This window comes from Paraburkholderia phenoliruptrix (assembly GCF_019511605.1).
GTDB classification, from domain to species: Bacteria; Pseudomonadota; Gammaproteobacteria; order Burkholderiales; family Burkholderiaceae; genus Paraburkholderia; species Paraburkholderia phenoliruptrix_A.
The window spans coordinates 281,590-337,135 of sequence record NZ_JAEUAV010000003.1 but is presented as its reverse complement, the minus strand read 5'-3'; the positions used below and the strand labels follow the sequence as shown (position 1 = coordinate 337,135).

General features: G+C 63.5%; 52 protein-coding genes, 4 tRNA genes and 1 riboswitch (2 of these 57 running past the window's edge). Of the genes, 22 read left to right on the top strand and 34 right to left on the bottom strand.

What is annotated here, in order from left to right:
* The 18 genes from JNB89_RS07750 to JNB89_RS07665 form a co-directional block, all read right to left on the bottom strand.
* On the bottom strand, positions 1-308 hold the 5' portion of the coding sequence (locus JNB89_RS07750) for an excinuclease ABC subunit A (RefSeq protein WP_135892847.1). Its footprint begins 136 nt before the window's first position; the window shows 308 of its 444 coding nt (coding positions 1-308); it begins with the start codon at positions 306-308; its stop codon lies beyond the left edge, outside the window.
* A 67-nt stretch (positions 309-375) separates the two neighbouring features.
* Positions 376-810: a YbjQ family protein gene (locus JNB89_RS07745; RefSeq protein ID WP_220361822.1), complete on the bottom strand. Its 435-nt coding sequence runs from the start codon at positions 808-810 to the stop codon at positions 376-378.
* Between the two features lie 34 nt (positions 811-844).
* The gene (locus JNB89_RS07740) at positions 845-2,167 is read right to left on the bottom strand and encodes a beta-ketoacyl synthase N-terminal-like domain-containing protein (protein ID WP_220361821.1); all 1,323 of its coding nucleotides are present in this window, start codon (positions 2,165-2,167) and stop codon (positions 845-847) included.
* Entirely contained in the window at positions 2,164-3,390 is a 1,227-nt protein-coding gene (locus JNB89_RS07735; protein WP_220361820.1) for a beta-ketoacyl-ACP synthase, read from the bottom strand. The genes JNB89_RS07740 and JNB89_RS07735 overlap by 4 nt, the downstream gene beginning before the upstream one ends.
* Complete coding sequence (locus tag JNB89_RS07730; protein ID WP_013340188.1) at positions 3,390-4,115, bottom strand: 3-ketoacyl-ACP reductase FabG2; 726 nt, start codon at positions 4,113-4,115, stop codon at positions 3,390-3,392. The genes JNB89_RS07735 and JNB89_RS07730 overlap by 1 nt, the downstream gene beginning before the upstream one ends.
* Entirely contained in the window at positions 4,112-4,597 is a 486-nt protein-coding gene (locus tag JNB89_RS07725) for a hotdog family protein (protein WP_220361819.1), read from the bottom strand. Before JNB89_RS07725 ends, JNB89_RS07730 begins: the two co-directional genes overlap by 4 nt.
* A gap of 5 nt (positions 4,598-4,602) precedes the next feature.
* Positions 4,603-5,787 carry a beta-ketoacyl-[acyl-carrier-protein] synthase family protein gene (locus JNB89_RS07720; protein WP_220361818.1) on the bottom strand — a complete coding sequence of 395 codons (1,185 nt, stop codon included), beginning with the start codon at positions 5,785-5,787 and terminating at the stop codon, positions 4,603-4,605.
* Positions 5,784-8,282 (bottom strand): MMPL family transporter, encoded by a 2,499-nt coding sequence (locus JNB89_RS07715; RefSeq protein ID WP_220361817.1) that lies wholly within the window; start codon positions 8,280-8,282, stop codon positions 5,784-5,786. Before JNB89_RS07715 ends, JNB89_RS07720 begins: the two co-directional genes overlap by 4 nt.
* A complete protein-coding gene (locus tag JNB89_RS07710; RefSeq protein ID WP_220361816.1) occupies positions 8,282-8,950 on the bottom strand; it encodes a LolA family protein in 669 nt (222 codons plus the stop codon). Before JNB89_RS07710 ends, JNB89_RS07715 begins: the two co-directional genes overlap by 1 nt.
* The gene (locus JNB89_RS07705; RefSeq protein WP_027212379.1) at positions 8,938-9,369 is read right to left on the bottom strand and encodes an acyl-CoA thioesterase; all 432 of its coding nucleotides are present in this window, start codon (positions 9,367-9,369) and stop codon (positions 8,938-8,940) included. Before JNB89_RS07705 ends, JNB89_RS07710 begins: the two co-directional genes overlap by 13 nt.
* A complete protein-coding gene (locus JNB89_RS07700; protein WP_220361815.1) occupies positions 9,366-10,976 on the bottom strand; it encodes an HAL/PAL/TAL family ammonia-lyase in 1,611 nt (536 codons plus the stop codon). Before JNB89_RS07700 ends, JNB89_RS07705 begins: the two co-directional genes overlap by 4 nt.
* The gene (locus JNB89_RS07695; RefSeq protein ID WP_220361814.1) at positions 10,963-12,687 is read right to left on the bottom strand and encodes a glycosyltransferase family 2 protein; all 1,725 of its coding nucleotides are present in this window, start codon (positions 12,685-12,687) and stop codon (positions 10,963-10,965) included. Before JNB89_RS07695 ends, JNB89_RS07700 begins: the two co-directional genes overlap by 14 nt.
* Positions 12,684-14,405, bottom strand: a complete 1,722-nt coding sequence (locus tag JNB89_RS07690; protein ID WP_220361813.1) for an AMP-binding protein — start codon at positions 14,403-14,405, stop codon at positions 12,684-12,686. The genes JNB89_RS07695 and JNB89_RS07690 overlap by 4 nt, the downstream gene beginning before the upstream one ends.
* On the bottom strand, positions 14,402-15,064 hold the full coding sequence (locus tag JNB89_RS07685; RefSeq protein WP_013340197.1) for a membrane protein: 663 nt from the start codon (positions 15,062-15,064) through the stop codon (positions 14,402-14,404). Before JNB89_RS07685 ends, JNB89_RS07690 begins: the two co-directional genes overlap by 4 nt.
* The gene (locus JNB89_RS07680) at positions 15,064-15,321 is read right to left on the bottom strand and encodes an acyl carrier protein (protein ID WP_013340198.1); all 258 of its coding nucleotides are present in this window, start codon (positions 15,319-15,321) and stop codon (positions 15,064-15,066) included. Before JNB89_RS07680 ends, JNB89_RS07685 begins: the two co-directional genes overlap by 1 nt.
* Positions 15,318-15,617: a phosphopantetheine-binding protein gene (locus JNB89_RS07675; protein WP_013340199.1), complete on the bottom strand. Its 300-nt coding sequence runs from the start codon at positions 15,615-15,617 to the stop codon at positions 15,318-15,320. Before JNB89_RS07675 ends, JNB89_RS07680 begins: the two co-directional genes overlap by 4 nt.
* Positions 15,592-16,386, bottom strand: coding sequence for a lysophospholipid acyltransferase family protein (locus tag JNB89_RS07670; RefSeq protein WP_135892858.1), 795 nt, complete (start codon positions 16,384-16,386; stop codon positions 15,592-15,594). Before JNB89_RS07670 ends, JNB89_RS07675 begins: the two co-directional genes overlap by 26 nt.
* Positions 16,370-17,275, bottom strand: a complete 906-nt coding sequence (locus JNB89_RS07665) for a beta-ketoacyl synthase chain length factor (protein ID WP_220361812.1) — start codon at positions 17,273-17,275, stop codon at positions 16,370-16,372. The genes JNB89_RS07670 and JNB89_RS07665 overlap by 17 nt, the downstream gene beginning before the upstream one ends.
* Positions 17,276-17,810: 535 nt before the next feature.
* Positions 17,811-18,031: riboswitch (yybP-ykoY riboswitch) on the top strand.
* Between the two features lie 7 nt (positions 18,032-18,038).
* On the opposite strand from JNB89_RS07665, the gene JNB89_RS07660 reads away from it, so the two are divergent.
* A complete protein-coding gene (locus JNB89_RS07660; RefSeq protein ID WP_135892860.1) occupies positions 18,039-18,611 on the top strand; it encodes a TMEM165/GDT1 family protein in 573 nt (190 codons plus the stop codon).
* 134 nt (positions 18,612-18,745) lie between these two features.
* Here the strand turns inward: JNB89_RS07660 and JNB89_RS07655 are convergent, their stop codons facing one another.
* Positions 18,746-19,465, bottom strand: a complete 720-nt coding sequence (locus JNB89_RS07655) for a DUF4136 domain-containing protein (protein WP_220361811.1) — start codon at positions 19,463-19,465, stop codon at positions 18,746-18,748.
* 251 nt (positions 19,466-19,716) lie between these two features.
* On the opposite strand from JNB89_RS07655, the gene pepN reads away from it, so the two are divergent.
* The 3 genes from pepN to JNB89_RS07640 all read left to right on the top strand — a co-directional run bounded on the left by pepN (position 19,717) and on the right by JNB89_RS07640 (position 23,959).
* Positions 19,717-22,425 carry an aminopeptidase N gene (gene pepN / locus JNB89_RS07650; RefSeq protein ID WP_220361810.1) on the top strand — a complete coding sequence of 903 codons (2,709 nt, stop codon included), beginning with the start codon at positions 19,717-19,719 and terminating at the stop codon, positions 22,423-22,425.
* A gap of 387 nt (positions 22,426-22,812) precedes the next feature.
* Positions 22,813-23,829: a class 1 fructose-bisphosphatase gene (locus JNB89_RS07645; protein ID WP_013340205.1), complete on the top strand. Its 1,017-nt coding sequence runs from the start codon at positions 22,813-22,815 to the stop codon at positions 23,827-23,829.
* A 54-nt stretch (positions 23,830-23,883) separates the two neighbouring features.
* Positions 23,884-23,959 (top strand) — tRNA-Thr (locus JNB89_RS07640).
* Positions 23,960-24,071: 112 nt separating this feature from the next.
* Here the strand turns inward: JNB89_RS07640 and JNB89_RS07635 are convergent.
* Positions 24,072-24,329, bottom strand: a complete 258-nt coding sequence (locus JNB89_RS07635; protein ID WP_013340206.1) for a hypothetical protein — start codon at positions 24,327-24,329, stop codon at positions 24,072-24,074.
* A gap of 646 nt (positions 24,330-24,975) precedes the next feature.
* Between JNB89_RS07635 and JNB89_RS07630 the strand changes: the two genes are divergently transcribed.
* Both JNB89_RS07630 and JNB89_RS07625 read left to right on the top strand, forming a co-directional pair.
* Positions 24,976-25,125, top strand: a complete 150-nt coding sequence (locus JNB89_RS07630) for a hypothetical protein (protein WP_013340207.1) — start codon at positions 24,976-24,978, stop codon at positions 25,123-25,125.
* A gap of 290 nt (positions 25,126-25,415) precedes the next feature.
* Positions 25,416-26,012: a chorismate mutase gene (locus JNB89_RS07625; protein ID WP_013340208.1), complete on the top strand. Its 597-nt coding sequence runs from the start codon at positions 25,416-25,418 to the stop codon at positions 26,010-26,012.
* Positions 26,013-26,176: 164 nt separating this feature from the next.
* On the opposite strand, the gene JNB89_RS07620 is transcribed toward JNB89_RS07625, so the two are convergent.
* The gene (locus tag JNB89_RS07620; protein ID WP_220361809.1) at positions 26,177-27,328 is read right to left on the bottom strand and encodes an exonuclease domain-containing protein; all 1,152 of its coding nucleotides are present in this window, start codon (positions 27,326-27,328) and stop codon (positions 26,177-26,179) included.
* 295 nt (positions 27,329-27,623) lie between these two features.
* Complete coding sequence (locus tag JNB89_RS07615; protein WP_013340210.1) at positions 27,624-27,827, bottom strand: cold-shock protein; 204 nt, start codon at positions 27,825-27,827, stop codon at positions 27,624-27,626.
* 429 nt (positions 27,828-28,256) lie between these two features.
* Between JNB89_RS07615 and JNB89_RS07610 the strand changes: the two genes are divergently transcribed.
* Together JNB89_RS07610 and JNB89_RS07605 are read left to right on the top strand one after the other, a co-directional pair.
* The gene (locus tag JNB89_RS07610; RefSeq protein ID WP_135892865.1) at positions 28,257-28,511 is read left to right on the top strand and encodes a hypothetical protein; all 255 of its coding nucleotides are present in this window, start codon (positions 28,257-28,259) and stop codon (positions 28,509-28,511) included.
* 531 nt (positions 28,512-29,042) lie between these two features.
* Positions 29,043-30,188 (top strand): porin, encoded by a 1,146-nt coding sequence (locus JNB89_RS07605; protein ID WP_013340212.1) that lies wholly within the window; start codon positions 29,043-29,045, stop codon positions 30,186-30,188.
* A 130-nt stretch (positions 30,189-30,318) separates the two neighbouring features.
* Here JNB89_RS07605 and greB read toward each other — a convergent pair whose 3' ends face one another.
* A complete protein-coding gene (greB, locus tag JNB89_RS07600; protein WP_167507848.1) occupies positions 30,319-30,888 on the bottom strand; it encodes a transcription elongation factor GreB in 570 nt (189 codons plus the stop codon).
* Positions 30,889-31,008: 120 nt separating this feature from the next.
* Here greB and JNB89_RS07595 point away from each other — a divergent pair.
* Positions 31,009-31,085: transfer RNA gene (locus JNB89_RS07595), tRNA-Arg, on the top strand.
* 102 nt (positions 31,086-31,187) lie between these two features.
* Positions 31,188-31,264 (top strand) — tRNA-Arg (locus JNB89_RS07590).
* 98 nt (positions 31,265-31,362) lie between these two features.
* On the opposite strand, the gene JNB89_RS07585 is transcribed toward JNB89_RS07590, so the two are convergent.
* The 5 genes from JNB89_RS07585 to JNB89_RS07565 form a co-directional block, all read right to left on the bottom strand.
* Positions 31,363-31,854, bottom strand: coding sequence for a phage protein NinX family protein (locus JNB89_RS07585; RefSeq protein WP_220361808.1), 492 nt, complete (start codon positions 31,852-31,854; stop codon positions 31,363-31,365).
* Between the two features lie 94 nt (positions 31,855-31,948).
* Positions 31,949-34,309, bottom strand: a complete 2,361-nt coding sequence (locus tag JNB89_RS07580) for a RelA/SpoT family protein (protein WP_013340215.1) — start codon at positions 34,307-34,309, stop codon at positions 31,949-31,951.
* A 181-nt stretch (positions 34,310-34,490) separates the two neighbouring features.
* Positions 34,491-34,694: a DNA-directed RNA polymerase subunit omega gene (rpoZ, locus tag JNB89_RS07575; protein ID WP_006025620.1), complete on the bottom strand. Its 204-nt coding sequence runs from the start codon at positions 34,692-34,694 to the stop codon at positions 34,491-34,493.
* A 60-nt stretch (positions 34,695-34,754) separates the two neighbouring features.
* Positions 34,755-35,438: a guanylate kinase gene (gmk, locus tag JNB89_RS07570; RefSeq protein WP_135892869.1), complete on the bottom strand. Its 684-nt coding sequence runs from the start codon at positions 35,436-35,438 to the stop codon at positions 34,755-34,757.
* An 18-nt stretch (positions 35,439-35,456) separates the two neighbouring features.
* Positions 35,457-36,380, bottom strand: coding sequence for a YicC/YloC family endoribonuclease (locus JNB89_RS07565; protein WP_013340217.1), 924 nt, complete (start codon positions 36,378-36,380; stop codon positions 35,457-35,459).
* A 220-nt stretch (positions 36,381-36,600) separates the two neighbouring features.
* Between JNB89_RS07565 and rph the strand changes: the two genes are divergently transcribed.
* From rph to JNB89_RS07545, 4 genes are all read left to right on the top strand, one after another.
* Positions 36,601-37,341, top strand: a complete 741-nt coding sequence (rph, locus tag JNB89_RS07560) for a ribonuclease PH (protein ID WP_220361807.1) — start codon at positions 36,601-36,603, stop codon at positions 37,339-37,341.
* Positions 37,334-37,981, top strand: a complete 648-nt coding sequence (rdgB, locus tag JNB89_RS07555; protein ID WP_135892872.1) for an RdgB/HAM1 family non-canonical purine NTP pyrophosphatase — start codon at positions 37,334-37,336, stop codon at positions 37,979-37,981. The genes rph and rdgB overlap by 8 nt, the downstream gene beginning before the upstream one ends.
* Entirely contained in the window at positions 37,978-39,207 is a 1,230-nt protein-coding gene (hemW, locus tag JNB89_RS07550; protein WP_135892873.1) for a radical SAM family heme chaperone HemW, read from the top strand. Before rdgB ends, hemW begins: the two co-directional genes overlap by 4 nt.
* Positions 39,208-39,262: 55 nt before the next feature.
* Positions 39,263-39,352, top strand: a tRNA-Ser gene (locus JNB89_RS07545).
* Between the two features lie 201 nt (positions 39,353-39,553).
* Here the strand turns inward: JNB89_RS07545 and JNB89_RS07540 are convergent.
* The 5 genes from JNB89_RS07540 to JNB89_RS07520 form a co-directional block, all read right to left on the bottom strand.
* Positions 39,554-40,546, bottom strand: a complete 993-nt coding sequence (locus JNB89_RS07540; protein WP_220361806.1) for a PoNi-like cognate immunity protein — start codon at positions 40,544-40,546, stop codon at positions 39,554-39,556.
* Between the two features lie 9 nt (positions 40,547-40,555).
* Positions 40,556-41,968 carry a hypothetical protein gene (locus tag JNB89_RS07535; protein WP_220361805.1) on the bottom strand — a complete coding sequence of 471 codons (1,413 nt, stop codon included), beginning with the start codon at positions 41,966-41,968 and terminating at the stop codon, positions 40,556-40,558.
* Complete coding sequence (locus JNB89_RS07530) at positions 41,965-44,502, bottom strand: DUF2345 domain-containing protein (RefSeq protein WP_220361804.1); 2,538 nt, start codon at positions 44,500-44,502, stop codon at positions 41,965-41,967. Before JNB89_RS07530 ends, JNB89_RS07535 begins: the two co-directional genes overlap by 4 nt.
* 497 nt (positions 44,503-44,999) lie before the next feature.
* Positions 45,000-45,230 carry a hypothetical protein gene (locus tag JNB89_RS07525; protein WP_013340222.1) on the bottom strand — a complete coding sequence of 77 codons (231 nt, stop codon included), beginning with the start codon at positions 45,228-45,230 and terminating at the stop codon, positions 45,000-45,002.
* A gap of 177 nt (positions 45,231-45,407) precedes the next feature.
* Positions 45,408-46,628 (bottom strand): Bcr/CflA family multidrug efflux MFS transporter, encoded by a 1,221-nt coding sequence (locus JNB89_RS07520; RefSeq protein WP_220361803.1) that lies wholly within the window; start codon positions 46,626-46,628, stop codon positions 45,408-45,410.
* Between the two features lie 252 nt (positions 46,629-46,880).
* Here JNB89_RS07520 and JNB89_RS07515 point away from each other — a divergent pair, with 252 nt between their 5' ends.
* The 8 genes from JNB89_RS07515 to JNB89_RS07480 all read left to right on the top strand — a co-directional run bounded on the left by JNB89_RS07515 (position 46,881) and on the right by JNB89_RS07480 (position 54,488).
* Positions 46,881-47,339, top strand: coding sequence for a hypothetical protein (locus tag JNB89_RS07515; RefSeq protein WP_220361802.1), 459 nt, complete (start codon positions 46,881-46,883; stop codon positions 47,337-47,339).
* 194 nt (positions 47,340-47,533) lie between these two features.
* A complete protein-coding gene (gene hemL, locus JNB89_RS07510) occupies positions 47,534-48,817 on the top strand; it encodes a glutamate-1-semialdehyde 2,1-aminomutase (protein WP_220361801.1) in 1,284 nt (427 codons plus the stop codon).
* A gap of 50 nt (positions 48,818-48,867) precedes the next feature.
* On the top strand, positions 48,868-50,022 hold the full coding sequence (gene ribD, locus JNB89_RS07505) for a bifunctional diaminohydroxyphosphoribosylaminopyrimidine deaminase/5-amino-6-(5-phosphoribosylamino)uracil reductase RibD (protein ID WP_220361800.1): 1,155 nt from the start codon (positions 48,868-48,870) through the stop codon (positions 50,020-50,022).
* A gap of 15 nt (positions 50,023-50,037) precedes the next feature.
* Positions 50,038-50,652, top strand: coding sequence for a riboflavin synthase (locus JNB89_RS07500; RefSeq protein ID WP_220361799.1), 615 nt, complete (start codon positions 50,038-50,040; stop codon positions 50,650-50,652).
* Between the two features lie 228 nt (positions 50,653-50,880).
* Positions 50,881-52,017 carry a bifunctional 3,4-dihydroxy-2-butanone-4-phosphate synthase/GTP cyclohydrolase II gene (gene ribBA / locus JNB89_RS07495; protein ID WP_220361798.1) on the top strand — a complete coding sequence of 379 codons (1,137 nt, stop codon included), beginning with the start codon at positions 50,881-50,883 and terminating at the stop codon, positions 52,015-52,017.
* A gap of 48 nt (positions 52,018-52,065) precedes the next feature.
* Positions 52,066-52,572: a 6,7-dimethyl-8-ribityllumazine synthase gene (gene ribH, locus JNB89_RS07490; RefSeq protein ID WP_220361797.1), complete on the top strand. Its 507-nt coding sequence runs from the start codon at positions 52,066-52,068 to the stop codon at positions 52,570-52,572.
* Positions 52,569-53,003 carry a transcription antitermination factor NusB gene (nusB, locus tag JNB89_RS07485; RefSeq protein ID WP_025601362.1) on the top strand — a complete coding sequence of 145 codons (435 nt, stop codon included), beginning with the start codon at positions 52,569-52,571 and terminating at the stop codon, positions 53,001-53,003. Before ribH ends, nusB begins: the two co-directional genes overlap by 4 nt.
* A gap of 288 nt (positions 53,004-53,291) precedes the next feature.
* Complete coding sequence (locus JNB89_RS07480) at positions 53,292-54,488, top strand: pyridoxal phosphate-dependent aminotransferase (protein ID WP_220361796.1); 1,197 nt, start codon at positions 53,292-53,294, stop codon at positions 54,486-54,488.
* 197 nt (positions 54,489-54,685) lie between these two features.
* On the opposite strand, the gene JNB89_RS07475 is transcribed toward JNB89_RS07480, so the two are convergent.
* On the bottom strand, positions 54,686-55,546 hold the 3' portion of the coding sequence (locus JNB89_RS07475; RefSeq protein ID WP_220361795.1) for a lytic transglycosylase domain-containing protein. Its footprint extends 351 nt past the window's final position; only the last 861 of its 1,212 coding nucleotides appear in the window; the start codon falls outside the window, past its right edge — the gene reads right to left on this strand; the stop codon is at positions 54,686-54,688.

The following is a 55,546-nucleotide window of genomic DNA, read 5'->3' as shown; positions in this document are numbered from 1 at the left end:
CCTTCCTTGCGCGCACGTTCCTGCAACTCGATCACCGCCGACAGGAACACGTGCTGGCAGGCCGCCTCATCGCTCTTGCCGAACGCGTTGGTCTTCTTGTTTGTCGCGAATTCGCCGATGCTCTTCACCACGGCCGGATGACGCTGGCCCGCGAAATACAGCGCGATATCGTCGCTCACCTTGCCCGGCTCGCTGTGCAACGCCTGTTCGATCGGATAGTTGGCCACGGTGTCGCGCGCGAGCGCCGGTGCGGTGCTTAGCATGCTGAACGAAGCGGCGAGTGTAACGAACATCAGATGGCGTTTCATTGATACTCCTTAACGGTTGTTGTTAGTTTTACGATTCCCTATTTACTGCACAGGCATGAGAGCCGGTTCAGTTCGCTTCGAACACCACGAGCTTTCCGCTCACAGCGATGGCCGCCGCGCTCGGGCTCACGCCGCAGGTGAATTCGCGCGACGAGTTGCTCTCGCTGCTGTGAAAACGCGTGCCGATGTCGATGACGGCATTGGCGCCGCGCTCGCGTGCCGCCGCGCGCAGTTTGCCGACCGCTTCGGCGAGCGCTTCGCGGCATGCTTCGTCGGGACCCGCGACCTTGCGGGCAATGCGCACGGAGTACGACACGTTGCCCAGATCCGTCTTCACTGCGGGATGGTTCTGCTCGCCGAAATACACCGGCACGCCGCCGCGCGACTCGCCGCCCGCCGCTGCGAGCGGCAGCGATTTCACCTGCGTCGCGCAACCCGCTAGTGTCGCCGCTGCAATCGTCAATGCACTCAGCATTGCGGCCCGTTTGATGGTCGTTTTCATTGTTCTGCCCTCGTTTTTTTAAATTACGGCCGGTTCAGCCGCCCTGCCATGCTTCGAACATCAGACCTGCACAACTTCCGCCAAAGCCGAACGACAGCGACATGGCCGTCCGGATGCGCGCGTCGCGCGTCTCGCGCACGAGCGGCATGCCATGCGTTTGCGGTTCCGCGGTTTCTATTCTGGTCGTTCCCGCGATGAAGCCGTCGCGCATCATCAGCAACGTGTAGATCGCCTCGTGTGCGCCGCATGCGCCAAGCGGATGCCCCGTCATGCCCTTGGTCGACGAAAACGCCGGCATGCCGCGCTCCGGTTCGCTGCCGAACACCTGCTGCAACGCACGCAGTTCTTCGACATCGCCGAGCGGCGTGGAAGGCGCGTGGGTGTTGATGTAGTCGGGGCGCGTGACGGTTTCGCCCGCTATGTCGTTCGTCGCCTCGTTCGTCGAGCCGTTCGTTGAGCCGCTCAGCGCGCCGCGCGACGTTTGGCTCATCGAGCCGCTCATCGCCCCGCGCATCGCACGCGCGATGCCCGCCGCGCGCGGCGTGACCATGCCGGCGTCGGTGCAATCGCCGAATCCGGTCAACTCCGCATAGATGCGCGCGCCGCGCGCCAATGCGTGGTCCAGCGCTTCGAGAACCAGCACCCCGCCGCCCGACGCGATCACGAAACCGTCGCGCGCGCTGTCGTAAGGACGCGACGCGCGTTGCGGCGTGTCGTTAAAACGCCGCGACAGCGCGCCCATTGCGTCGAACATCAGCGTCATGTTGTCGTGCAGCGACTCGCTGCCGCCCGCCAACACGATTTGCTGGCGGCCGGTCTGGATCAGCTGCATCGCCTGGCCTATCGCGAGCGCCGAGGTCGTGCATGCCGACGACGGCGAATAGCTGACGCCCTCTAGCCCGAACAGCTGGGCGACATTCGCCGAAGCGGTGCTGCTCATCGCGTGCGGCACCGTGTAGGGCGGCACTTTCTCGACGCCGCGCGTGCGCGCAACCGTCATCGCCGCGTCATAGCTCGCCATGCTGCCCACGCCCGAGCCGATCACCGTGCCCGCGAGCGGCGAGCGCAGCATGGCGGCGCCGAGCTGTGCGTCGTCGATGGCTTTTTTCGCGGCATGACAGGCGAAGCGCGCGGTGTCGCCCATGAAGCGCTCGAGCTTGCGCTCGAACGGCGGCTCGTTCGCAAGCGAAGCAACGCCCGCCACCTGCGAGCCGAAACCGCGCTCGCGCCAGGCGTCGATCCGTTCTATACGCGATGTTCCCGCGCGCAATGCGGCGGACACTTCGTCGAGCGTGTTGCCGAGGCACGACACGATGCCCATGCCGGTCACCACCACGCGTTGCAGCTTCACGCTCATTGAACGCGCCTGAAAATGAGCGACGTATTGATGCCGCCGAACGCGAAGTTGTTGCTCATCACGAACTCCGCATCGATCTGCCGTCCCGCGCCGACGATGTAGTCGAGCGGCGCGCAAGCGGGGTCCACGTCGTGCAGATTCAACGTAGGCGCGTACCAGTTGCGCTTCATCATCTCGATGGTCCACCACGCCTCGAGCGCGCCGCACGCGCCGAGCGTATGGCCCACATAGCTCTTGAGCGAACTGATCGGCATGCGCTCGCCGAACGTCTGCGAGGTCGCATGACTTTCGGCAATGTCGCCGCGGTCGGTGGAGGTGCCATGCGCGTTCACGTAGGCAATGGCCTCGGGCCGAAGCTGCGCGTCCGCGAGCGCGAGCTGCATGGCGAGCGCCATCGTCTCGGCGGTCGGCTGGGTCATGTGCGCGCCGTCGGAATTGCAGCCAAAGCCCACGATTTCCGCATGGATCCGCGCACCGCGCGCGAGCGCGTGTTCATATTCCTCGAGCACCAGCGTGGCCGCGCCTTCGCCGACCACGAGGCCGTCGCGCGCGGCATCGAAAGGACGCGGCGTGAGGTGCGGCTCGTCGTTGCGCGTGCTGGTCGCGTACAAGGTGTCGAAGACGGCAACGGCCGGCCCTGACAACTCTTCGGCGCCGCCTGCGAGCATCAGCGTCTGCTTGCCGGTCTGAATCGCTTCGTACGCGTAGCCGATCGCCTGGCTACCCGACGCGCACGCGCACGAGGTCGGAATGATGCGCCCCTTCAGGTCCCAGAACAGGCTGACGTTGACGGCGGCCGTGTGCGGCATCATCTGCACGTAGCTGTTCGACGTGACGTCGCTCATCGAGCCGGTTTCGAGCATCGTGCCGAACGCGCGAATCGGCTGCACGGAACCCGACGACGAACCATACGCGACGCCCATGCGGCCGTCCTTGATGCTGGCGTCGTCGGCAAGGCCCGCGTCGGCGAGCGCGAGTTCACTCGCGCGCACCGAATAGAGCGACACGGGCCCCATCGAACGGGTCTTCTTGCGCGGATAATGCGCGGGCGCGACGAAGCCAGGCAACGGACAGGCGAGCCGCGTATGCAGCGATTCGAAGTAGTCCCATTCGGGCATGCGCCGCACCGCGTTCAGGCCGCTTTTCAGACGCGCTTCGATGGCGTCCCAGTTGTCGCCGAGCGCCGTGACGCCGCCCATGCCGGTAATGACGACTCGCTTCATCAGACCATCCCGCCGTTGACGCCGATCACCTGGCGTGTGACATACGAGGCCGCGTCCGACATCAGGAAGCCGACCACCGACGCCACCTCCGCAGGCTGACCGACGCGGTTCATCGGCACCGTTTTGAGCGCGTGTTCGAGCGGCATCTCGTCGAGCATGCCGGTTTCGATCAACCCCGGCGCCACGCAATTCACGGTGATGTTGCGCGACGCGAGTTCCACTGCGAGCGCCTTGGTCGCGCCGATCAGCCCTGCCTTCGCCGCGCTGTAGTTGACCTGACCGCGATTGCCCATCACGCCGGACACCGACGCGATAGTGACGATGCGCCCGCCCTTGCGAGCCCGCACCATCGGCATGGTCAGCGGATGCACGACGTTGTAGAACGAGTCGAGGCCGGTTTCGATCACCACGTCCCAGTCTTCGTCGGTGAGCGCGGGAAACGCGGCGTCGCGCGTCACACCCGCGCTGCATACGATGCCGTAGTACGGGCCGTGTGCGGCGACATCTGCTTCGAGCACTTCGCGGCACACGGCGCGCTCGCGCACGTCGAACTGCAGCACGCGCGCGCTGCCGCCTTCCGCGGCGATGCCCGTTGCGACCGCTTCGGCTTCGGCGCGTCCCGTGCGGCAATGCACAGACACTGCGAAGCCGTCGGCGGCCAACTGGTACGCAATCGCACGGCCAATGCCGCGGCTTGCGCCGGTAACGAGAACACGCCGGCTCATGAACTGAAACTCCCCTCAATGAATGACTGAAAATCGGACGGCTGGAACACCTTGATCACAGCCTCGGCGCAACACGTGTCGCCGTCGTGAATCGTGCATTCGTAGGCTGCGTGGCCTTCCTCGCTACGCAGCAGTTCCGTCGCCCGAACCAGCAACTGCGCGCCGCGCGCAAACGCCGGCTGCAGTGCCTTGTAGCTGCGCGAACCCAGCAGCACGCCGGGCCGCGCCCGCCCGCCGCCGCGCATCGCCACGAGCGCGACGTGCGCGGCGATGGCCTGCGCCATCAGTTCGATGCCGATCCACGCGGGCATTGCGCCTTCTGCGTCGGCGTACCACGCATCGTCATGCACCGTGGCGCGCGCGCACAGCGTCTCATCGCTGAAACTGTTCACGCCGTCGATCAGCAACATGGTGCCGCGGTGCGGGATGATCGCTTCAATCGGCTGCTGCAACAGTTCTTCGGTGCTTCGCATCGGATTCATCGCGCTCATCCTGCAACGATCAGACTGACATTGCTGCCGCCGAACGCAAACGAGTTGCTCATTGCGTACCGCGTGCCTGCGCTGCGCGGCAAGAACCGTTCGCTTTCGACGAGGTCGAGCGGGGGCAGTGCCGGGTCCGCCTCGCCGTCCCACACGTGGCGCGGCAGCGGTACGTCTTCGCGCGCGAGCGCGAGCCATGCGAAGCCTAGTTCGGTGGCGCCCGCCGCGCCCAGTTGATGCCCCGTCAGCGGCTTGGTGCCGCTCGTCGCGACGCCGTCGGGAAACACCCGCGACATGAGCCTCGCTTCCATCTCGTCGTTCTTGCGCGTTGCCGTGGCGTGCAGGTTCACATAGCCGATGGACGACGGCGCAAGGCCCGCATCCGCGAGCGCCGCGCGCAACGCGAGTTCGCCGCCGACGCCTTGCGGATCCGGCGAAGAAATATGGTGAGCGTCGCTCGATTCGCCGACACCCGCAAGACGCACCGCTGCTTCGTCGCGGCTCATCAGGAACACGGCCGCGCCTTCGCCCACGTTGATGCCGCAACGATTCCGGCTAAGCGGATTGCTGCGCGTGCCGCTCGTCGACTCGAGCGAAGCGAAGCCTTGCACGGTCAGCTCGCATAACGAATCGACGCCGCCTACGACCACGGCGTCGCATAGTTGCAATTGCAACAAACGCTGCGCCGATGCAAACGCCTTGGCGCTCGACGTGCATGCGGTGGATATCGTGTACGCCGGACCCTTCACGCCCAGGGCCGCCGCCGCGAACGGCGCAGCCGTGCCGATCTCCATCTGCCGGTAATTGAAGTTCGCGGGCAGCGCGCCCGCTTGCGCCTGATAGACGAATGCGGCCTCGGCGGCCTCGATACCCGAGGTGCTGGTTCCGAGCACCACGCCGATCCGATGCGCGCCATAACGCTCGCGCGCCGCATCGACGGCCGGCGCGATCTGCGCGAGAGCGGCCAGCAGCAGGCGGTTGTTGCGACAGTCGTAGCGTGCGAGATCCGCAGGGGGTGCGAGCTCGAGCGGGGTCACCACGCTGCCGACAAACGCGTCGCCGATTCCCGTATGCACCGTCGTCATGCCGGGTGCGTCGGTTGCCGCGAGGGCCGGCACGATGCTGTCGAGGTCGCCGCCGAGCGCATTGATCATGCCGAGCGCGTGCAAATAGACTGATGGCGCTTTCATGCGGCCCTCCTCATTTCCGATGGCATGCCGATCGGCGCGAGCAGCACCGCCACCGCAATGCCGAGCGCGAGTGTCGCGCCAAAGCTCTTCAATGCGGGCATCGCACTCATGCCGAGCATGCCGAACGACAACAGCGTGGTGGCCGCGGACAGCAGCACGCCGGTCCACACCGCGCCGAGATCGGCGTCCGCGCGCAAGCATCCTTCGCGCAGAAACACCGCGTAATTCGCGCCGACCCCGAGCACGAGCATCAGCGCAAGCCAGTTGAACAGATTGAGCGGCACGCGCGCATAACCGAATGCGGCGAGCGTGACGCCTATGGCCAGCAGCACCGGCAAGGTCACTGCGACGCCGCCGCGCAGACGTTGCACGACGGACGCTGCGGCGCCTGCGCCACCTGCGTCACCAGCACTGCGCGAGGCCGAATGCGGTGCGGCGTACCGCACGATCAGCAGCACGAGAACGAGCGTCAGCGCGCCGCCGAGCCACCAGGCGCTATCCACGCGATACGCGCCGAACAGCTTCGATACGCTCGCGGCCTTGTCGACGAACACCACACCCGGCAGCGAACGCGCCGCGGCGATCAACGCTGGCTCGTTGCGCGGGCTCACGCCTTGCGGGATCACGACCGCCGCATACGCTTTACTCGCCGCGTCGAGGCGGCCAGCCGGGCCGACCTGGCCGAGCCACAGGTGCCGGTACGGTTGCGACCACGGCGCGGCGAGCCACTCGTCCACAGTGAGAATGGGTTGCGGCCTTGCTTGCGCGGCGAGCCAGGCATCGGCCACTTCGTCCTTGAAGCCCGCTTGCAGCAGCGTGGCGCGCAATGCGGCACGGTCGGCGAAAACATGTTGCGCGAGCAACGCGCGGTTCTCATTCTGCTGCTGCGCGGACGGCACGAACTGCGCGACCGACTGATAACCGCTTATTCTGTCCGCCGCGCTGTCGAGAGCGTCGAGCTTCGTGCCGAGCGCCTCGGCGCGCTGCAATACCATCTCCGGCGTGTCGCCGCGCACGACGAAAAACTGCGCGCTGTTATCCACGCCCACTGCCGCGCGCACCTTGTCTTCCTGGGCGACGAGCGACGGGTCGCGCTGAGTCAGCAGGTGGATATCGTCGTCGCTCGTAAGGCGCAGCCAGCCTGGAAGCGCGGCGATCAGCAACAGCGCGGCGACCAGCCACGCGCGCCGGCCGCCGATCACCCGATGCCACGCGCCGAGCAAGCGCGCGGCGCGCCCAAAGAGGCGCCGCGGACTGCGTTGGGGCGCGTACGGCAGCAGCGCGGGCAACAGCCACATCACCGAAGCAAACGCGGTCACGATGCCGGCCATCGCAAAGCAGGCAATCTGCTTGAGCGCGGGAAACGGCACCCACATGAGGATCGCGTAGCCGAGCAGGCTGGTTGCAAGCGCCACGCTCAACGCAGGGCGCACGGCATGCGCGCCGCGACGCGCATCCCAGTCGCGCCCCGCACCGAGATAGACGACGAAATACTGAATCGAATAGTCCACCGCTTCGCCGATCAGACTCGCGCCGAACACGAGCGTCAGCAGATGCAGCTTGTCGAACACCAGCAACGTGACCGCCAGCGCGCACACAATGCCGAACGCGGTGGAAACGAAACCCAGCAGGAGCAGGCGCGGCGAGCGGAACACCCACATCATCAGCAACGCAATGCCGACGAGCGACGCCATACCGATCACATGCACCTCGCTCTCCGCTGCGCTGCGCGCCGATTGCGCGTAGAACACCGCGCCGGTGCGCGCCACCGAAACGTCGGCGAACGTCTGCTTGAGCGCGCTTTCGGCTTGCGAGAGCGCCGCGATCACGGCCTGTTGCGTGCTGCTTTCGTAGGCCGAGCCTGGCAGCGTCGCTACGACCAGCACGCTGGTTGCGTTGCCTACGTGGGAGACGAGCAGGCCGTCTTCGAGCTCGAGATTCGAGGTGGCAAGCGGCAGATTGCCGAGCCAATGTTCGAGCCAGCCGAACGGGTCGTCTGCAAGCGCAGTGGTGAGGCCGCCGCGCAACGGGTTATAGATGCGTTGGGCCAGTGCGTCATGCAACGTGCTGCCGGATGCAGGCGCGGCCGCGATTGCGTCGCGGTCGGCAGGCGTGAGCAGACCGAAGCGATGTGGCAGGTACAGCGCCGCGATGCGCGACAGGTCGAACGGCGGCAATTGCGCGGTTACCGAAGCGAACGCGCCGCTCTTTTGCAGTGCTGCGCCAAGCTGCTTGGCCGCCGCCTTGGCGTGCGCGTCGTCGCGACTGGTGACGAGAAAAACGGTACGGTCGCCCAGCGCGCTCGCGAGCGTATCGACGGCTTTCTCCGCGACCGGGTCGGCCTCGGTCGCGGGCAACAACGCGAGAAAATTGGTCTGCAACGGCGACGGTCCGGCGAAACGCCAGCCGCAATACAGCGCCGCCGCGAGCGCGAGCACGAGCCACGCGGCCCGCACGCCCCATGTCTGCCTCGCCGACCTGCGCAGCAACTCCATTACGGCGCCCCGAGCAGGCTGCGTTCGGCCGGCGCAGGCTCGCTCACCGTCTCGCTTCTGCTGAATTCGAGTTGCGTGATGTCGCCGTTCGCGAGCGCAATGCGCAAGTTCTGCAGGTAGTCGCCGCCGCTCATCTGTATGCTCTTGATGGACTGCGCGATCTGCGGCTGATTCGGCGTGAGCCGCATGCGCCAGTTCGCGGCGCTGCCCTCGGCCTGCACGTCGAACTGCGAATACAGTGCGGAAAGATCGCCGCCCAGCATCGCGCGCATCATCTTCGAGACTTGCGCGACGCCGCGCGTGCCCTGCGCGCCGCGTGTGGTGACACGCTGCCCGCGCGCGTCGAGTTCGGCGACGCCTGCGTCGGTAATCACGTAAGTGGCCTTGTACGGCGCCGCGATCTGCCAGATCACGCCGCGCTCGCGCAGAAACAGCAAGGAACCGGTGCTGATTAGCGGCTGCTTCATCGCGGCAAGCGTTTGTGTTTGCGTGAACTGCGCGCGCACGCCCCTGGCTGCTGCGAGATGCGAGGCGATCTGCGAGACGAGTGCCGAATTGCCGTCAGTGGCGGCCGCCGATACCGGCGCTGTGCCCACGCCTGGCGCGCTCGTCAACGCGGCCACACACAGCACCTTGACGAGCCGCCGGCGAACATTCATGGTCCCCATACACGCTCCAGTTTTTCGAAGACCACGGGCGGCGACACGAACTGCAATTCCTGAGTGGCTGCGTGAACCGCCACCTGAATCGTGTAGCCCTTCGTGAGCCGCGTGCCCGAGGCGCAATCGACGATTTCGTAGCCTATTTTCAGGCGGTTTTCGTGTTCGAGCAGTTGCGTGCGCACGTCGATCTTCTGACCATACGTAGCCGGGCGCACGTACTTCAGATGTGCCTCCACGATCGGCCACAGATAACCCGATGCCTGCATTTCGCGGTAGTCGTAATCGAACGCGCGCAACAACGCAGCGCGGCCAATCTCGAAGTACTTCAGATAATGACCGTGCCAGCAGACGTTCATCGCGTCGACATCGTGAAACGGCACTTCGACCGTTGCGCTGGCGCTCAGTGGCTTGCGGGCGGCGCTCATGCGTGTGAATCTCCGCGGTAAGGCAGCAACTCGCATGCGGCAATGCGTGCGCTCAGCGCGCGCAGATCGTGTTCGAGCGCGCGGTCTTGCTCGACGAACGGCGACTGTGCGGCGACGCTTTCCATGAACGTTTGCAACGGCGCCGGCACCGGCGTGGAGCTGTCCATCCGCAGACGCAGCCGCGCGGCCTGCACTGTGGCAAGCGTGTGCGCCGCGGCCACCTGTTCGGTCAATTCGAGCACGCGCAGGCAGTCGCGCGCCGCGATAGTGCCCATGCTGACCTTGTCCTGGTTGTGGGCCTCGGTGGAGCGCGAGAACACGCTGGCGGGCATGGTGTTTTTCAACGCTTCGGCTGTCCACGCGGACGACGAAATCTGCACGGCCTTGAAGCCATGATTGATGGCCGCGCGCTCGGGCGCCGCGCCAGTAAGATTGCGCGGCAGGCCGTTGTTGAAATTCACGTCGACGAGCAGCGCGAGTTGCCGGTCCATCAGATCCGCGAGGTTCGCCACCGCCACCTTCAGCGAGTCCATGGCGAACGCGATGTGGCCGCCGTAGAAGTTGCCGCCGTGCAGCACGCGCTCGTTGTCGGGGTCGATCAGCGGATTGTCGTTCGCGCTGTTCAGTTCGTTTTCGACGTCGCGGCGCACCCAGCTGAGCGCATCGCGCGCCACGCCGATAACGTGCGGCGCGCAGCGGATCGAATAGCGGTCCTGCAGGCGGTGGCCGGGCGTGTCGTCGCGGCCTTCGAGATCGGCTCGAATCCATGCGGCGGCTTGGGCCTGGCCGGCGTGCGGCTTCACTTCGAAGAGCGTCGCGTCGAAATGCGCGGCGCGCCCGTCGAGCGCCACGGTAGACAACGCAGTCAGGCGCGCGGTGAGGCGCGTCAGGTGATCCGCGCGGGCGAACGCGAGACACGCAAGGCCGGTCATGACCGCGGTGCCGTTCATCAGTGCAAGGCCCTCTTTCGGCGCGAGCGTGAGCGGCGTTTGCCCGAGTTCGCTCCATACCTCGCGCACGTCGCGCAGGCGCCCTTCGAACATGACTTCGCGCTCGCCCGCGAGAGCCGCCGCGACATACGAGAGCGGCGTGAGGTCGCCGCTTGCGCCGACCGAACCCTCGGCGGGAATGCGCGGCAACACGCGATGATTGACGAGGTCGGCGAGACGTTCGAGCAGCACGGGGCGCACGCCCGAAAACCCATAGGCCAGCGAGTTCAGACGCGCGGCGATCACCGCGAGCGTCTGCGCGTCGTCGAGATAGTCGCCCATGCCGCAGCCGTGATAACGCGTGAGCTGCAGCGGCAACGCTTCGACGAGTTCCATCGGCACGTCGACCACGCAGGCGTCGCCATAACCGGTGTTGACGCCGTAGACGGTGGCGCCCGCGGCGAGATGCCGACGCAGAAAGTCGGCGCCGCGCTGAATGCGCGCGCGCCAGGCCGGGTCCGTGTTCAACGCGACCGGTGCGCGCTGCTGCGCGATGGCGACCACGTCCTCGATGCTGAGCTTGCGCGCACCGATCACGACGGGCGCCGCGTGAGCGCCGCGCGGCGAAGTTGCGTGAGCGCCGGCCTGCGGCGCGTCGATCAGATCATGTTCGGCCATTTGCGCCTCGCTTGGGGCTGGCCCAAAAGTCGAAGAAATTGAACCATTGATAAGGTGCCTTGCGGCAATAGTGTTCGAGACGCTCCGCATAACGCTGCGCCCACGCTGCGAGATGCTGGGTGCGCTCGCGGCGCGGCAACTCGATGCGCTGCGCGAACGGCTCGAAGTAAAGACGATAACCGTCGCGCTCTTTCAGACAGAAGAACAGATACACCGGGCAGCCGAGCGCATGCGCAAGCACATAGGGGCCCTGCGCGAACGGCGCATCGGCGCCGAGAAAACGCGCACTCGTAGTGCGGCCCGCCTCGTGCGCGGGCACGCGGTCGCCGACTATCACGAGCAACTCGCCCGCGTCGACGCGCTCCTGCATCAGCATCGCGGTTTCGGGTCCGAAGTCCGCGACTTCGAGCAGATGCCGCGCGAATTCGCTGTTCGCAGACGCGAGCACGCTATTGAAGCGCCGCGCATGTTCGGTATAGACAACCGCCGTGACTTTCGCATACGCGCCTTGCGCGGCGAGCGCACGGGTCATTTCCAGATTGCCGAGATGCGCGCCGATCACGAGCGCGCCCTTGCCGCTCGCAACCAATGCTTCGAACGCCGAAGGATCTTCGAATTTCACATCGGTATCGTTCACGCGGCCGGACCACGCCGCGAGCTTGTCGAAGCCCGATTGCGCGAAGGCCAACATGTGGCGATAGGCGGAAAGCCAGCCGGGGCGCGGCGTGTCGCCGTGCGGCGCGGCCTCGCGCAAACGCGTGAAGTAATTGGCCGAGGCCGCGCGCGCCGCACGTCCGGTCAGCAGAAAATAAGCGACGACAGGATGCAGCCACAGCGCGGTGAAGCGGCGGCCGAACAGCTTGCAGCTCAACGCGAGCAAGGACATGCCAAGATGACTGCCGCGCTCGGCGATACGCCACCAGTCCTGCGCTTCGGGCCCGCCCGAGAGATTCGCGGTTGCGCTGTGGCGCGGCATGAATTTGTGCGCGACGAGCAACGGCAGACGCAGCAGCATGCCGCACACGAGCCGCGTGTGACTGCGGCTGATGCGCACGTTGTCCCACAACACGTCGAAATGCGAAACGCCGTCGCTCGCGTAAGTCACGCGCGTGGGAATCGCGCGAAACGCGGCGCGCCGCCAGTAAAGGCGCACCAGAATCTCGATGTCGAAGTCCATGCGCGTGGGCAACTGCACGCTGTCGATCAGCTCGCACGCGAGTGCAAGCGGATAGAGCCGGAACCCGCACATCGAATCGCGAATGGTCAGCGAGAGCGTTTCGATCCACACCCACACGTGCGTCAGGTAACGGCCGTAGAGGCGCGACTTCGGCACGCTCTCGTCATACACGGGTCGACCGAGAATCACCGCACCGGGTTCGGCGCGCGCGGCCTCGATAAAACGCGGGACATCGGCGGCGTCGTGCTGGCCGTCGGCGTCGATCTGCAACGCGTGCGTGTAGTTCGCGCGGCGCGCGGCGCGCAACCCCGCCATGACCGCGGCGCCCTTGCCGCCGTTGACCGGCAGACGCAGCAGCGTCACTTGTGCCGCATATCGGCGCGCGAGTTCGCCGAGCACCTGTTGGGTCGGCTCGTCGCTGCCGTCGTCGACGATGAAGATCGGCAAGCCGTGTACCGCCAGATTCGCCACGGTGGCGCCGATCGCGTCCTTGTGGTTGTAGATCGGAATCACGATGCAGGCAGCGATGCTCATGACGCGCTCTCCGGATAGACAATCGCGCCCGACGCGCATTCGCGTCCGTTCAGCCGGTACGCGAACTGCACGCGGCGGCGCGCCGCATCGTGCGCGAGCGTGAGCTTGAGCACCGCGCCAGGCGCGACCGGGGCCATGAACTTCAGACGGTCGATGGAAGCGGCGGCCCGCACGCACGGCACCTGTTCGGCGGCAAGGCGCATTGCCCAGTCGACCTGCACGACGCCCGGCAGGATCGGCAAGCCGGGAAAGTGGCCGGCGAAATGCGCGAGCGTCGCCGGCACGCGCAACTCATAGTGAAGCGTGTCGCCGCTGCGCGCCTCGGCGAGCAGCTCGAAGCCCTCCGCGCGCGGCTCGAACGCCGCGGCGACCGCCGAGACCGGCAGCTTGCCGCGCGCGTCGAACGGCAGCGCAAGACGAAAGCGCCAGTGGCGCGGCAATACGACCACGTCGAAATAATCGGCGAGATGGCGCCGCAGGCTCTGCGCGAGAAGCACGCGGCCCTGGTCGCGCAACGCTTCGCTGCCGGCTTCCGTCAACGCGACGACAGCGCCGACGCGCTCGCGCGCGCCGCCTTCGAGCGGCACGATGGCCGCCTGCATCACATACGGATGCAGCGCGAGCCGCGCCTCCAGTTCCGGCAGCGAGACGCGCTTGCCATCGAGCTTGAGCACGCGGTCAAGACGCCCCTGCAAACGGAAACCGCCTTGCGCGTCGAACGCAATCTTGTCGTCCGTACGATGCCAGCCGCTGTGATCGAGATGCGGCGAACGCACGTTGAGCGCGCCGTCCTCGTCGCGCCGCACTTCAATGCCGGTTACCGGTTGCCATGCATCGCTCTGGTCCTGGCGGCGCCACGCAATGCCGCCTGTCTCGGTGCTGCCATAAATTTCCAGCGGCGCGGCGCCGTAAGCGGCCGCATAGTGCTGGGCGGCTTCGAGCGCGAGCGGACCGCCCGACGAAAAAAACGCACGCGGCGCGGGCGTCATTGCGGCAAAGCCCGGTAACGCCGGCCAGCGCGACAACTGCGCGGGCGTCGAGACGATCACGGCCGCGCCGCATTGTGCAAGTTGCGCCTGCAGATGCTGCGGCTCGATGCTGATCTCGCGATCGAATGCGCGGCCGGCGGCAAGCGGCCACATCACGCGAAACAGCAGACCGTAGATGTGGTGATGCGGGACACTCGCCAGCATCGTCGCGTCGCCGACGAGCGCGCCCCACTGCTTCTCGAGCGTATGCACTTCTGCATTGAACTGCGCGAGGGTTTTGCGGATCGGCTTCGGACGGCCACTGCTGCCGGATGTGTAGAGCGTAAGCGGTGCTTGCGGGTCGATGCACGTATCCATGCGCGTATCGATGCACGGGCTGGAAGCAGCCGCGCGCGCATCGGCTTGCGTGTGCGGCGGCAGCGCGGCGTCGGTCAATACGACGTCGTAGGCATCGGCGAGATCGGCGAGATAGCCGGGCGTTGCGTTCGCAGGTATCACCGGTTCCTTGCCGCAGGCGAAGAGCGCGAACAACGCACAGGCAAAGTCGAACGGATCGTCAATGCACAATGCGTAGCGTTGCGCGGCCTTTTCTTGCACCAGCGCGACCAGCGCCGTGACGCGCGCGCGAAACGCTGCGCGGTCGAGCACCGTGGCGCGGTCGCGGCAAACCGGAACGTTGCGGCCGGCGGCGTCGAGCGGGACAGCCAACAGGTCGTGCAGCGCGATCATGCCGCCTCCGAACGCGCAGCGCGCGGCAGCACGACGAGATAGCGCCACACGACTTCCGCGATCAGCAGCACACCGATCAGCAAATAGGCAAGCGCGCCGTTATAGAGCGACCAGTTCGCGCGGCTCCAGTAGAGCGCGGTGTAGGCGGAGAAAGCGCCGTTCAGCAGAAAGAACCCGCACCACACCTGGGTGACGCGCCTCGTGTGACGCACGGCGCCCGGCGGCAGATCGGCTTTGCCGAGGCGCGCGAATTTCTCGATCATCGACGGTCCGCGCACAAGCGTCGCGCCGAACGCGATCAGAAGACCGAGATTGACGAGCGACGGATAAAGGCGCAACAGCAACTCGCTGTTAGTGAAGACGATGGCCGCCGACGCGCAGCTAAGCAGACCGACCACGGTCCAGTCGATCGCGGAAAGACGGCGCAGCGAAGTCGCGACAGGACCGCTGCCGGCCCAGCGCTGCAGCCACAGAATCGCAAACAGCATGCAGCCGACGTAGCGCGGCGTGTCCCAACGCCATGCGCAAAGAATCAGCGCCGGGTAGGCGAGCTTCACGAGCACCTGCACGACGGCCTTGACCCAATGGCGCCCGGCCGTTGACGAAGCACCGGCGGCCCGCTGCTCCACTGCCGGCGTTCGCGAGCGCGTAGCCGGCATCAGCCTTGGGTCGCCAGCAGCGATTCGACCGCACCGATCACGTCGCCGACCGTGCGCACCGACTTGAACTCTTCCGGCTTGATGCGGCGCCCGGTCATTTCCTGCAGTTTGATCGCGAGGTCGACTGCGTCGATGCTGTCCAGATCGAGATCTTCGAACAGATGCGCGTCGGGCGTCACGCTCTCGGGCTCGATTGCGAAGTTCTCTTTGAAGATGGCGCGGATGCGTTCAAGAATCTCTGCCTCGGACACGGTCATTCCCCTTTGCTGTTAATTTCATTGGCGGTGTGCGCCGCTTCGCGCTGACTTGCCACCAGCGCGGCCAGCGTGCTGATCGAGCGGAAATGCTCGCGCGTGCGCTCGTCGTTCGCCGCAATGGTCAATTGATATTGTTTGCGCAGCACGATGCCGATTTCCAGTGCGTCGATCGAATCGAGACCGATGCCGTCGGTATCGAATAACGGTGCGTCGTCGTCGATATCGGCGGGGCTCAGGTCTTCCAGATCGAGTGCTTCGATCAGGAGCTGCTTAATTTCCAGTTTTAAAGAATCCATAATCGAACAGGTGCTGGGTAATGTGTGCTTCGACGGCGCTCGTCACGCTGCGCGCCGCGAGAGCCGGTGGGGTGTCGTGCGCCGCGAGCCCGTCCGCGGCGAGCGGCTCGAGCACGTTCACGCGCATGCGGAACGCTCGCGCGGGCACGTCGTACCAGCGCATCTCTTTGGTGAACGCGGGCGGATCGCAGTCCATGAGCACCGGCACGATCGGTGCCCCGGCCTTGAGCGCCATATGCGCAAAACCGCGCGAAAACGCATGCAGCCGGTTGCGCGCCGGACTGCGCGTGCCTTCCGGAAAAATGATCATCGTATAGCCGGCCGCGAGCTGCCTGGCACCCGCTTCCACGAGCTCGGCGGGGTCCGCGTTGCTGACATATTCCGCCGAGCGCACGATGCCCCAGAAACATGGGTTGCTCCAATGCGCGTTCTTCACGACACAGCAAGCGTGCGGCGTGAGCGAAAGCAGCACCATGACGTCGAGGTAGGTGGGATGATTCGCCACCACGATGGCCGGGCGCCGCGCGCGCAACGCGTGCGCGCCCGTCACTTCGAGCTCCATTACGCCGATTCGCTGCAATACGGCCACCAGCGCGCGGAAAAACCAGTGGATCACGCTGGTCACCGCGAACTGCCGCGACGCGCGATGCGGCCACAGCCACGCGAGCGGAAACACCAGCAGCGAGAACAACACGCCGCAGATGCCGAACACCACGAACGCCATGCCGGTCGCGAAAAACCGCCAGGCGTAATCAAACCGCGCGGTCATGCCATCTCCACTGCCATAGGACGCCGGCGCCTTGCCAGGCGGCGGGCTCGCCGGTTTCGAGACAATGCAGCAGCGCCTGGCTTTGCGTGGCGAAGCGGGTTGCGGGCTTTGCGCTGGTGGTTGGTTCCGGGCCGGGAGTTGCGGTATTGGTCGCGGTCGGGGCGCTCGGGGCGCTCGGGGCGCTCGGGGCAGTCGTGGCAGTTGCGGCGCTCGGGGCACTTGCGGCGCTCGCGGCAGTTGCGGCGCTCATGGCACCCGCGGCGCTTGCGGCGGGCAGCGGGGACGCTTGCCCCTCTTGCCCCTCTTGCCCTTCTTGACCCTCCTGCTCGCCCGCTACCGGCGAGCGCGTGCACACCAGATGCCCCTGCACGGCTTCGCCGCCCAGCAGAATCGCGATGGCTCCGCCCTGCACTTCGTCTTCGATCGTGCCGTATGCCGTGTCGGCCGGCTCGTCGGCGTACACCAGCAGCACCGGCGAGGCCGGCTGCGTCGCATGTTGCGCGTACGCTTCCAGAAGCGCGTAGCCAAGCGTTTCCGGCCCGGCCGAGATCGCGCTTGCCGCCGAACGGTCGCCGCGCGCAATGCCGAACACGCCCGTCATCGCATTGAGCACCGACAGACTGAAGGCGGTCGGCGACACCGGCTCGCCCGCACTGAGGGCGCGGAGAATATCCGTGGTGCGGCGCAGTTCGCCGTGCCGGGACGCGAACACGACGCGTGCCTCGGTCATGCCGACGCAGTCGTGCGCAACCTTCAGCGCGACGCGGGAAAGCGTGCTGAGACGCCGCCGCACAATCGGCTCGATAAAACCGATGTCGGGTGCGGCAGAGGTGGCGGCAGGCCAGCTTGACCAGCGAGCGACCGGAATGGTCCAGTACGGATCGGGCATATCGGTGTTCGCGCGTAGAAGCAAGGAGAGGCTGAAGCGCCTGACGGAATAGCAGCCGTCACAGCGTATGCGCGCCGAGCGGACCGGCAAATCTCCAGCCGGAGGGCAATCCAGACTTCTTTTGTAGGGTTCAGCGAATTAACGGCACTTTGGCCCGATTATTTAGACCTTTTGGCAATTGGCCTTGTGGTTTGGCTCGGGCTCCCGTAGCCGCCGGAATCATACTGAATATTCTGGATTAAATCAGCTTCTAAAGACGTATCCATCTGTATCCGTCTCGCCCCCGCGACGCTGCTTTGAATGTAATTGCGAATTTTCAGACATTTCAGGTAACACCTTGGGAATCCCCTATAGACAAGGATTCAGCGGATTGCCGGTGAGCGCGAACGGGCCGCGAGCGAGAAAATCGCCCTGGACACTTTCAATTAACTTTCTGCAAACGCTGTTGCTAGTTGTATCTTCGCAGCGGTTTCATCAAAGGCGCCGCGCGATGGCTCGGCGGCCGCGCCGCGGACACTGCCGCGCCTGCTATAATCCGCCCCTCATTGGGGAGTAGCCGCCCCGCAGCGCGTTCGCCAGGTCGTCAGGCCTCGGCTCACAGAACGTGCGCTCGCGGGGGCGCCTGTCAACAGACTTGGCCGTCCCGGCCATGGCAGCCGCAGCCTCTGGCCTGGCGAGACCGATGACCCACACCCCGCCGCAACTGGGCCCGGCGTGTCGTGGGTCGTCGCTCGTACATTTCTCGGCCCGAGGATTCAAAAACGTGATTCACGCTTTTCTGATTTCAACGGGAGCGGTCGCGCTCGCCGAGATCGGCGACAAGACACAACTGCTCTCGCTGGTTCTGGCCGCCCGCTATCGCAAGCCGGTGCCGATCATTCTCGGCGTGCTGGCCGCGACGCTCGTCAATCACGCGGGTGCGGGCGCGCTCGGCGCATGGCTCGGCTCGCTGCTCACGCCGACCGTGATGCGCTGGGCGCTGGCCATCTCGTTCATCGGCATGGGCTTGTGGATTCTCGTGCCCGACAAGCTCGACGACGACGAAGCCAACACCAACCGCACGCATCTCGGTGTGTTCGGCGCGACCGTGGTGGCCTTTTTCCTCGCGGAGATGGGCGACAAGACGCAGATCGCGACGGTTGCGCTCGCGGCGCGCTTTCACGATTTCTTCGGTGTGGTGGCCGGCACCACGCTCGGCATGATGCTCGCAAACGTGCCGGCCATTGTGCTTGGCGGCCGCTTCGCGCACCGTCTGCCGACCAGGCTGGTGCACGGTATTGCCGCCGTGCTGTTCGTGGTGCTCGGGACGATGGCGTTGTTCGGCGGGGGGCTTTGAGCGGCTCGTAGCACTTTTGAACCGCTGCGGCCGCTTTGAATCGCTCGGGTGGGTTTGGACCGTTCCGCCAACCCGAGCAGTTCGCGCGACGCCAGCGCCCGCCGGATCGCGCGTGCCTGCGGCCGACAGTTGCGTCACTGCACCGCTTTCGCTCCCGAGGCGGCGGCAGGCGCGGCAGTCGGTGTCGCCGCGGCAGGCGCAGCGGTGGGGGCCGCGGTTTCGTTCGACGCGCCGCCGTTCTTGTCGAGCGGAATTTTCACTGTACGTACTACGCCGTTGCCCAGCGGGAAGTCGGCGAGCGCGCTGCGCGCCAGATACGGCATGGCCCTGACGAGCGACGACTCGCCGCCCGAGTTGCGCGCGCTCACGTTGTAGACCTCCTTACCCGTCGCGCGCTCGGTGATCCGTACGCCCAGCAGGTGCGTGAAGATCGGATAGCTCTGGTTCACATAACCGGCGGGGAACGGTCCCCACGGGCCCCACGGATCGAACGGCCGGCCCCAGCCCCAATAAGGCGCGGGCCAGGGGTTGTAGTACACCGGCTCGGCGACCGTCACGAGGTCGGAGCGGATTCCATACGAAAGTCCCACCAGATAGCGCGCCTGATTTGTGTCGACCTGGCGAAACGCGTGGGTGGCCAACTCATTGGCGACGATGCGCTCGTAGGTGGTCAGTTCCAGGTTGTTTTGCTGATCCGGCTCGCGTGTGAATGCGTACGTGCGGGTCGCGTCGCTGCCGCTCCACTCGGAGAACGCGGTGACCTGCGTGGTCACATAAGTCGTGCAGCCGGACAGCAGCACGGTCAGCGCCGCGAACAGCAGCATGGCGTGGCGCGCCCAGGAGTTTGTTTTCATGGTCTACCTCGTGAAGCGTTTGTGTTGGCGTTTCCTGCATTGTACGTAGACCGTCGATGGCGCCTCGCCGTTCCGGGCCGCAATGCCACAGCGGCGTGACCGGTGCCGGCATGGGGCGATGCATCGGCCGAATGGCTATGCGCGCACAAGGCAGTCCGCACGATCGCCCGAGGCTTTGTACAATGGCTCGACAAGCCCGGCGCACGTGCCTCCCCGCGCCGGCCGCTCGAGTCCCATCACTACAGAACGCCATGGCCGATACCGCAACGCCCAATGTGATCCGCCGCGCCGATTATGCGCCGCCCGCCTTCCTGATCGACACCGTCGCGCTGGAGTTCGATCTGCTGCCCGAACGCACCGTCGTCAAGAACACCATGCAGGTGCGCCGCAACCCGGATGCGGCGCGCGCGCCGCATCTCGAACTGATGGGCGAACAGCTCGAGTTCGTCGGCGCGACGCTCGCGGGCCAGCCCTTTGCCAACGTGCATGCGCACGAACACGGTCTGGTGCTCGACAATGTGCCCGACCAGTTCGAGCTCACCCTCACCAGCATCTGCAACCCGGCGGCGAACACCACGCTGTCGGGCCTGTACGTGTCGAGTGGCAACTTCTTTACGCAGTGCGAGGCCGAGGGCTTTCGCCGCATTACTTATTTCCTCGACCGGCCGGACGTCATGTCCACCTACACGGTCACGCTGCGAGCCAACAAGGCGGATTATCCGGTGCTGCTGTCCAACGGCAATCTGCTCGAGGAAGGCGACCTGCCGGACGGTCGCCATTTCGCACGCTGGGAAGACCCGTTCCGCAAACCGAGCTATCTGTTCGCGCTGGTCGCGGGCAAACTGGTGGCGCTCGAAGAACGCGTGAAAACCGGTTCGGGTAAGGAAAAGCTGCTGCAGGTCTGGGTCGAGCCGCACGATCTGGACAAGACCCGTCACGCAATGGACTCGCTGATCAACTCGATCCGCTGGGACGAACAGCGCTTCGGGCTCGAGCTCGACCTGGACCGCTTCATGATTGTCGCCGTGAGCGACTTCAACATGGGCGCAATGGAGAACAAGGGGCTCAACATCTTCAATACGAAGTACGTGCTGGCCAACCCCGAGACGGCCACGGACACGGACTTCGCCAACATCGAGGCAGTGGTCGGCCACGAGTATTTCCATAACTGGACCGGCAACCGCGTGACCTGCCGCGACTGGTTCCAGTTAAGCCTGAAGGAAGGCCTGACCGTGTTCCGCGACCAGGAATTCTCGGCCGACATGGCAGGCGGCCAGATGCAGGGCAGCGACGAAGCGGCGCGCGCGACCAAGCGCATCGAAGACGTACGCGTGCTGCGCCAGATGCAGTTCGCCGAAGACGCCGGCCCGATGGCTCACCCGGTGCGTCCCGAAAGCTACGTGGAGATCAACAACTTCTACACGATGACGGTGTACGAGAAAGGCGCCGAGGTCGTGCGCATGTACCAGACGCTGTTCGGCCGCGAGGGTTTCCGCAAAGGCATGGACCTGTACTTCAAGCGTCATGACGGCCAGGCCGTTACCTGCGACGATTTTCGCCATGCGCTCGCCGACGCCAATGGCCGCGATCTCGCTCAGTTCGAGCGCTGGTATAGCCAGGCGGGCACGCCCCGCGTCTCCGTGCGCACCGCTTACGACGCCGGCACCCAGCGCTACAGCGTGACGCTCGCGCAGGGCTACGGCGAGGCCGCGCCCAGCGCACGCGAAACGCAGAAGGGACCGCTGCTGATTCCGTTCGCAATCGGCCTGATCGGCAAGGACGGTAAAGATCTGCCGCTGCAACTGGAAGGCGAGGCGCAAGCGTCGGGCTCGACGACGCGCGTGCTCGAATTGACGCAGACTGAGCAGACCTTCACGTTCGTCAACGTGGCGGAGGCGCCGCTGCCCTCATTGCTGCGCAATTTCTCGGCGCCGGTGATCGTCGAATACGATTACTCGGCCGAACAACTCGCTTTCCTGCTTGCACACGACAGCGACCCGTTCAACCGCTGGGAGGCCGGTCAGCGGCTTGCCACGCGCGAGCTGCTGACGCTCGCGGCACGCGCCGCGAACGGTGCTGAACTGCAACTGGACGACTCCGTGACTGCGGCGTTCGCACGCGTGCTCACGGACGAATCGCTTTCGCCGGCGTTCCGCGAACTTGCGCTGATGCTGCCGTCCGAAGCGTATCTCGCCGAGCAGATGGCGGAATCGAATCCGGCCGCCGTGCATGCCGCGCGGCAGTTCGTGCGCAAGCGTCTTGCCAATGCGCTCAGGAGCGATTGGCTCAACATCTATGAGCAGCACCGTACGCCCGGTCCTTACGAGGCTACGCCGACGGCAGCCGGCCATCGTGCGCTGAAGAACCTCGCGCTGTCCTATCTCACCGAACTCGACGATCCGGCGCAAGCCGTGCAGCTTGCGTCGGCGCAGTACGATGCCGCGGACAACATGACGGACCGCGCCGCCGCGTTGTCCGCGCTGCTGAACGCAGCGGCGGCGGCCGACGGAGCCAGCGCCGAGGCCCAACACGCGCTCGACGACTTTTACCGGCGCTTCGAAAAGGAACCGCTCGTCATCGACAAGTGGTTCGCCTTGCAAGCCACCCAGCGCGGCAGTGCGCAGCGTCCGGTTATCGACATCGTGCGCAAGCTGATGACGCACCCAGCCTTCAATCTGAAAAATCCGAACCGCGCGCGCTCGCTGATCTTCAGCTTCTGCGCGGCGAACCCTGCGCAATTCCACGCCGAAGACGGCTCCGGCTATGCGTTCTGGGCGGACCAGGTGATCGCGCTGGACGCCATCAATCCGCAAGTGGCCGCCCGCCTCGCCCGCTCGCTCGAGCTGTGGCGTCGCTTTACGCCGACGCTTCGCGAAGGCATGCGCGCCGCGCTGGAGAAAGTGGCCTCGCAGGTCAAGTCGCGTGACGTGCGCGAAATTGTCGAGAAGGCACTCGCATGACGCAAGTTTGAGCGGTGCCCGATCCGGAAAAGCCGGCACGCGTTGCCGGCTTTTTTTCGCCTGCCGGTGGCAAGGCGGGCGAGCACTGTTGACGTCAAGCTTAGCCGTTTGGCCGACTGTTCTTGCGCCGCTTGCTGTGAGAATGCAAGCGCGTTTACTTGCCCGTTTGCATTGAATGCAGCGCGTCGAGTCATTCGCACAGTCACGACGTCTTGCGCCAAAGGCATGGCGCGAATTTCCCACTGCAAGGGCGCTTTGCTCGCGCCATGCGCCGCCTCTTCAGCGTGCAGCGCTCACGTTCGAGGTCTGTACAGATCGTAAAAGCACGGAGCGGACACACCGAGCGGTTAAAATCGGGATATTCCTCAAGCCTCCTGGAGTACAGCAATGTCCTTGCAACGTCGTACCACTCTCACGAAGTACCTGATCGAGCAGCAGCGGGAAACCAACAACCTGCCGGCCGACCTGCGCCTTTTGATCGAAGTCGTCGCGCGCGCATGCAAGGCGATCAGCTATCACGTCAGCAAGGGCGCGTTGGGCGATGCGCTCGGCACCGCGGGCAGCGAAAACGTTCAGGGCGAGGTACAGAAGAAGCTGGATATTCTGTCCAACGAGATTCTGCTCGAAGCGAACGAATGGGGCGGCAATCTGGCAGGCATGGCGTCCGAGGAGATGGAGCAGTTCTTCCCGATCCCGGCGAACTATCCGAAGGGTGAGTATCTGCTCGTGTTCGATCCGCTCGACGGCTCGTCGAATATCGACGTGAACGTGTCGATCGGCACGATCTTTTCGGTGCTGCGCTGCCCGGACGGCCAGCAGCCAACCGAACAGTCGTTCCTGCAGCCAGGCACGCAGCAGGTCGCCGCAGGTTATGCGGTGTATGGACCGCAAACCGTGCTCGTGTTGACCACCGGCAACGGCGTGAACTGCTTCACGCTCGATCGTGAGCTCGGTTCGTGGGTGCTCACGCAAAGCGATATGCGCATTCCTGTGGAGACGCGCGAGTACGCGATCAATGCGTCGAACGAACGCCACTGGTATCCGCCTGTCGAGCAATACATTGGCGAACTGAAGCAAGGCAAGGAAGGCCCGCGTCAGAGCGACTTCAACATGCGCTGGATCGCCTCGATGGTCGCGGACGTCCACCGTATTCTGAATCGCGGCGGCATCTTCATGTACCCCGCGGACAAACGCACGCCGGAAAAGCCCGGCAAGCTGCGCCTGATGTACGAAGCGAACCCCATGGCATTTATTGTCGAGCAGGCAGGCGGCGCTGCGACCAATGGCGAAAAACGCATTCTCGACATTCAGCCGAAGAGCCTGCATGAGCGCGTCGCGGTGTTCCTTGGGTCGAAGAACGAAGTGGATCGCGTGACCCGCTACCATCTCGAAACAAAAAAATAAGCGAGGGGCTTGCCAAGCCAATAAAGAAGTCCCTATAATCTCGTTTCTCCTGATGCCGGAATAGCTCAGACGGTAGAGCAGCGCATTCGTAATGCGAAGGTCGGGGGTTCGATTCCTCTTTCCGGCACCATCAAGAATCAAGCAAAAAGCCCAGTCCGCGTGACTGGGCTTTTTGCTTTTCGTCGATGCATCGATGCTTGCTGATCGCAATTCGACGCAGCTCTCCCCGTTCGGCCTACCCACTACCCACGGAAGTTCGTCACCTCGAACTGCCAGTGCGCGACCCGGCTCAGGTTGTGCGCGAGAACATCATCGCCGGTGGTACCGCACTGCTGCGCCTGCGCTTGTTGCTTGTTTCGCTTGTTTCCATACGCAGCCACCGCCTCCGACGGCGCTGACGAAAACCACGAGATGCGGCCGTCGCACTCGATTCCGACCTGGCGTCCATTCCAGTACACAGCGTTTTCCATGACGAACTCTCTGAAGGCGAAGATCACCATCTTCCGTATTGGTAGGGGTGCGTCCGTTGGCCAACGCACCTAGGCATGGGGATGGTTCTTCGGGTCATGAAAGTCGCCGCTGCAGTGTCGAATGGCGGCATCGAAAAACGAAGGTTTTGTCGCGAAGTGCTGACGGGAGCAGTTGACCCCAAACGATATTGCGCGCCGCATTCGGCCGGGGGCGACCGTTCTTTCCCCTCGCTAAAAAACTCCGGCTAACCGTCAACGCCATGACACGTCGCTCGTTTACAAAGGGATAAGCGAAGCGGCTTCTGCTTATCACACAATCGGTAATAAACGAACGTTCGACTTTTAGCCAGCAAACAATTCCGATGCGGCAATGCACCAATGCCGAGTTAATCGGGGAATACCCGGAATGAGCGAATCGCTAATTGCGGCAGCAACGCGGGGAACAGCCGGACGAGCCCGCCAGACGCGGCTCTGGGCGAATTGAAAGAAGAATTGAGGCGCGCAATGTACGCGTGCACACACAACGACAGCAGCAGCGAACCTATAAATTTAATCAGAAGACTCTGCTGAAATGTTGCGATGTGCCGTTAAAGCAACAAAGACCCTGCAATGCCTGGCCGGTGCTGGTGCAAATGGGGGCCCGAGGCTGATAATGGGTTTGTAAAGGAGAAAGATCATGGACGCCAAACCACCGAAGATTCCGACCCCGGATAAAGTCTTTTGCCCGGATCCGGAACCTGTCGGCGTCGAATTTTTGAGCGCGGAACTGCCCGAGCACGTGCGCGCCTTCTTCGACGAACAACGTAAGTCGTGCGACGCAAAGTGATTGTGCAGTGGCGCAAGGCGGTAGCTGTCCCGGCGTTTGTGACCCGGGGCATGGTCGCTCGCGCGCTATGCATCACCTTCCATTGCAACGGTTCGACCAGACGGCCTACCGCCGCCTGATGTGAACGCGCGCCCATGCGCGTTGCGCGACCTCGCGCGTGTGAACCGCGTCGCGCCTGCACTCCTCCAGCGGCCCTCCTGCGCCGAACGCTCCTGCAATACAGCGGATCGTCTATTCTTCTGCTTTTCTCCGCAGCCGTCCGGCCATCGTTCAGCCCTTTCGCTCAGCCCATGACTCGTCTATCTCGCTTTGCCGCTCGTTGCGCGCTCGCGCTTTTTGCCTACGCCGTTTTCACGCCCGCCCCTGCCGTTGCCGATGGCGACGACACCGCGCTCACCAATCTGATCGCGCTCGTGTCGCAGCGCCTCGCGCTGGCCGAGCCGGTCGCGCGCTGGAAATGGGCGAAACATCAGCCGATCACTGACAAGCCGCGCGAAGAAGCCCTACTCGCCGATGTGCAAAAACGCGCGGCCGCCGCCGACGTGGATCCAGCTTTCGCGCGCGCCTTCTTTCAGGATCAGATAGACGCCAGCAAGGAAGTGCAAAACGCGCTGTTTGCAAACTGGCGTGCGAGTCAACCGCCGCAAGAGCCGGCCCCGGACCTCGCAACGAGCACGCGCCCCCAACTCGACCGCCTGACGCAAGCGCTCATTGCCGGCCTCGCTCGCGTGCAGCCGCTGCGCGCGGCCCCGGACTGTCCGTCGCGCGTGGCGCAATCGCTGGCTAACTGGAAGTCGCTGACCCGCTACGACTCAATGCGCTCGAATGCACTCTCCCACGCGCTGGGACACGTGTGCGAAAGCGGTGGCGTCGGCGCAACCGGCTGACCGCGGCAAGCAGGGCGAAAAGCACGGCGAAAAGCAGGGCGAGAAGCAGGACGAGAAGCGGGACGAGCAGCGGAACGATCATCGAGCGCTGCGCATGTTCAGCTCTGCCCGAGGCGCTGGTTCGAAGCCGCGCGCGGCAGAGCGTATCGAACAGACTGAAGCAGTCAGGCAACGCCCAATACAGGCTCGGCGCGCGCGACACTCAGCGGCATCATCCGCAGACCGCGCGCCAGATGGCTTTGCAGAATTCGATATGTCGACAGCTCGAAGCCGCTGGCCGCACACGAGGCATGAAGGTCGATGGCCTGCGCCAATGAGGGCGCGTGGCCGATGTAACGCCACCGGTCGACGACATGAAAAGCGCGCGCCTGCGACGATTCTTCTCGCTCTTCAAATACAACGGGTCCCTGGAACGGCCACGGGGCGTCGACGGGATCGCTCTTCGTGACGCGCGGCACGCGATTGTGGCCAGGGCGCAGCGCCGCGATCCACTGCGCCTCCGCCAGCATTGCACCCAATTCGCCGCCGGTTGCACGCCACTCGACGCGCCTTACCTGCTGCGCGAGCCGCATATCCTTCGACGAGCGCCGCTCGCCCGTCAGATGCGCGCGCAGCCGCTGACGCACGCGCACGCTCCGCCCGACATACAGCGGCAAATCGCCTTCTCCATAAAACGCATAAACGCCGCAACCGGCAGGCGCTGTCTCAAGCAGATCTTCGGTGATGTCGCCCGCGAGCCGGTAGCGGCGCGTCGTGCGTTCAATCTGCGCGCGCAAGGTCTCCAGCGGCACGAGCGTGTGAAGGCGCTGCCAGAACTGCCAGATCAGATCGGCGTCAGCGAGCGCACGGTGGCGGTCGGACGGCACCAGCGAATGGCGCTCGACCAGCGCATCGAGCCCGTGGCGTTTTTCGGACGGAAACAGCGCGCGCGACAGGCGCACCGTGCACAGCACGTCCGGGTCGAAGGAAATGCCGACGCGCCGGAATTCCCCGCGCAGAAAGCCCCGGTCAAAGCTCGCGTTATGCGCGACGAACAGCTTGCCGTTGAGCCGTGCGAAGAGCTCCGGTGCGATGGCGTCGAATGTGGGCGCGCCACGTACCATGGCGTTCGTGATTCCGGTGAGCTGCTGGATGAACGACGGGATGGGTTGCTGCGGATCGACGAGACTGCTCCAGCGCGTGACACCGGTCGGCCCGACTTCCACGACCCCCACCTCTGTAATACGGTGTTCGTTGGTGGAGCCGCCGGTGGTCTCGAGATCGACGAAGACGATAGGCTCAGCGAGGGCCGGTTCGGCCAGAAACAGTTCAGACATGAAGAGGATGCTTGGACGCGTGACTTTGCGCCAAGTATGCACTAGTTAACGGCCACGGACCGCGCAGATACGATGGCCGCGGCACGGCCGCGTGCGCCGTCGGTGCTTTTGCCAACCGGTCCGTCGGCAAAAAACCGGCAGCGCCAACGCGCCAGTTCACTGATACAGTCAAAAGCTGGGTAGATATTGAGCCGGCAAGCTAATATCGGCGAAATAAAACAAAAAGCCCTCGCGATTAACACGAGGGCTTCAGACTGCATCTGCGCCCCGCACGGGCGCAAGCGCAATGCGCGGCTTAGAGCGGCTGGATGTTCGCAGCCTGCTTGCCCTTCGGGCCGGCCTTCACGTCGAACGACACGCGCTGGTTTTCCTTCAGCGACTTGAATCCTTCAGTGCGAATTTCCGAAAAGTGTGCAAAGAGATCTTCACCACCCGAGTCCGACGTAATGAAGCCAAAGCCCTTAGCATCGTTAAACCATTTGACGATACCTGTTTCCATTTTGCAGTTTTCCCTCAACGAATTATCAAATCGGGCAATGCCCTCAACGCCTCAATCTTTTGCCAACTTATCCATAACGAATATCCCTCGGGCATTGCGCACTCGGAGCGGCTTCTGAAATCAGCCTTGCCGTTATACGGGGCGCGGCGAATCACCGTCAAGTGAATTTTTAATCGGCCCTATGCACGGCATTCAATAAGTGAAAAGTTAGCCGGGTGGCGGAAATGGCGGGCGTTTTTCGACTTGCAAAGAAGTCAAACTTACTTGGTCAGCAGCAAAATTGATTGAATTCGGGAAAACCTTCCAGATATGCGCCCGTATTTGTAACGATTTGTGACTTTGGTAAGTGTTTATCCGGGTTGTCCGTCCACACTATCGAATCGCATCATAAAGCCAGCATTTGCTGTTAATGCGCATTGGGAGATTGACATGCAGTTCCCCACTATCCGCCGCCTGCTTTCAGGCCTCTTTCCTCATTTTTCTCAAACGCAGTCGCAGACTCCCGGCACCGTGCGCGCCGGCTCCGACACGTCCGCCCTCGATTTCGATCTCGTCTGGCACGGCGACCACTGGCAGAACCTGCTTTCCTCGCCGATGGACGCTCGCCGCTACGTCATCGAAGACTGGAGCGCCCCCACTGCCAACGAGTGGTGGAGCGCAGACCGGGCTGCGTCCGCGCACTGATCGTCCCTGCCCCATGCCAAGCGCGTAATGCGCAGACGAAAAAAAAGCGCGACTGGAAGGTCGCGCCGACAAAGGTTTGGAGATCTTTTTCGTCAACGAAAAAGTCCGCTTCGGAAAGCAGAACCGTCAGTATAACTCCGGATTCACAATTCGATTGTTCGCACGAGTAACAATCGTCTATTGCGCGATTAACAACAATACGTATATCGCCCCAAACCTGTTGCTTTTTCGCATCGAATTGTCGTCGTAAATTCGCAACGCAATTCGTTGACACTCCCACCTGAAGTACGCCGACATCGCGCAACCCGTTGACTGACGGGGCTTTCAGGCATTCGCCTATCGTTTCAAGCAGCGGAATACTTTATTGCAGAAATCGAAACGCCCATTCAGCGAACGCTCTCTCTACACTTTGCGTAACCGGAAAACAGCGCAGTCCGTTGCGCGCTTCCCGCGGATTCGCTTCTCGCAGCGGACGCTTGAAGGTTTTCTGAAGCAGGATTCACTGCCAATTCTCGCTTTCGGAGTAACAAGATGAAAAAGACTCTTATGGTCGCGGCCCTGACGGGCGTTTTTGCAACGGCGGCGCACGCACAAAGCAGCGTCACGCTGTACGGCTTGATCGACGCCGGCATCACGTACACCAACAACCAGCATGGTCACAGCAACTGGCAGCAAACCAGCGGCTCGGTGAACGGCAGCCGTTGGGGCTTGCGCGGCGCTGAAGACCTCGGCGGCGGCCTGAAGGCAATCTTCACGTTGGAAAACGGCTTCGGCATCAATGACGGCGCGCTCAGGCAAGGCGGGCGTGAGTTCGGCCGTCAGGCGTTCGTCGGCCTGTCGAGCACCCAGTTCGGCGCCGTTACGCTCGGCCGTCAATATGACAGCATGGTCGACTTCGTCGGCCCGCTCGCGTTGACCGGCACGCAATACGGCGGCACCCAATTCGCCCACCCGTTCGACAACGACAACCTGAACAACTCGTTCCGCGTCAACAACTCGGTCAAGTACACGAGCGCGAACTACGGCGGCCTGAAGTTTGGCGGCATGTACGGCTTCTCGAACCAGGCAGACGGCTTCGCCAACAACCGCGCCTACAGCGCGGGCGCGTCGTACAACTGGGGCGGCCTGAACGTCGGCGCAGCTTACCTGCAATTGAACAGCAACGGCGCGACGGGCGCGGCTGCTGCGTTCAACTCGGGCGGCGCGGTGTCGAGCGACAACACCTTCTTTGCTGCACGTCAGCAAACCTGGGGCGCAGGCGCGAACTACGCGTTCGGCCCGGCAACCGTCGGCCTCGTCTACTCGCAAACCAACCTGTCGGGTCTGGCAGGCATCGGTGCAGGCGCGTCGGGCCAGACGGGCGGCATCGCGTTCGGTGGCGGCAGCGCACACTTCCAGAACTTCGAAGCGAACGCACGTTACGCTCTGACGCCGGCTGTCAGCATCGCCGGTTCGTACACGTACACGCGCGCAAGCCTCGCCGGCACCCGTCCGCACTGGAACCAGTTCAACCTGCAAACGGCGTACGCACTGTCCAAGCGCACGGACGTCTATCTGCAAGGCGAATACCAGCAAGTCAACGAAAACGCGATCGTGGGTGCGGACATCAACGGTCTGGCTGCTTCGAGCAACAACAAGCAGGTCGCTGTCACGGCAGGTCTGCGTCACCGCTTCTAAAGCGGCTGGCAACACAGGCAATACGAAAGGCGCCGCTTGCGGCGCCTTTTTTTGTCCCGTCGGCAATGCGTTGAGCCGCGGCCGGCATAGCCGGCCCGCGAAACAAAGCCGCAAGCGCAGAAAGAGAGAACTAGCCGCCGCTATCCGGGGGCGGATACTTGACGTCGAGAATGTCGATCGGCTGCGGTCCTGCCGGCGTGTACAACGTGACCGTGTCGCCGACCTTGGCTTTCAGCAGCGCCCGTGCGATCGGCGAGATCCAGCTCACGTGGCCTATGTCCAGATCCACTTCGTCGATGCCGACAATGGTCACCGTGTGTTCTTCGCCGTCTTCCGTCGCATATTCGACAGTCGCGCCGAAAAAGACCTGATCGACGTTCTCCTGCTTGCTGCTGTCGACAACCTCCGCAAGGTCGAGCCGCTTGGTCAGGAAACGGATGCGCCGGTCGATCTCGCGCAAACGGCGCTTGCCATAAATGTAATCGCCGTTCTCCGAGCGGTCGCCGTTTGACGCCGCCCACGACACGAGCTTGACGACTTCTGGCCGCTCGACGTCGATAAGTTGCAGCAGTTCGTCGCGCATGCGACGGTAGCCCGCCGGCGTGATGTAGTTCTTGGTGCCCGCGGGAACGTCCGGTTGGGCGACGTCGAGGTCGTCGTCGTTATCTTCACTCGACTCTTTGACAAAGGCCTTGTTCATGATGATCCATAAGCTGCAGCAAGCGACTGCCTCACTAGGGTACACGATCATGACAATGAGACAAATCGCAGTTACACCCTTCCCTTTTTTGAAACCTTTGCTATAATCTCGTTTCTGCGTGCGGCTGTAGCTCAGTTGGATAGAGTACTTGGCTACGAACCAAGGGGTCGTGGGTTCGAATCCTGCCAGCCGCGCCATTTATTTCGAGGGCCTCCCTCTGGGGAGGCCCTTACGTTTTACCCAGTTTTCGCCGTCGGGTGGCATAACAGCACGGCGTAACTGCATCACCTGTTTCGCGTGCGGCTGTAGCTCAGTTGGATAGAGTACTTGGCTACGAACCAAGGGGTCGTGGGTTCGAATCCTGCCAGCCGCGCCACCTCTAAAGGGCCTTCCAACCGGAAGGCCCTTTGTTTTTCCGGGCACGGTTGCGGCCGTCGTCGTCCTACGGCCGCGCAGTGACCGCCCCGCTTGCACTCACGGCCGCGGCGGGGACTGAATATCGCCGATATGCCCGTCCGGGCTCGGAACATCTTCGAAAGTGTTGCCCGCGGTTGCTTCGGCAATGCGTTGCGCCGTATCGCCCGCCAGCATCTGCGGCTCGTGCAGCATCTCGCCAACGCTATCGCCAAACCGGCTTTGCACAAACGCCCGCAAGAGCGCGACACGCACCGAGTCGGCGCGGCCCTCCACCGGTCCCCGCCCCCCTTCGAATTCTGCGACGCAATGCGCAGGCCCCTGTTCGTCGCGCTCACGCAGCTCCAGCCGACGCGCGCGCTCGAGCACCACGGAAGCGGCTTCCCATGACGTTGTAGGCTTGAATCGGCCGTCCCACGGACGACCGCGGTCGTTACCGCGTATGAATACGGTTTCGCCGCTGTCGGTGAACTGGATTTCGCGCACGAAGTCGTGCAGGCTGCGGGCCACCCAATAGTCGAGCGCGAGGCCCTCGAGGTCAGCTACTTTCATCAGCGTTCTCCCTGAGTTTTCAGGTGAGACTCGCCTGTGGCCGGTGCGTTCCTACGGAAGAAACGACTTTTGCGCGGCAGGCGAGCGCGGCGAATCAGTAGTCCGCCCGTTCCCGCTCGATTCGCATGCCGCCGTCATGCCGATGATGCCCGTCGTCGCTCGGCCGTTCGCGCGCGATACGCATCACGTCGAGATTGGTGCGCACGCGACGCATCACGTTGGCCAGATGCACGCGGTCGCTGACCTGGATCACGAAACGCAGGATGGTGGATTCCTGCGAAAGGTCTTCGTCCATCGCAATGTGGACGATGTTCGCGTCCGCCGAGGTGATGTCTGCCGCCACGCGGGCAAACACGCCCTTGGTGTTCTTGACCAGCACCTTGACCGCGACGTCGAACAGACGCCCCGGCTGCGGCGCCCACGCAACGTCGATCCAGCGTGCGGGATCGCGCCGGTGGATGCGCTGCGCGACGCGGCAGTCGGTGGTGTGGATCGCCATGCCAAGGCCAATGCCGATATAGCCCATGATGTTGTCGCCCGGAATCGGGCGGCAGCAGGCCGACAGCTGGACCGACATGCCTTCCGTGCCGGTGATCACGACCGGCGGCGCATGCGGCGCCGAACTCGCATCAGAACGCGAGCCGTCGTCGTCCGCATCGCGGCCGCTCATCAGCACTTCGATGCGCTTTGCCATGACCGCCGCGACACGCCGGCCAAGACCAATGTCCGCGAAAATTTCCTGACCGTTCTTGTTGCCCGTCCACTGCACGAGCTTTTCCCAAGCCTCGGGCGTGACATCCGACAGCGCGAGGCCGTAGCCCTTCAACGCCTGATCGACCAAGCGCTCGCCAAGCTGAACCGACTCGTTCAGCCGCATGGTCTTCAGATAATGGCGAATGGCGGAGCGGGCCTTGCCGGTGCGCACAAAGCCGAGCCACGCGGGGTTCGGCTTCGAATACGGCGCCGTGATGACTTCAACGATGTCGCCGCTCTTCAACTCGGTGCGCAGCGGCAGCAGTTCGTTGTTGATCTTCACCGCGACACATTGGTTGCCAAGGTCGCTGTGAATCGAATAAGCGAAGTCGAGTGCCGTCGCGCCGCGCGGCAGCGCCATGATTTTCGACTTCGGCGTAAAGACGTAGACCGCATCCGGGAACAGGTCGATCTTCACGTGTTCGAGGAATTCGCTCGAGTCGCCCGCTTCGCTCTGAATGTCGAGCAGCGACTTCAGCCACTGGTGCGCGCGCTTTTGCACGTCGTTCAGGTCGGCGCTGCCGTTCTTGTACAACCAGTGCGCGGCGACGCCCGCTTCGGCGATTTCGTGCATCTTGCGCGTACGCACCTGAAACTCGATCGGCGCGCCGAACGGACCGACGAGCGTGGTGTGCAGCGACTGATAGCCGTTCACCTTCGGGATCGCGATGTAGTCCTTGAACTTGCCGGGCACCGGCTTATAGAGCGCATGCAGCGCGCCGATGCAGGTATAGCACTCGAGCGCGCTGTCGACCACTACGCGAAAGCCGTACACGTCGAGCACCTGCGAGAACGACAACTGCTTGTCGCGCATCTTCTTGTAGATGCTGAAGATAGTTTTCTCGCGGCCGGTCACTTCGGCGTCGATCTTCGCGTCGGCGATCGCGCGCTGCACCGACTCCAGAATCTTGCCGACCACTTCGCGCCGGTTGCCGCGCGCGGCCTTGACGGCCTTCTCGAGCGTGGCATACCGGTGCGGATTGAAGTTCGCGAAGCTCAGATCCTGCAACTCGCGATACGTATTGTTCAGGCCGAGCCGGTGGGCAATCGGCGCGTAAATGTCCAGTGTTTCGCGCGCCACGCGGCGGCGCTTTTCCGGCGGCACCGCGCCGAGCGTGCGCATGTTGTGCAGCCGGTCTGCGAGCTTGACCAGAATCACGCGGACGTCGCGCGCCATGGCGAGCAGCATCTTGCGGAAGTTTTCCGCCTGCGCTTCCTCGCGATTGCGGAACTCCATCTTGTCGAGCTTCGACAGACCGTCGACGAGTTCCGCGACCTTCGCGCCGAAACGCTCGGCGAGCTCGGCCTTGGTCACGCCCTGGTCTTCCATTACGTCATGCAACAGCGCGGCCATGATGGCCTGGCCGTCCAGATTCCAGCCGGCGCAGATTTCCGCGACGGCAACCGGATGCGTGATGTAAGGCTCGCCGCTCTGGCGATACTGGCCGAGGTGGGCTTCGTCGCTGAAATGGAAGGCCGCCTTCACCTCCTTGATTTCTTCCGGCTGCAGATAGCCGGACAACGCGGAGGTCAGCTTGGCAATGGAGACGACGTCATGCCGGCGCGGCTGCTCCGGCGTGGCGGTCGGCCCGAACAGATGGCGAAACGACTGTTCGAGAACCGCGTCGATATATTTGCGCGCAGACGAAGGCGAATCGGCGTCGTGCTCCGCTTCCGTGGCGGTGGGCGGGGTGGTACTCATGTTCGCCTCCGTAGCGGTTGGGAGTGGACGCCGGTCTGCAGCTTGATACGATCAGGTGTAGCAGATACGGCTGGATATCGCGGTAAAACAGTGCAGTAAAACTTGTGGCAGCAACTTCTGGCAAATCGAGGTGGCCAGGTTAGCCGCCAGATGCGGCGAAAGTGTGCCGCAAAGCAGCGCCTTAAACCGGCACCTTCTTCAGCATTTCGACACCGACCTGGCCGGCCGCGATTTCGCGCAGCGCGACGACCGTGGGCTTGTCGCGGCTTTCGATTTTCGGCGTGTGGCCTTGAGCGAGCTGACGCGCGCGATAAGTCGCGGCAAGCGCGAGTTCGAAACGATTCGGGATCTGTTTGAGACAGTCTTCGACGGTAATGCGGGCCATGTTGGGTTCCTTCTCAGTATGTTGCTTATTCTACCTTATGTGCTCGAATCGCCGCCGCGCTCACGGGTGCGGAAGGTGAATGCCGAGCTGCACGAAAAGCTGCGTATGACGCGCGTATTGCGAGGCGAAGCGCGAGCGCGTCGCGGCCACGAGACACTGCAGTTCGCTAAGCGCGCGATCGAAATTCTCGTTGATCACCACGTACTCCGCTTCGGCTGCGTGCGCCATCTCGCTGCCGGCCGCGAGCAGGCGCCGCGTGATGACGTTCGGCTCGTCCTGGCCGCGTTTTTTCAGGCGCTCTTCGAGCGCTTCGAGCGACGGCGGCAGGATGAAAATCTCGACCGCGTTGTGAAACTGCTTCTTCACCTGCTGCGCGCCCTGCCAGTCGATTTCGAGCAGCACGTCATGGCCGCTTTTCATCTGCTCCTCGATCCACACGCGCGAGGTGCCGTAGTAGTTGCCGTGCACTTCGGCGCTTTCGAGAAACTCGCCCGCGTCGTGCCGCTTCATGAAGTCGTCGACCGTCGTGAAGTGGTAGTGCTCGCCGTCCTGCTCCTTGGGACGCGGCGGACGCGTCGTGTACGAGATCGACAGACGGATCGCGTCGTCGCTCGCGAGCAGCGCGTTCACGAGCGTCGACTTGCCGGCGCCCGAAGGCGCGACGACCATGAACAGGTTGCCGGGATAAGCGCCGGCATACGGGTTGCGCGGCGCGCCGCTTTCGCGTGTGTGGTGATCGGTCATGTTGTGATGCTCCAGCCTTTATTCCAGATTCTGTACCTGCTCGCGCATCTGTTCGATGAGCAGCTTCAGCGTCATCGACGAATCCGCCAGTTCCTTCGCCGCCGCCTTCGAACCAAGCGTGTTCGCTTCGCGATTGAGCTCCTGCATCATGAAGTCGAGCCGCTTGCCGACCTTGCCGCCCTTCTGGATCACGTGACGGGTTTCGTTCAGGTGAGCCGTGAGACGCGACAGTTCCTCGGCGATGTCGATGCGGATGCCATACATCGTCACTTCCTGGCGGATCCGCTCGTTGATCTCTTCGCGCGACACGATGGTCGCGGCTGTGTCCGGCGCGGCAATGCCGAGCGCTTCCTGCAAACGTTCGACAATCTTCTGCTGATGCTTCGCGATCAGTTCCGGCACGAGCGGCGTGATTTTCGTGACGATCGCTTCCATCTCGGTCACGTTGGCAAGCAGCATGTTCGCAAGCTGTGCGCCTTCGCGCGCGCGCACGTCGATCAGGTCGGCAATGGCCTGCTTGCCGCACGCGAGCACCGCGTCGCGCAATTCATCGGGCGCAATGCCGGTTTCGGCGAGCACGCCGGGCCAGCGCAGAATTTCGCCGGCGCGCAGACGTCCGGCTTCCGGAAACGTCGCGAGCACCGTGCGCTCGAGAAGCGCGAGCTGAGTCAGCGCTTCATGATTGATCGAGCCCGCGTTCGCTGTCTGTTCGCTGCGCTGCAGATTGATACGAATATCCACCTTGCCGCGCGAGAGCTTGTTCATCAGCATTTCGCGCAAGGTCGGTTCGCACACGCGCACGTCTTCGGGCATGCGGAAGTTCAGGTCGAGAAAGCGCGAGTTCACCGTGCGCAGTTCGACCGACACGCTCACGCCGCCCGTGCCCGAGGCCGCGACGAGTTCGCGTGTCGCGCTCGCATAGCCAGTCATGCTGTAGATCATCGTATTTCTCGCGATTGTGGCCGCGCGCGAGGCGCCGGCCGAAGAGTCGAATCGCCCGGCGTGTACGAGACGCGAGGCGGTGAACAGGCATTATCCCATTTTTGGCGATGGGACCCCTTGCACAGGCACGGCCCACGCGGCTAGCCGCCGGACGCATGGGTGCTTCGATCGGCTGTAAAATCCTGCTTTCCCTCCCGTTTTCCTCCTGACCGAATCCACTATGACCGACACCACTCGACGCCCCAGCGGCCGCCTCGCCGATCAGCTGCGCGACGTGCGCATCACGCGCCACTACACGAAGCACGCGGAGGGCTCGGTGCTGGTCGAATTCGGCGACACCAAGGTGATCTGCACGGCGAGCATTGCGGAAACGGTGCCGTCTTTCCTGCGCGACCGCGGCCAGGGCTGGCTCACTGCCGAATACGGCATGCTGCCGCGCGCCACGCACACGCGCAGCGACCGTGAAGCCGCGCGCGGCAAACAGACCGGGCGCACCCAGGAAATCCAGCGTCTGATCGGCCGCGCGCTGCGTTCGGTGTTCGACCTGGAGAAGCTCGGCGCGCGCACGCTGCACATCGATTGCGACGTCATTCAGGCCGACGGCGGCACCCGCACGGCGAGCATTACCGGCGCGTTTGTCGCCGCACACGACGCGGTGAGCAAACTGCTGGCTGCGGGGCGCATCGAAAGCTCGCCTATCAGCGATTTCGTCGCGGCCATTTCGGTCGGCATTTACGACGGCGTGCCGGTGCTCGATCTCGACTACGACGAAGACTCGCAATGCGATACCGACATGAACGTCGTGATGACAGGCGCGGGCGGCTTCGTCGAAATTCAGGGCACCGCCGAAGGCGTGCCGTTCTCGCGTGAAGAAATGAATGCGCTGCTCGATCTTGCAAGCGACGGCATCGCCACGTTGATCGCCAGACAGAAAGAGGCATTGGAGTATCGCGGTGAATGAAGTTAGTAACAGCCATGGCGCCCCGGCGTCGGGTACGCCGTTGAATAAGGTCGTGCTTGCGTCCAACAACGCAGGCAAGCTGCGCGAGTTTGCGGCCTTGCTCGGCGCCGCCGGCATCGAATTGATTGCGCAGGGCGAGCTCGGCGTGCCGGAAGCGCAGGAGCCGCACCCCACGTTCGTTGAAAACGCTTTGACCAAGGCTCGTCATGCCGCGAAGCTCACGGGCCTGCCCGCCCTCGCCGACGATTCCGGTCTTTGCGTGCGTGCGCTGCGCGGCGCGCCAGGCGTTTACTCGGCGCGTTACGCGCAACTTGCGGGCGGCGAGAAAAGCGACGCCGCCAACAACGCGCGGCTGGTTTCGGCGCTGCAGGGCCAAACCGACCGCCGCGCGTACTACTACTGCGTGCTTGCGCTAGTGCGTCACGCAGACGACCCCGAGCCGCTCATCGCCGAAGGCCGTTGGCATGGCGAGATTCTCGATGCGCCGCGCGGCTCGCATGGCTTCGGCTACGACCCGTACTTCTTCGTGCCGTCGCTGCACGCGAGCGCCGCGCAACTCGAACCCGCGGTGAAAAATGCCAGCAGCCATCGCGCGATCGCATTGCGCCAACTGCTTGCGCGCCTTTCGGAGGAAGCGTGATTCCGATCAAGCCGGCGCCCGCCGACATCGGCAACGGCGTCATCAAGGCTTTCACCTCGCCGGGCAGCATCCGGCTGACGTCACTGCCGCCGCTCTCGCTGTATGTGCATTTTCCGTGGTGCGTGCGCAAGTGCCCGTACTGCGATTTCAATTCGCACGAGTGGAAAGGCGAGACGTTCCCCGAGAATGACTATCTCGACGCGTTGCGCGCCGACCTCGAGATGGCGCTGCCGCTCGTGTGGGGCCGCCAGGTGCATACGGTGTTTATCGGCGGAGGCACGCCGAGTTTGCTGTCCGCGGCGGGGCTCGACCGCATGCTGTCGGACATTCGCGCGCTGCTGCCGCTCGACGCCGATGCCGAGATCACGCTGGAAGCGAATCCCGGCACCTTCGAAGCCGCGAAGTTCGCGCAGTTTCGGGCGAGCGGCGTGAATCGCCTGTCCGTTGGCATTCAGAGTTTCAATGAAGCGCACCTGAAAGCGCTCGGCCGCATTCATGATTCGAAGCAGGCGCGCCAGGCCGTCGAAGTCGCCGCAACCACGTTCGACAATTTCAACCTCGACCTGATGTTCGCACTGCCGCAGCAGACGCTCGCCGAATGCGAGGCCGATGTGGAGACCGCGTTGTCGTTTGCGCCGCCGCATCTTTCGCTGTATCACCTGACGCTCGAGCCGAACACGCTGTTTGCGAAATTCCCGCCGGCCTTACCCGACGACGATGCCTCCGCCGACATGCAGGACTGGATTCACGAGCGCACGTCCGCGGCGGGCTACGAGCGCTACGAAGTGTCGGCATATGCGAAGCCGCATCGGCAAAGCAAGCACAATCTGAATTACTGGCGATTCGGCGACTATCTCGGCATTGGTGCGGGCGCGCATACGAAGCTGTCGTTTCCGAACCGCGTGTTGCGCCAGGCGCGTTACAAGCATCCGGCCACGTTCATCGAGCAGGCAAAAGCGGGCACGGCGGTGCAGGAAGAACACGAAGTCAGCGCGCGCGATCTGCCGTTCGAGTTCATGCTCAATGCGCTGCGACTGGTGGAAGGTTTTCCGGTGCACCGGTTTATTGAACGCACCGGTTTGCCGATGACGTCGATCGAACCGGCTTTGCAGGAAGCCGAGCGCCGCAAGCTCATTACGCGCGACCACGAGAAGATTGCGCCGACGCCGCTGGGGCAAGCGTTCCTCAACGATCTGCAGGCCTTGTTTCTAAAAGATCCGCAGTGAATGCCGATACACAGGCCGCCGCAACGACGCTTTTTCAGGTTACAATTTGCGGCTTGGAGGTGTGGCCGAGTGGTTTAAGGCACCGGTCTTGAAAACCGGCGAAGGAGTGATCCTTCCGTGAGTTCGAATCTCACCGCCTCCGCCAGATGCAAGAAAAATGCCCCGTAAGTTCAGTGAACTACGGGGCTTTGTTTTTTTCGTGCGGCTCGCTCACAGGCCGCAATGGTTGCTGTATGAGGTTGTCGTGCTCCTTGAGCATTAAGACTGCGGCGGGTGCATGTTATGCACGCAGCGAGCTGAAAACCGGCACCGCGTCGGATGCCGGAAATCGCCGATAAGCCACAACTCACGCCTCGCGGGTCGGGCCACCGTCCTCGCGTTTCATCACGACCCACGTTACCGGGCCTTCCTTGCCATCCCGACCGATGCCTTCGGGGAACACGTCGCCTTCCTTGAACATGCGCTCCTGGACAAACGCGCCCGGTGATTCAAGCACGCCCCAACGGCCTGCATATGGGCAGCGCTCGCCGGTCTTTCCCGAAACATGCGGTTTCGGCATTTCGCCCTGCGCAAGCACGCCCTGCTCGCGCGCAAAGTCCACCAGGTTTTTCGGGTAAAAACGCATGTCGCGATAGCTGCTGTCGTCGATGTTCCACAGCACGGTGACCAGACCGGCCTCAAAGGCCCAATAACCGAAAAAGAAGGCGTGCAGCCGCTTGTGACGGTCGTACCAGTAGCAGTTCTTCATGCCGCCATACCAGCGTTTCAGATAATCGGCCATGGCACTCTGTTGCGCCTCGCCTTGCGTCTCAGTCGCCCGCAGCAGATCAGCGTACGGCTTTTCGTGCATCAGCGACTCACCGGGTAGCGAGACGCCAAAGCGGCCAAAGAGGCGGCTTACCAGCAGGTCTTGGCCATCCTCCGAATCCGTGCTGATCCACGTCGCGATCGTCGGCACCCATTCTTTGAGGCCCAACAGCACCGCCAGCGATAGCAGCCACATTACGTACTGGTAGGCGTCAGGTTCCCAAAGCGACAGCCGATTGCTTCTTGGAAAGCCTTCTCGATAGGCCTTGAACAATGTGAACGCACGCACTGCAGTTGAACGAAGCGATAAGACCTCATCTCCAGCCGAATAACGGCAAATCAACAGCTCCAGTGCGGTGTGAGCCCGCATCCACATCAATCGTTGTTTGTGATCATCGTCCCTTAGCGGATCGGCCAAGATTTCATCGATTTCCGGATCGACCAGCACGTCCTCGTAAAATGGATACGCTTCACTGTAGTGGCTCTGTGGAAGCAACGGCTCACGCTTAACCTTATCAAACTGTTCACTCATCGCAATCCTTTAAAGCGCAATCTTTCCGATTTCGTTGGCATTCGAGTCGAGCTTCGTAATGTCGACAACCATGCCAGATTCATCTACCACGATAAGCCAAAAATCGTAGCCCGTTTTGTTAATCGTGAGTGCAGTTTTTCTGTCAACTGCGTCCGCGATTCTGGGCCCTACCCAACCACTACTGCCTTGTTTCGCTCGCGGATATCCATTTGATCCCTTTGTTGTTGGCAAGTCCTTCGCACCAAACTTCCCTCCCGTCCGAAACTTCGTCTCCGTAACCACATACGGCGGTGGTGGCTCGCCCGGCGGTTTGCGATACACACCGTCAATCCCCCGCCCCGTCGGCTGCTGCTCCAGCAAACGCATCTGCCGGTTTTCCCACAGCTCGGAACGGTAGCCCTTCGCTTTCATGAAGTCATCGCTGACCTTCTCGCCAAAGATACCCTTTTGCGCGCGGCTCATCTTTGCCACGTCGTCGCGGTGGACGTTGCTGCTACCCGGCACTGGCTCCTGCCGCTCGGGCAATCGACCGGCGTCACCGTGCGCCGCGCCGCCGGCCGCATCGACACCGTCGCGCTTCATGGGCAGCACCTTCGGCGGCTCGCCAATGCCCGAACTCACACGCATTCTTTCGGGCACGGATACAGGCGGCATCGGGGCCGGCACTCCAGCGTAGGCCGGATGATACGTTGGGGGCAGCTTGTCCTGAAGCAGCTTCTGCAACGCCTCGTCCAGCTTCGCCAGCGCCTGCGGTGTCTCCCCGACGCAGTTCACCTCTACCGCGTAGAACTGCTTTTCCATGCGCTCCAGTGCCGCCAGCAGTTCCCGCGCGCGCCCGATGTACTCGATGCGGCTCAATTGCTCCTGAGCTTTCACGATGAGCGCGCGCATGCCCTGGAGGAACTCGGTGAGCTTTCTGATCAGGGCGTCGCCGTACGCGGCGAAGTGGATTTTCTGAAGCAGCTTGACGATGTTGCCTTTCGTGAAGCGCGCCAGGAACCCAACCACCTTCTCCAGCACCTGTCCGCCCCGGTCAATCAGAAGCAGGCAGACCGCGCGGATCACTGCGGCTGCCTCGTCACCGATCATTGCGCCAACCAGCGAACCCACCGCCGCGCAGATGACCGGGCCGAAGACGCCAAGCGCCGACGCGATCAAGACCACCCATTCCTGCCACTCGGGATGCGCTGCATTCTGTGCGCCGCTCGCCATGCCTTCGTACCGCCGGCCAAGCCTCAGACACACCGCCGCCAGATCGCGTGCGCTCGTGACGATGACCGCGCCTGGCACGGTCATCGCGAGCAGCATGTCTGTCACGATCACGCTGGTAGGCCGTTCCTCTGCAAATTCCCCGAGCGTCAGTGACTTCAGCCAGTCATATGCGCGCACCGCCTCGTCCCATACCTCACCCAGCATGGTCATGCGTTGGCCCCCGTCTTCGTCGCCGTCATCACATCGCCGAGGTCGTCGTCCGGAGCCAATGTGTGAATGCTGCGGTGGCGGTTCGGGTCATCGGTGTACCGCACCTGCGCGCGGGTACCGGCCGAAACGCCGCTCAGACGCATATATCCCTCCGCGTCGAGCGTGCCCCGCTGCACGGTCCCGTTGTCGAGCCGCGCCACATAGCTGGCGCCGGCCACTGGCGACCCATCGGGATAGATCCGGCGAAACTCCAGATCGGTGACGGCGGGCGTGCCGCGTGGCATGGACGGCATCGGCGTATTCATCGACGCCGTGCTCTTCTTCTGGACCGTAATCGTCTTGAGGAAGAGATCGCCGGCACCGCCGAGCGTGATGGAGCCGTCCTTGAGCCGCACGAACGCGCCGCCGCACTCCAGGATAATTTCCTTCGCCGCCGCGAGGTTCACTTTTCCGTTGACGCTTGCAACATTCACATCCTTGGCGGCAGTGAGCGACATAGGGCCGTTTTGCGCCTGGATCTCGAGCGGGCCTTTCGCCGCGAAGACCTTCAGCCCCAGCTTGTGTGCGAACAGCGAAACGATGTCGCCCGCTGCGACCGTGAAGCGCTTCAGCACACTCCAGCCAGCGTTCTCGCCAACCACAGTCGAAATGTCGCGCTGCGCCGAGAACTGCACGCCACCGCCCGCGACAAGCGCAACTGAGGCAGGCGCGCTCATAAGTAGTCCCGGCTGCTTCAGGCCATCCAGATCGTCCTTCACCTGTTGTTGCGCTTGCGTATCGGCAGGCTGCGCCTTGGCGCTGTTCGCCGATGTGGCCAACCCCTTTGCGAGCTCAAGTGCGCTCTCGAGCTGAGCGATGGCTTCCTGCATGTCCAGTTGCTGGCCCGTTGCGGCGGGGCGATCGTAAGCCGTCAGATGCAGGCCTTTGCCCGCGCGGTTGACCCCGTAACCGGAGGTGCGAAGCTCATAGCCTTCGCCCCGGCACTCCAGCCTGTTGTTTACCAGGTAGCCCAGATTCAGTTGCGACTTGCCCGAATGCTCAGTGCTGACCTTGATACCCTCCTCACCCTTCCAGTCCTCGAAGCGGATCTTGTTGTTCTTTTGCGTGCGAATTACATTGCGCGACAGCCAGCGGCGATCGTTCGTCACCGGATCGGGCGCCTGGCTATGGTGGTGAAAACCAGTTATTTCGGGCTTATCCGGGTCGCCGTCCCGGCAGGTGATGACAGCTTCAGAATCGTGCAGCGCGGGAAAGTGAAACCCCGTTTGCAGCTTGCCCGCAAACGGTTTTGCGAGGCGCAGGGGCACACTTTCTCCGCCGCTCGGCCAGGTCTCGAAATCCGCATCGAAACGCACGGTATAGTGGCCATCGGCAGTGAGGTAGGCATAGGTGTAGGAATCTGGACTGCTGACGCGCGCGGACAGAGTGCCGCTCACCCTGGCCCAATTTTGAGGCTCCAGCTTGAAACGGAAACGCCGGTCCGCAGGGATCGCTTTGTAGCGGTTGGTATACGGCTTGTCGCGCGCGCCGCTATGAGTGATCTCGACAACCAGCTGACCTTTCGGCGCATCGGGCAGCACGATGTCCGTTTCGAACACCCGCCCAGGCTGCAACGCGAGGACGTTACTCTCGCCTTCATAAACAACCTGCCAGGCAATTGCCGCTTCGTGGCGGAGTTGCGCCTCCCATTTCGCGCCTGCCTGATCGAGGTGATGAGTTCCGTACACATGGGATTGCCCGTAGGTAGTCGAATCTTGCGGCGCCACATTCACCGTGTCCCGAAAGCGCTCCCATGATTTCCGAGGGTTGTAGTCCGCCACGCAGAGCGACTGCGGCACAGTAACGGTGTGCGTCCTGATCGACGTGACCGCCTCCACGCCGCCTGCTTCCAGGCCTGCCGTTTCGCGGTACGGCACTACCATGCGCGGCTCGTAGATGTAGTGATCCACATCATCGCCATACACCACCTGGTCGCCGTATTCCGTCTCCTGGATGAAGCTGTAGACGCCGGCCTTTTCCTGCATCATGTGCTGATAGGCGAGATCGGTCATTCCATACTGCATGCGGAACGCGTGCCTCGGATATGTGCCGCGCAGGCGGAAACTGAACTGGTGCTCACGCATGCCGTGTGCGCGCAGCCCTGCCGCCAGGATGTCGGGCGTGCTCACATGCTGATAGATTTTCGTACGTGTCACCGCCGCGAGCCGCCCGTAATGCGATCGCAGCAGAAACTCGTGCGTCACCTCGTCGCGGGTGGTTTTGATCGTGGACAGGCGCTCTATGAAACCGCTGAATTTGCGGACCGTTCGATCGCTCTGCGTGATGGAAAACGTCGCGTCCTGATTGAGGAAATCGGCGCGCGACAGCTGTTGCGGATGGGTTGCAACGATCTTTATTTCGGTAGGCGCTCCCATTCTTTCGGTGGCCGTGAAAGCCATCACCGACAACTCCCTCGCTGCAGGCGTAGCCGGTACGTTCAGGTGGTACGTTTGCCTGCCAGTCAGGGCCGTAGAAAGCCGATCAACTGCCGCCATTCATGCGCCTCCTTAATCGAGTGTTTGCGCATACTGGGGACGTGAGGTATCGGCGGCAATCAAATGCGTCCGAAAATGAGGTGGCGAAATCGCTTGGCGCGCCCAATTCCTGTCGGGCAATCGAGCGGTGCCGCTGTCGCGAAGGTCAGTTCGTTTTTCGCCGTTGTCATGGCTCGCGGCGAAGGTGAATGTCAATCTGGCGCAAGCGCCATCGCCTTCACGCGTGTGACTGATGATCTGATGACTGGCGGAGCCGCCAGTTGCCAATCGAGGGCAATGGATTTCATCGGGCAGGCAACAGGCCGATGATGGAGGGCATCGTGCGGAATTGTGGCAGCGTTTCAGAGACGGGGCGGACGCTGTCCTTCAGGGGTGAGCCCCTATCGCCCGGTTAGCCAGCGCAGCACAATCGTAGATATGCGGCCGGACGTGCGCCGTGGTGCCCGACCGCCACGAACATCGCTTGAGAGAGAAAGACACGGCGCCGCCACGCCCCCTCACACACTAACCACTTCCAGCCGCTCCCGAGCGTCGGCGCAACGCCGGTTGAGATCGCGATGCATCAACCGGCTGTCGAGCAGCGACGATACATCGGTCAAGCCATAATCAAAGCGCAAAACGTATTCGATGTCCGTGTAATCGTGATAAGCGCCGCTGTCGGCCAGTTTCTGCGCTTCGGCAAAAGCAGCTTGTTGCCGCTCGCCGTTCATCAAATCTCTGATCGCCATGATTGCCGCTCCGAGGAACAGTGGTCCCATCATAGCAATGCAAATTCAAACGGAAGGTCGCGTGCGCGCAACACCTGGTGTTTTCCGCTAGATGCTATGGACGCCCGTGTTGCAGGCACATCAGCGAGGCCGCCAACACCGCGCGCCGCTCAAGCAGCGGGGAAAACCGCGCTGCCGTCAAACGACAGCCACCGGCGCCTTCGTGCCGTGCCAGCGCACCACCAGAACGCGTCCGACATAGCATAGCGACCCCGCCACACCCACCACGATGCCCATGCCCTTGGGCGAACCGTCAGGCCACAGGCCGACCGCGAGGCTCGACAGCGCGCCGAGCGCCAGTTGCACCGCGCCGAACACGGCGGCCGCCGCGCCCGCGTTCAACGGATAGCGATGCATCAGGTCGGTCGTGCAATTGGCGGACAGCAAGCCCACCACCCCGACCACGAAGAAAAGACCCGCCACGATCGACCACAAGCCGCCCCAGCCCGTCAACGAAACAAGGCATACGAAGAGCGACGCGACGCAACTCACGGTCGCGGCGAACGAAATGATCGGCAACGACCCCAGCTGGCCGACGAGCCGCGTGTTCATGAAATTGCCGAACATGATGCCGACGATGTTCAGCGCGAACAGAAAGCCATAGTGCTGCGCCGACACGTGAAAGTATTCGATGTAGACGAACGGCGTGGCCGTGATGTAGGCGAACATCGACGCGAACGCCATACCGCCGCACAGCATATGCCCCCACGCCACGGGATCGCGCAACAAGCGGCCGTAGGCGGCGAACGACTTCAGAAGCGCAGACTGCGCGCGCTTCTCGCGCGGCCAGGTTTCCGGCACCTTCAGGAACGCGGTGATCGCGCACACGGTGCCAAACAGCGTCAGCGCGACGAACACGATCCGCCAGCTGCCAAGCAGCAGCAGTTGTCCGCCGATCAACGGCGCGAGCAACGGCCCGATTGATGTGACGATGGCCAACATCGAGAGCACGCGAGCAGCGTCGGTGGGACCGTAGGCGTCGCGTGCAATCGCGCGGGCGAGCACGGACGCCGCGCCTGCCCCGAGCGCCTGCACGAAGCGAAAGGTGATCAGCGCGCCAACCGAAAACGACAGCGTGCAGGCAATGCTCGCCAGCGCATACATGACAATGCCGCCGAGCAGCACCGGCCGGCGGCCATAAGTATCGGACAGCGGCCCGTAAAGCAGCATGCCGATCGAAAAGCCGAACATGAAACTCGTGAGCGTGGTTTGCGCCGCACTCGTGCCGATCGCAAAGGCCTGCGCGATGGTGGGCAGGCTCGGCAGATACATGTCGATAGAAATTGGCCCGCACGCGGCCAGCGCGCCGAGCAACAGAATCAGCCGGCCATCTGGCCGGCGTCCGGTGACGTGAGACATGGGAATCCAGGTGAAGCGCGCGTCGCTCGATAAGCGGCGCGCGATGATCCGAAAGACCGGCATTGACCGCGTCGATTGTACGCGACGCTCGCAGCGCCTGCCGCGCCGCATACGCCGGAAGGCAGGGTTGCGTGCGCCGTCCATACGTTGCGGCAAGCCCGTCGCCAATCGGTTAAGCTGCCGCGTGAATGCTACGGCGTCACGCGAAAATGCAGATGGCGTCTCTTACCCACCCTTCTTTGCAGCGCTGCGATGACTGCCTTCCTCCTGATCTGGAGCCCGAAAAAATGGCCGTGGCCCGAGTTGCCCGACGTGGCGAGACGCGTCGCCGCGGGCGACGCGGTAGCCGACGTCTGGGGCTGCGGATTCGCCCGCCGCATTCTGCCCGGCGACCGGGTGTTCCTGCATCGCGTCGCGATGGAACCGAAGGGTGTTTTCGGCTCGGGTTACGTCACGCGCGCACCATACGAGGTCCCGGACACGGCGACGAAGCGCGGCTACCGCCTGTGCATCGACTTTGTCTATGACTGGCTCGTCGACGCGCATGAAAACGTGGTGATCCCTCGGGATTCGTTGCGCGTACATCCATTTTCCGTGCAGACGTGGGATGCGCAGAGTTCGGGCACGGTGATCAAGCCGATAGCGGAAGGCGCGCTCGAAAAGCGCTGGGCCGAACTCACCGGCAAACGCAAGCGCCCTGCCGAGCGCTGACGACGGGGCTGACAACGGGGCTGACAAGCCGGCTGACAAACTGGCTGACAACCGGGCTGACTCCGCCTGAACGCCCCGCGCACGCTCAAAACCTGTTTGCACCGAGTCCGGTACAATTTCCTCACCTATTCCAGCGCCACGCGAACCGCCCACGGGCAAAGCGCGCCGCTGCGCAACCCAATCCAGCCATTGCCATGTCCAAAAACCAAACCCTTTTCGACCGCGCGCAACGCACCATTCCCGGCGGCGTGAATTCGCCGGTGCGCGCGTTCCGCTCAGTGGGCGGCACGCCGCGCTTTATCGATCGCGCGCAAGGGCCTTACTTCTGGGACGCCGACGGTCAGCGTTATATCGACTACATCGGCTCCTGGGGCCCGATGATTCTGGGTCACGTGCATCCGGAGGTGCTCGAGGCGGTGCAGCGTGTGCTCGCCAACGGCTTCTCGTTCGGCGCGCCCACCGAATCGGAAATCGAAATTGCCGAGGAAATCTGCAAGCTCGTGCCGTCCATTGAACAGGTCCGCATGGTCTCGAGCGGCACTGAGGCGACCATGAGCGCGCTGCGCCTCGCGCGCGGCTTTACGAACCGCAGCCGCATCGTCAAATTCGAGGGCTGCTACCACGGCCATGCGGACAGCCTGCTCGTGAAAGCAGGTTCGGGGCTGCTGACGTTCGGCAATCCGACCTCTGCGGGCGTGCCGGTCGACATTGCCAAACACACCACGGTTCTCGAGTACAACAACGTCGCGGCGCTCGAAGAAGCGTTCAAAGCGTTCGGCAACGAAATCGCCTCGGTGATCGTGGAACCCGTGGCAGGCAATATGAACCTCGTGCGTGCGACGCCCGAGTTTCTGCAAGCATTGCGGCGCCTGTGCACCGAATACGGCTCCGTGCTGATATTCGACGAAGTGATGTGCGGGTTCCGCGTCGCACTCGGCGGCGCGCAACAGGTGTACGGCATCACGCCGGACCTCACGTGCCTCGGCAAGGTGATCGGCGGCGGCATGCCGGCGGCGGCCTTCGGCGGGCGGCGCGACATCATGGCTCACCTTGCGCCGCTTGGCGGCGTCTACCAGGCGGGCACGTTGTCGGGCAATCCCATCGCGGTTGCCGCAGGGCTGAAGACGCTGCAGCTGATTCAGGCGCCGGGTTTTTACGACACGCTAGGCGCGCGCACGACCCGTCTTGCGCAAGGTCTCGCAAGCGTCGCGCGCGAAGCCAACGTGCCGTTCGCGGCGGATTCGCTAGGCGGTATGTTCGGGCTTTACTTCACCGAATCCATTCCGACCAGCTTCGCCGAAGTCACGCAGAGCGACGTGCCGCGTTTCAATGCGTTCTTCCACAAGATGCTGGACGCAGGCGTGTACTTCGCGCCTTCTGCGTATGAGGCGGGCTTCGTTTCGATGGCTCACGACGACGCCATCATCGACGCCACGATCGACGCGGCGCGTGGCGCGTTCGCGTCGCTGACCGCCTGACGCCTCTATTACAACTGCCTGCCCTCAGTCACCGCACCGCTCAGACACCGATGTTCTCGCAAACCGACTTCGTCCATATGGAACGCGCGCTCGCGCTGGCCAGGCGCGGCATGTACACCACCGACCCCAACCCGCGCGTGGGCTGCGTGATCGTCCAGAACGGCGAAGTGATCGGCGAAGGATTCACGCAACCGGCCGGGCAGGATCATGCCGAAATTCGTGCGATGAAAGACGCACGTTCGCGCGGTCATGATCTGCGCGGCGCAACCGCTTACGTCACGCTCGAACCGTGCAGCCATTTTGGCCGTACGCCGCCGTGCGCGAGCGCGCTGATCGAAGCGCAAGTCGGGCGCGTGGTCGCCGCGATGGAAGACCCGAATCCGCAAGTGTCGGGGCGCGGCCTCGCCATGTTGCGCGACGCCGGCATCGAGGTGCGCTGCGGCCTGCTCGCCAACGAAGCGCACGAATTGAATATCGGCTTCGTGTCGCGTATGACGCGCGGCCGGCCGTGGGTGCGCATGAAAGTCGCCGCGTCGCTCGACGGCCGCACCGGCTTGCCGTCCGGCGTGAGCCAATGGATCACCGGTGAAGCGGCACGCGCCGACGGCCACGCATGGCGTGCGCGCGCCTCGGCGATCCTGACGGGCATCGGCACCGTCAGGGAAGACGATCCGCGCATGACGGTGCGCGCCGTCGAGACACCGCGCCAGCCGCAACGCGTGCTGATCGACAGCCAGTTGGAGGTGCCGCCGCAGGCGCAGATTCTGGCCGGCGCACCCACGCTGATTTTCTGCGGCAATCTGGATGAGCGGCATCGCGAACGCGCGCAAGCGCTGCGCGATCGCGGCGCTGAAATTGTCGAAATGGCCAATGCAGCCGGCAAGGTAGACCTTCCCGGCATGCTCAAGGCGCTGGGTGAGCGTCAGGTGAACGAGCTGCATGTGGAAGCGGGCTACAAGCTGAACGGCTCGCTTCTGCGCGAAGGCTGCGTGGACGAACTGCTGGTGTACCTTGCGCCCAGCCTGCTCGGCATCGACTCCATGAGCATGTTCAACCTGAGCGCGCCCGAAACGCTGGAAGGCCGCGTCAAGCTTGCGTTTCACAACGTCGAGCGCATCGGCGACGATTTGCGGATTCTCGCGCGCCTCGTGCCGGCCGGCGCCGCAACCGGAACCGACGCCGCGTCGCAACCCGTTTCGTTTTGATCGAGGATGAGTACGATGTTCACAGGAATCGTCGCGGCCGTGGGCCGCATCGAATCAGTCAAGCCGCTTGGCGCGAATGGCGACGCGGGCGTGCGCCTGAACGTGCAAGCCGGCGGCCTCGACCTTGCCGACGTGCAGCTTGGCGACAGCATTACCATTCAGGGCGCCTGCATGACCGTGGTCGCGAAAACCGACCACTCTTTCGAGGTAGACGTTTCGCGCGAAAGCCTGAACTGCACGGCGGGCCTCGGCGAAGTGGGCGAAGTGAATCTGGAGAAGGCCCTGCGCGCGCACGACCGCCTCGGGGGGCATATTGTCTCCGGGCACGTGGACGGGCTTGGCACGGTCACGCATTTCGCGCCGGTCGGCGAGTCGCACGAACTGCGCGTGCTGGCGCCGCGCGAGATTGGCCGCTATCTCGCGTACAAGGGTTCTATCACTGTCAACGGCGTGAGTCTGACCGTCAACTCGGTTAAAGATCGCGACGATGGCTGCGAGTTCTCGATCAATCTGATTCCGCACACGGTGGAAGTGACCGCGCTCAAGCATCTGCGTGAAGGCACGCCGGTGAATCTGGAAATCGATCTGATCGCGCGGTATGTCGAGCGCATGCTCAACGCGCCGAAGTAACCACTGGCAGCGCGGCACTGAAGCCGCCGTGCCGGTCGCAGCCGGCCACGCATAGGCTAGCCGGGGCGTGCTGCCGTCTCTAGCCGGTTCATGCGTGCATCGTTAGGACGAGCTTAGCAAGGGCTGACGGTACATCGCCAGTCGGCCAAACGGCCTATGCCATCTGGCGGAGGCGACTTGGAAGCGTGCGTGGCGTAAAATACGCGCTTTCCCGAAAAACTCGCCACCATGACGCTCGCCTCCACTCCAGAGATCATCGCCGAACTCAAAGCCGGCCGTATGGTGATCCTCGTCGACGAAGAAGATCGCGAAAACGAGGGCGACCTCGTGCTCGCTGCCGAATTCGTCACGCCGGAAGCGATCAACTTCATGGCCCGCTACGGCCGCGGCCTGATTTGCCTCACGCTCACGCAGGAGCGCTGCAAGCTGCTCAACCTGCCGCTCATGACTTACCGCAACGGTACGCAGTATGGCACCGCGTTCACGGTCAGCATTGAAGCGGCTGAAGGCGTGACCACCGGCATTTCGGCGGCCGACCGCGCCCGCACGATCGCCGCGGCGGTCGCGCCGGACGCGAAAGCCGAGCACATCGTCCAGCCGGGTCACGTGTTCCCGATCATGGCCCAGCCGGGCGGCGTGCTGGTGCGAGCCGGCCACACGGAAGCGGGCTGCGACCTGACCGCACTCGCCGGCCTCACGCCTGCCGCGGTGATCTGCGAAGTCATCAACGACGACGGCACCATGGCGCGTCTGCCTGACCTGATGGAGTTCGCAAAACAGCATGATCTGAAGGTCGGCACGATTGCAGATCTGATTCACTATCGCAGCCGCACCGAATCGATCGTGGAGCGCATTTGCGAGCGCACCATGCAGACCGCGCACGGTGCGTTCCGCGCGGTCATGTATCTGGACCAGCCGAGCGGCCAACCGCATATCGCTCTGGTGCGCGGCACGCCGACGCCTGAGCAGGACACGCCTGTGCGCGTGCACGAGCCGCTCTCGGTGCTGGATCTGCTGGAAGTCGGCGAGTCCACGCATTCGTGGACGCTCGACGCCGCCATGAAAGAGATCGCCTTGCGCGAACTTGGCGTAATCGTGCTGCTCAATTGCGGCGACTCCAAAGAGCATCTGATCGACGTGTTCAAGGCGTTCGACTCTAAGGAAAAAGCCGACGCTCTGAAGCGGCGCCCAGTCGACTTCAAGACATACGGCATCGGCGCGCAGATTTTGCGCGAGCTTGGCGTGGGCAAAATGCAGGTGCTGTCGAACCCGCGCAAGCTGGGCAGCATGTCGGGTTATGGTCTCGAAGTCACCGGCTTCGTGCCCATGCCCGGCGGTACCTCGCAGACTCCGCAACAAGGCTGATCCGACCACTCACGCGCCTCGCGCCCTCTCAAACACTACGGAATCAACATGGAAATCGGACAATACCAACCGAACCTCGACGGCGACGGACTGCGCATCGGCATCGTTCAGGCGCGTTTTAACGAGCCCGTCTGCAACGGCCTCGCGGACTCGTGCATCGAAGAACTGGAACGCCTCGGCGTGACGGGCGAAGACGTGCTGCTCGTCACGGTGCCGGGCGCGCTCGAAATTCCGCTGGCGCTGCAAAAGCTCGCCGAAAGTGCGCAGTTCGACGCGCTGATCGCGCTCGGCGCGGTGATTCGCGGCGAGACGTACCACTTCGAACTGGTCTCGAATGAAAGCGGTGCGGGCATTACGCGTATCGGCCTCGACTTCGGCATTCCGGTGGCAAATGCCGTGCTGACCACGGAAAACGACGAGCAAGCTGTCGCGCGCATGACCGAGAAAGGCCGCGACGCAGCACGCGTGGCCGTCGAAATGGCGAATCTCGCGGTGGCGCTCGAGCAACTGGGCGGCGACGACGAAGAGGACGACGAAGAAGAGGAAGAGGCATGAAGAGCGCACGCCGACGCTCCCGCGAACTGGCCACGCAGGGGCTTTATCAGTGGCTGCTGTCGGGTTCGCCCGGCGGTGAGATCGACGCGCAACTGCGCGGCGCGCAGGGCTTCGACAAAGCAGACCATGAGCACCTGGACGCGATCCTGCATGGCGTGATCCGCGATTCGGAGGCGCTGTCCGCCGATATCGCTCCGTGCCTCGATCGTCCCATCGACCAGCTTTCGCCGGTCGAACGCGCGGTGCTGCTGGTTGCCGCGTTCGAATTGAAGAACCACATCGACATTCCTTATCGCGTGGTGATCAACGAAGCCGTGGAGCTTGCCAAGACGTTTGGCGGCGCGGACGGCTACAAGTATGTGAACGGCGTGCTCGACAAGCTGGCGGCGAAACTCCGCGCGGCGGAGACAGAAGCGGCTCGCAAGCGCTAAGCGCGCATTTGCGGGCGGCGGGAGCGTGCGTTGTTGTGCTTGAGCGGTTGTTGAGTCTGACTCGCGCACAAGCGTTTTGAACGTAGTTGAGCGGCTCTGTCGCGCCGCCCCGCGGTTGCAGCCGCCGCATTTGCAGCCGCCGCATTTGCAGCCGCGTATTAGCAGCCGCCGTATGCGCAGCCGCCGCCGTGGGCCGCGCTGCGATACATGGCTATGAGGAAGGCGCCGCACGCATGAACGCAAGCGCGAGGCGCCCTCCGGTTTCTGCTTCGAACTGGATTTAACCGTATGAACTCCGTGACCGAACCTCTTGTGCGACTTGCCGCGCGCGTCGACTCCATTCAGCCGTTCTACGTGATGGAGCTGGCCAAAGAGGCCGCGCTTCTCGAGCGCGATGGGCGCGACATCATTCACATGGGAATCGGCGAACCCGATTTCACCGCGCCGGAACCGGTCATCGAGGCTGCCGCCAACGCGCTGCGCCGCGGCGTCACGCAATACACCAGCGCGCTCGGCCTGCACACACTGCGCGAAGCGATCTCGGCACATTACGCCAGTGTCTACGGTGTCAGCGTGGATCCGGCGCGGATCGTCGTGACGGCGGGTGCTTCGGCGGCGTTGCTTCTCGCCTGCGCGGCCTTGGTCGACCGCGACGACGAAGTGCTGATGCCCGACCCCTGCTATCCGTGCAACCGCCATTTCGTGATCGCGGCCGAAGGCAGACCCGTCATGGTGCCAGCCGGCCCTGCCGAGCGCTTCCAACTGACAGCTGCCGACGTTGAACGGCTCTGGAACGAGCGCACGCGCGGCGTGCTGCTCGCTTCGCCGTCCAATCCCACCGGCACGTCGATCGAGCCCGCCGAACTCGAACGCATCGTGAAGGCTGTGCGCGCGCGCGGCGGCTTTACGATCGTCGACGAAATCTACCAGGGGTTGAGCTACGACGCGAAGCCGGTATCGGCGCTGTCCTACGGCGAGGACGTGATTACCGTCAACAGCTTCTCGAAGTACTTCAACATGACGGGCTGGCGCCTCGGTTGGCTCGTGGTACCGCCGGGCATGGTGAGCGCGTTCGAAAAGCTTGCGCAGAACCTCTTTATTTGCGCGTCGGCGCTCGCGCAGCATGCGGCGCTCGCGTGTTTCGAAGCGCAAACTATCGCGACTTACGAAGCGCGTCGTCTGGAGTTCAAGCGGCGGAGGGATTTCATTGCGCCGGCGCTGGAATCGCTGGGCTTCACCGTGCCCGTCATGCCCGACGGCGCGTTCTACGTCTATGCGGACTGCTCCACCGTCAATCACGCTGCCGCCGGCGACAGCTCGGCGCTGACCAAAGCCATGCTGCATGACGCGGGGGTCGTGCTCGTGCCGGGCATGGATTTCGGCACGCATGCGCCTAAGCAATACATCCGGGTGTCGTACGCCACCGCGTATGCAAAGCTCGAAGAAGCGGTTGAGCGCCTCGCGCGCCTGTTCGGGCGACAGTAGGCAGCAGCCGAGGAAGACGGCGGCGTTCCGGATACGGCGACGCATATGCGGCTGAGACGGTGCGGGATGCAGCCACCGCCGCAACGCTAGAGCGCGAACGGCAATGCCGGTCGCAAAAGAAAAAGGACACTCGCGAGTGTCCTTTTTTTCTGCTTCAGCGTGTTGTGAAGCCATTAACGCTTAGCCTATCCTGACGCTCAGGCGCCCAGCTCCGCAGTTGAGGCCACGTGCTTGGGGGCGCTCGCGCTGGCATCGTCCTGCTCGGACGCAGACGTCTTCGCGGGCGGCGCAGCAGCGCTCAACGGGTGACTGCCGTCAAGCGTGACCTGCACGCGCCGGGCGTTGCCGTTGTTCGCAGCAGCCGGCGTAGTCGTCGGCGCGGCAGCCGGGGACGGCGCGTTGTTCGACGCAGTAATGACCGGAGCCTGCGGAGCGTTGATCGGCACCTTGCGCCCGCGCGCCACGTCGCGCAGACGCGCGCGCTCGGCCATGACCTTGGCGCCGTAGCCGCCGTCGTCCTGCGACGTCGAGCCGACATACAGGCGCAAACCGCCCGGCAGGGAGCCGCCGCGGGCAATGCAGTCCTTCAGCACCAACGCGCCCACCTTGATGTTCGCGAGCGGTTGCAGCGCGGCGCTTTCGCCGCCGAAATACTGGAACTTGTCCGAATGAACCTTGGACATCACCTGCATCAGACCCTGGGCGCCCACGCCGCTCTCGGCGTACGGGTTGAAGCCTGACTCGATCGCCATGACGGAAAGCAGCAGCAGCGGGTCGAGACCGACTTCGCGGCCGGTGTCGAACGCCGCCTTCACGAGCTCGCCGACGGGCTCCTGCGCGACCCGGTAGCGCCGGGCCAGGTAAGACGCAACAAGCGCCTGCTCACGCGACGAGACGAGCACGCGGTCGTCGCGTGCGTCGGCGGAAACGCGTTGTGCCGGGATGAGCCGGGCCAACGCGGAGACGCTTTGCATGGTGCGCGGGTCGAGCCCGTTGAGCGCCGCGATGCCCATGCCGGCTGAGCCGCTGCCGTCGAATGCTCCGTCATAGCTGGTGTT

What these genes read in the sequence shown, in the direction of transcription:
- JNB89_RS07745 (WP_220361822.1), bottom strand. Translation starts at nt 810, where the DNA reads ATGAAAACGACCATCAAACGGGCCGCAATGCTGAGTGCATTGACGATT.
- JNB89_RS07740 (WP_220361821.1), bottom strand. Translation starts at nt 2,167, where the DNA reads ATGAGCGTGAAGCTGCAACGCGTGGTGGTGACCGGCATGGGCATCGTG.
- JNB89_RS07735 (WP_220361820.1), bottom strand. Translation starts at nt 3,390, where the DNA reads ATGAAGCGAGTCGTCATTACCGGCATGGGCGGCGTCACGGCGCTCGGC.
- JNB89_RS07730 (WP_013340188.1), bottom strand. Translation starts at nt 4,115, where the DNA reads ATGAGCCGGCGTGTTCTCGTTACCGGCGCAAGCCGCGGCATTGGCCGT.
- JNB89_RS07725 (WP_220361819.1), bottom strand. Translation starts at nt 4,597, where the DNA reads ATGAATCCGATGCGAAGCACCGAAGAACTGTTGCAGCAGCCGATTGAA.
- JNB89_RS07720 (WP_220361818.1), bottom strand. Translation starts at nt 5,787, where the DNA reads ATGAAAGCGCCATCAGTCTATTTGCACGCGCTCGGCATGATCAATGCG.
- JNB89_RS07715 (WP_220361817.1), bottom strand. Translation starts at nt 8,282, where the DNA reads ATGGAGTTGCTGCGCAGGTCGGCGAGGCAGACATGGGGCGTGCGGGCC.
- JNB89_RS07710 (WP_220361816.1), bottom strand. Translation starts at nt 8,950, where the DNA reads ATGGGGACCATGAATGTTCGCCGGCGGCTCGTCAAGGTGCTGTGTGTG.
- JNB89_RS07705 (WP_027212379.1), bottom strand. Translation starts at nt 9,369, where the DNA reads ATGAGCGCCGCCCGCAAGCCACTGAGCGCCAGCGCAACGGTCGAAGTG.
- JNB89_RS07700 (WP_220361815.1), bottom strand. Translation starts at nt 10,976, where the DNA reads ATGGCCGAACATGATCTGATCGACGCGCCGCAGGCCGGCGCTCACGCA.
- JNB89_RS07695 (WP_220361814.1), bottom strand. Translation starts at nt 12,687, where the DNA reads ATGAGCATCGCTGCCTGCATCGTGATTCCGATCTACAACCACAAGGAC.
- JNB89_RS07690 (WP_220361813.1), bottom strand. Translation starts at nt 14,405, where the DNA reads ATGATCGCGCTGCACGACCTGTTGGCTGTCCCGCTCGACGCCGCCGGC.
- JNB89_RS07685 (WP_013340197.1), bottom strand. Translation starts at nt 15,064, where the DNA reads ATGCCGGCTACGCGCTCGCGAACGCCGGCAGTGGAGCAGCGGGCCGCC.
- JNB89_RS07680 (WP_013340198.1), bottom strand. Translation starts at nt 15,321, where the DNA reads ATGACCGTGTCCGAGGCAGAGATTCTTGAACGCATCCGCGCCATCTTC.
- JNB89_RS07675 (WP_013340199.1), bottom strand. Translation starts at nt 15,617, where the DNA reads ATGGATTCTTTAAAACTGGAAATTAAGCAGCTCCTGATCGAAGCACTC.
- JNB89_RS07670 (WP_135892858.1), bottom strand. Translation starts at nt 16,386, where the DNA reads ATGACCGCGCGGTTTGATTACGCCTGGCGGTTTTTCGCGACCGGCATG.
- JNB89_RS07665 (WP_220361812.1), bottom strand. Translation starts at nt 17,275, where the DNA reads ATGCCCGATCCGTACTGGACCATTCCGGTCGCTCGCTGGTCAAGCTGG.
- JNB89_RS07655 (WP_220361811.1), bottom strand. Translation starts at nt 19,465, where the DNA reads ATGAAAACAAACTCCTGGGCGCGCCACGCCATGCTGCTGTTCGCGGCG.
- pepN (WP_220361810.1), top strand. Translation starts at nt 19,717, where the DNA reads ATGGCCGATACCGCAACGCCCAATGTGATCCGCCGCGCCGATTATGCG.
- JNB89_RS07645 (WP_013340205.1), top strand. Translation starts at nt 22,813, where the DNA reads ATGTCCTTGCAACGTCGTACCACTCTCACGAAGTACCTGATCGAGCAG.
- JNB89_RS07635 (WP_013340206.1), bottom strand. Translation starts at nt 24,329, where the DNA reads ATGGTGATCTTCGCCTTCAGAGAGTTCGTCATGGAAAACGCTGTGTAC.
- JNB89_RS07630 (WP_013340207.1), top strand. Translation starts at nt 24,976, where the DNA reads ATGGACGCCAAACCACCGAAGATTCCGACCCCGGATAAAGTCTTTTGC.
- JNB89_RS07625 (WP_013340208.1), top strand. Translation starts at nt 25,416, where the DNA reads ATGACTCGTCTATCTCGCTTTGCCGCTCGTTGCGCGCTCGCGCTTTTT.
- JNB89_RS07620 (WP_220361809.1), bottom strand. Translation starts at nt 27,328, where the DNA reads ATGTCTGAACTGTTTCTGGCCGAACCGGCCCTCGCTGAGCCTATCGTC.
- JNB89_RS07615 (WP_013340210.1), bottom strand. Translation starts at nt 27,827, where the DNA reads ATGGAAACAGGTATCGTCAAATGGTTTAACGATGCTAAGGGCTTTGGC.
- JNB89_RS07610 (WP_135892865.1), top strand. Translation starts at nt 28,257, where the DNA reads ATGCAGTTCCCCACTATCCGCCGCCTGCTTTCAGGCCTCTTTCCTCAT.
- JNB89_RS07605 (WP_013340212.1), top strand. Translation starts at nt 29,043, where the DNA reads ATGAAAAAGACTCTTATGGTCGCGGCCCTGACGGGCGTTTTTGCAACG.
- greB (WP_167507848.1), bottom strand. Translation starts at nt 30,888, where the DNA reads ATGAACAAGGCCTTTGTCAAAGAGTCGAGTGAAGATAACGACGACGAC.
- JNB89_RS07585 (WP_220361808.1), bottom strand. Translation starts at nt 31,854, where the DNA reads ATGAAAGTAGCTGACCTCGAGGGCCTCGCGCTCGACTATTGGGTGGCC.
- JNB89_RS07580 (WP_013340215.1), bottom strand. Translation starts at nt 34,309, where the DNA reads ATGAGTACCACCCCGCCCACCGCCACGGAAGCGGAGCACGACGCCGAT.
- rpoZ (WP_006025620.1), bottom strand. Translation starts at nt 34,694, where the DNA reads ATGGCCCGCATTACCGTCGAAGACTGTCTCAAACAGATCCCGAATCGT.
- gmk (WP_135892869.1), bottom strand. Translation starts at nt 35,438, where the DNA reads ATGACCGATCACCACACACGCGAAAGCGGCGCGCCGCGCAACCCGTAT.
- JNB89_RS07565 (WP_013340217.1), bottom strand. Translation starts at nt 36,380, where the DNA reads ATGATCTACAGCATGACTGGCTATGCGAGCGCGACACGCGAACTCGTC.
- rph (WP_220361807.1), top strand. Translation starts at nt 36,601, where the DNA reads ATGACCGACACCACTCGACGCCCCAGCGGCCGCCTCGCCGATCAGCTG.
- JNB89_RS07540 (WP_220361806.1), bottom strand. Translation starts at nt 40,546, where the DNA reads ATGAGTGAACAGTTTGATAAGGTTAAGCGTGAGCCGTTGCTTCCACAG.
- JNB89_RS07535 (WP_220361805.1), bottom strand. Translation starts at nt 41,968, where the DNA reads ATGACCATGCTGGGTGAGGTATGGGACGAGGCGGTGCGCGCATATGAC.
- JNB89_RS07530 (WP_220361804.1), bottom strand. Translation starts at nt 44,502, where the DNA reads ATGGCGGCAGTTGATCGGCTTTCTACGGCCCTGACTGGCAGGCAAACG.
- JNB89_RS07525 (WP_013340222.1), bottom strand. Translation starts at nt 45,230, where the DNA reads ATGGCGATCAGAGATTTGATGAACGGCGAGCGGCAACAAGCTGCTTTT.
- JNB89_RS07520 (WP_220361803.1), bottom strand. Translation starts at nt 46,628, where the DNA reads ATGTCTCACGTCACCGGACGCCGGCCAGATGGCCGGCTGATTCTGTTG.
- JNB89_RS07515 (WP_220361802.1), top strand. Translation starts at nt 46,881, where the DNA reads ATGACTGCCTTCCTCCTGATCTGGAGCCCGAAAAAATGGCCGTGGCCC.
- hemL (WP_220361801.1), top strand. Translation starts at nt 47,534, where the DNA reads ATGTCCAAAAACCAAACCCTTTTCGACCGCGCGCAACGCACCATTCCC.
- ribD (WP_220361800.1), top strand. Translation starts at nt 48,868, where the DNA reads ATGTTCTCGCAAACCGACTTCGTCCATATGGAACGCGCGCTCGCGCTG.
- JNB89_RS07500 (WP_220361799.1), top strand. Translation starts at nt 50,038, where the DNA reads ATGTTCACAGGAATCGTCGCGGCCGTGGGCCGCATCGAATCAGTCAAG.
- ribBA (WP_220361798.1), top strand. Translation starts at nt 50,881, where the DNA reads ATGACGCTCGCCTCCACTCCAGAGATCATCGCCGAACTCAAAGCCGGC.
- ribH (WP_220361797.1), top strand. Translation starts at nt 52,066, where the DNA reads ATGGAAATCGGACAATACCAACCGAACCTCGACGGCGACGGACTGCGC.
- nusB (WP_025601362.1), top strand. Translation starts at nt 52,569, where the DNA reads ATGAAGAGCGCACGCCGACGCTCCCGCGAACTGGCCACGCAGGGGCTT.
- JNB89_RS07480 (WP_220361796.1), top strand. Translation starts at nt 53,292, where the DNA reads ATGAACTCCGTGACCGAACCTCTTGTGCGACTTGCCGCGCGCGTCGAC.